Genomic DNA, 56,699 nt, shown 5'->3' on the forward strand with positions numbered 1-56,699 from the left:
CGGCCCCCCCGGCCGCGCCGGCCACGCCCGCCCCGGCGGCACCGCAGCGCCCGGCGTCGGGCCTGCGCGGCCCGGGCGTCCCGGCGGCCAGCAACCGGCGGGTGGCGCCGGGGCAGGCGGAGGCAGGCAACGGACCGTCCCGCAACGCGCCGTGCCCGTGCGGGTCCGGCCGGAAGTACAAGCGCTGCCACGGCTCTCCCAACGGCGGCGCGTGAGCACCAGCTGAGCGGGCCCGCGCCCGCCCGGAGCAGTCGAGCCGCGGTCCTCTTCGGGACCGCGGCTCGCTTCCGTCTCGCGCGAGGACCGCTTCAGAGCACCTGCAGGGCCGTGCAGAGCCACCTGCCCCGGCGGTGTTCCAGGCGCAGCGCCATGGCCCAGGTGCGCCCGCCCGCGCCGGCGAGGACCGCGGCCACCTCGACGGCGGCGGCGCGCGGTTCGCAGACCCGCAGTCGACGCAGGTGCACGGCCGGCCGGGTCGACCGGCGCCGGACCGGCCCGCCGCGGGCGGTGGCGCGGGCCAGCTCGGGCAGCAGCCCGGCCGCGCGGGCCGGGTCGAGCAGCGGCCTGAGCTGTGCGGGCGGGCGATAGCCGTTGAGCACCTCCAGGCAGGTGCAGACGAAACGGTGCGCGGCCCGGGTCGCCTCGGGGGTGGCGGTCACCAGCGCTTCCAGCGGCAGCGGGGCGGTGGTGCGCCGACCGGGGCCGGCCGGCGCGGGTCGCTGGCGTCGGCCGGGCGGCCGGTCTGCCTCGCGCCGGGCCGACTCGAACAGGTCGAGCACGAGCTGGGCGTGGCCCGGGGCCGGCCAGTGGGCGGCGTCGTCGTCGGTGAACGGCGGGTCGAAGGAGGGGGCGGGGCGCAGTCGGACGGGAGGCCGGGCCGGCCCGGGACGGCGGGGGTCGGTCATCCGTGAGCCTCCCAGGGTTCTTGCGTTTGCCTTCGTTTGCCTTCGTTGGTCTCCATTCTCGGGCACGGCAGCGCTGCGGTCAATGCCCGTGCGGATCGGTATGGTTACTCTGGGTCGCGATCGGTCAGCGGGTTGCTCCGCACCCAATCGGCCGTCTCGGCGTACTTGCGCTCGATGTACTCCTCCAGTCGGGCGCGTTCCACCCGCCACTGCCCGCGCCCACCGATCTTGATCGCGGGCAGCTCGCCGCTGCGCACCATGTGGTAGACCTGCGAGTCCGACACGTTCAGCTCGGTGGCCACGTCGGAGAGCAGCAGGAACCTCGGCTCCACGAAAACCCCCGGGGTTGGCGTCGTTTGGTTCAGTTTGCCACCGACCACCGACGGAGCCCAGTCGACGTGGCGAGACCTGCGGCGCGGCGTCCTGCGGACACCCCGACGGACCGTTGCGCGCGGCAGGTCCCGGTGTGTGACGGTCCCGGCATAGGGCATGATCGGCCCGTGCCGGCGAGGGCCGGCGCGGGACCTGAGCGGGGGAGACGACCGGTGACCGAACAACTCGTCCGGGTGTACGTGCCGGCGACCGTCCCGATGCTGACCCTCCTGCGCGGCAGCGGGCTGCCCGTGGCCGCCGCGCACGCGGTCACCCCCACGCTGCGCGAGTGGTACGCCGAGGGCGACGAGGAGGAGCTGGAGTACGTCGCCTTCACCCGGGCGGCCCAGGACGCGCTGCAACTGCTCCGGGCCGACCCCGACGCGCCCCGCCGCCGGGTCGTGGTCTCGGTGGACCTGCCCGCCCCGGCGGTGGGCCGGGGCGACGGCGAGCTGGGCTCCAGCGCGGTCGAGCTGAGCGCTCCCGTGCCGGTCGGTGCCGTCGCGGCCGTCCACGTGGACGGCGCCGACGCGGTCGAGGACGTCTCCGCCGCGGCGGAGGCGGTCACCGAGGCCCTGGCCGGCGACCCGGACGCGCAGTTCACGGTCGACGGCGCCGAGGACCACGAGCTGGAGTGGTACGACGTCACCGAGCTGGACCTGCTGCTGCGCGCCACCTCCTGATCCCGACCGCCACCCACGGCGCCCCTCACGGGAGCCCGCGTCGGGGCGACGCCTTACGTGGCGGTGTCGGGTTCAGCGGGTGGGGGTGGCCTCGGCCGGCTCGTCGTCGTCGGCGGCGGGCCCCAGGGTCCGACCGAAGGCGATCATCGCGGTCAGCGCGCCGACGAAGAGCACCCAGATGGCGTTGTCGATCCGGGAGGTGCCCAGCGAGGTCTGGGCCACCGCGTCCGCCTCGCTCAGCGCACCGGCCAGGTCGAGCAGGGACCGCCCGCCGACCCGGATGATCACCTCGGCGACGATCAGGAGCAGGCCCGGGCCGGCCCCGGCCAGCAGGTAGGCGGGCCAGCGGGGCGCGGGCGCCGACGCCTCGAGCCGGGCGGCCCGGCGCCGGGCCAGGGTCAGGTATCCGAAGGCCAGCAACCCGGCCACCAGGCCGGCGAGCAGCGACTCGGTGCGGGACACCCACTTGGCCGCGCTCAGCAGCGACTCCTGGGTGTCACCGCTGCCGAACAGGTCGAAGAGCGGGTCGCGGGCCCGACTGAAGGCCACCACGAAGATCAGCGTGCCGAGGGCGGCGGCCACCACGGCCCCGACCACGGGCCCGCTGCGGGCGCCGGCGATGGCCCCGCCGATGGTCGCGGCGGCGGCGGTGGTGGCGGCGATCACGTTGGTGGTCGTGTCGTCGGCGTACGTCAGGTTGATCGCGAACGCGGCGGCGAGCCCGACGAGCAGGCCGGTGCCGATCGCCGCCAGGAAGCGCAGGGTGACCCGGTCGCTGCCCCGGCGGGCGAGCAGGTCGACGCCGAAGAGGGCGAAGCCGGCGCCGGCGACCAGCGCGGCCGAGATCACCCCCGGCAGGGCGAACGCCGAGAGGCTGATGGCGGTGAGGCCGGCGGCCGCCGAGTTGATCACCTCGCGGGTCGACCAGAGCATCGCGGCCAGCCACCCGAGCGCCAGGAGGGCGAGCACCGGCGTCGCGGGCGCGAGCGCCGGAGCTGTCCCGCCCTGCGGGTCGGCCGGGGACCCGACCCGGGTTCCGTCGGTCGTGTCCGTCGGTCCGTCGGTCGTGTCCACGGGACCGGCGGTGGCGTCCACCGGTCCGGCGGTGGCGTCCTGCTGCCCGACGGTGGCCTCCTGCCCTCCGGTGGCGGTGGCCCCGACGGCGTCCGTCGTCTCGGGGGCCGCGTCGGCGGCCCGCGCCGACCGGTCCGACTCCGCGGCTGCGGAGCTGCCGGGCTGCTTGGTCATCGTCTTCCCTCCGACGGACGCCCGGCCCCGGTGGGCCGGCAGTTCACCGGCCACCCAGCGTACGCGTCCACCACCCCCGTCCCCCGTCGCCCGCCCACGGCCCCCACCCCGGGGGAGGACCGGGGGCCGGCACGGGCGGGGCGGCGGTGGGGGCGGGCCGTGGGAGAATCGGGAGAGGTCCCGCTGCCCTGACCGGTCAACCCGGCGCGGCGTCGGTGCCGGCCGTCCGGCCGGTGCCCGCGGGTCCGGTTTCGCCACCGCCGTCGAGATCGCCAGGAGCCTTCATGGACGCTGTGTTCTCCGTACCCGAGCCGCGCAACGAGCCGGTGCGCAACTACGAGCCGGGCAGCACCGACCGGGAACGGCTCCAGCGTCGGCTGACCGACCTGGCGGCCGAGCGGATCGACCTGCCGATGACAATCGCCGGCGAGCAGCGGATGGCCGGCGGCGACCCGATCGACGTGGTGCAGCCGCACAGGCACGCGCACGTGCTCGGCGTCACCGCGCACGCCACCCACGAGGACGCCCGCGCCGCGGTGAAGGCCGCCAAGGACGCCGCCCCGATGTGGCGGGCCCTGCCGTTCGAGGAGCGGGCCGCGGTCTTTCTGCGCGCCGCCGAGCTGCTGGCCGGCCCCTGGCGCGACACCCTGAACGCGGCCACCATGCTCGGCCAGTCGAAGACCGTGATCCAGGCCGAGATCGACGCGGCCTGCGAGTTCATCGACTTCCTCCGGTTCAACGTGCACTTCGCCCGGGAGCTGCTCCAGGCGCAGCCGATCTCGTCGCCGGGCGTCTGGAACCGCTTCGACCACCGCCCGCTGGAGGGCTTCGTCTACGCGGTCACCCCGTTCAACTTCACCGCCATCGCCGGCAACCTGCCCTCGGCGCCGGCCCTGCTGGGCAACACCGTGGTCTGGAAGCCGGGCCCGACGCAGCAGTTCGCCGCGCACTTCACCATGCGGCTGTTCGAGGCGGCCGGCCTGCCCCCCGGTGTGATCAACATGGTCACCGGGCGCGGCGAGGAGGTCTCCGAGGTGGTGCTCGCCGACCCGGACCTGGCCGGCATCCACTTCACCGGCTCCACGAAGGTCTTCCAGCACCTGTGGCGCACCGTCGGCGAGAACATCTCCCGCTACCGTGGCTACCCCCGGCTGGTCGGCGAGACCGGCGGCAAGGACTTCGTCGTCGCGCACACCAGCGCCGACGTCGACGCCCTGCACACCGCCCTGATCCGTGGCGCCTTCGAGTACCAGGGCCAGAAGTGCTCGGCGGCGTCCCGGGCGTACGTCCCGCGCTCGCTGTGGGAGGGCGGGCTGCGCGACCGGCTGGCCGCCACCGCGGAGTCCCTCACGTACGGAGACGTCACCGACTTCGGCAACTTCGGTGGCGCGGTGATCGACGCCAGGGCGTTCGACCGGCACACCGCCGCGCTGGAGCTGATCGGCGGCGACGACGCCTGCCGGGTGCTCGCCGGTGGCACCGCCGACGACTCGGTGGGCTGGTTCGTCCGGCCCACGCTCTTCGAGTGCACCGACGCGGCGCACGAGACGTTCACCACCGAGTACTTCGGGCCGATCCTCGGCGTGCACGTCTTCGACGACGGCCGCTTCGACGACGTGGTCGGCCAGGCCGAGTCGGTGGCGCCGTACGCCCTGACCGGGTCGATCTTCGCGACGGACCGCCGGGTCGTCGACGCGGTGGCCGAGAGGATGCGCTACGCCGCCGGCAACTTCTACATCAACGACAAGCCCACCGGCGCGGTCGTCGGGCAGCAGCCCTTCGGCGGCGCCCGCGCCAGCGGCACCAACGACAAGGCCGGCTCCTGGCACAACCTCGTCCGGTGGATGTCGCCCCGGACGATCAAGGAGACCTTCGTCGCGCCGACCGACCACACGTACCCCCACATGGGCTGAGGTGTGCGCGAGGGCCCTTCCCGGCGACGGGAAGGGCCCTCGCACGTGCCCGCACCGGGGGGAGCGGGGGCGGCCGGGCGGCGGTACCGTGGCCGCTGTGACCCACCCCACCCCCGCGCAGGACCCCCACTTCGGCGAGCAGGGTGGCCTGCTCACCTACACCGACTACCTCCGGCTGGCCGACCTGCTGGCGGCGCAGGTGCCGGAGTCCGACCCCGCCTCCCACGACGAGCTGCTCTTCATCACCATCCACCAGGTCTACGAGCTGTGGTTCAAGCTGCTGCTCGCGGAGCTGACCGACGCCCGGGACCGGCTGCTGGCCGGCGAGACCTACCTGCCCAGGGTGCGCCTGGAGCGCTGCCACGTGGTGGAGCGGGTCCTGATCGGTCAGGTCGACGTGATCGACACCATGACCCCGCAGGACTTCCTGGCGTTCCGCACCAAGCTCGCGCCCGCCTCGGGCTTCCAGTCCGCCCAGTTCCGGGAGATCGAGTTCCTCTCCGGCCTCAAGGACCCGGACTACCTGCGCCGCTTCCGGGGGCTGCCCGACGTGGAGCGGGAGCGGCTGCAGCGGCGGCTGGACGAGCCGAGCCTCTGGGACGGCTTCCTGGCCGTGCTGGGCCGCGCCGGCTTCGACGTCGCCGAGGAGGAGGCGCGCTTCGCCGCGTACGCCACGATCGCCGGGGACCGGGAGCGGTTCGGACCGCTGTGGGACCTCGCGGAGGCGCTGGTCGCGCACGACCAGGCGTTCTCGCTGTGGCGGGCCCGGCACGTGCTGATGGCCGAGCGGCAGATCGGCACGAAGCCCGGCACCGGGGGCTCGGCCGGCGGGGCGTACCTGCGCTCGCGCGTGGAGACCCGGTTCTACCCGGAGCTGTGGGAGCTGCGTAGCCGACTGTGACCCGCGGGCCTCCCCCGGGACTCCCCGGGGGAGCGTCCGCCCGTCTCCCCGGCGGACTGTCTCGCGCCGACAGTGCACATAGGAACCCGACCGGGTGGCGAAAATGCCAAATCCTGGACGCCGCGTCGGCAAAGTGGCAGCGTGAGGGGCATGGCGGAATCCGGAGTCAACCCCACGGCGGCGGCCCTGCTCGGGCTGCTCCACGAGGGTCCCATGACAGGCGGCCAGTTGATGGCCGCCGCCGAGCGCCGGCTGGCGCCGTACTGGTCGATGACACGCAGTCAGGTCTACCGGGAGCTGCCGGTGCTGGCCGAGCGGGGCCTGGTCCGGATGGGCAAGCCCGGCCCGCGCTCCAGCCAGCCGTACGCGATCACCGCGTCCGGAAAACGGACATTCTCCCGCTGGTTGGCCGAGGAGCCGGGGCGGGACACCATCCGCAACCCGATCGCCCTGCGGATCGCCTTCGGCGAGCTGCACTCGGCCAGCCAGCTCAAGAACCTCCAGGCGGCGGCCAACGATTACCACACCGAGGCCCTGGCCAAGGTCCGGGAGCAGGTCAAGAACGCCAAGAAGGAGGGCGACGCGTACGACGCCAGCGCGCTGGAGTTCGCCGTCGCCTACCACAAGGCGGCCCTGTCCTGGCTGAAGAGCGCCCCGGTCGGCTGACCGCCCCGGCCCGGCGACGCCTTTTTGACTCGTGACTGCGGGGCGCGCAGGCCCGATCCTCGCACGAGCTGTGCCTTTTTTGCTCGTGACTGCGGGGCGCGCAGGCCCGATCCTCGCACGAGCTGTGCCTTTTTTGCTCGTGACTGCGGGGCTCGCAAGCTCACTCCTCGCACGAGCAGTACCCTTGTCTGTCGTGACCGCTGCCGATTACGCCGAACAGCTCAAGGACCTCGACGCCACCCTGCGCAACATCGAGGCGGTGCTCGACATCGACCGGCTGCGCGCGGACAAGGACCGCCTGGAGCAGGAGGCCTCCGCGCCCGACCTGTGGGACGACCAGGCGAAGGCCCAGCAGGTGACCTCCCAGTTGTCGTACGTCAACGGTGAGATCAGCAAGCTCGGCAGTCTCCGCTCCGGGCTCGACGACGCCAAGGTGCTGCTGGAACTGGCCGAGGCGGAGTCCGACCCGGGGGTGCTCGTCGAGGTCGAGGCGGAGATCGCCTCGCTGGGCAAGGCCATCGAGGAGATGGAGGTCCGCACCCTGCTCTCCGGCGAGTACGACTCCCGGGAGGCGCTCGTCGCCATCCGGGCCGGCGCCGGCGGCGTGGACGCGGCGGACTTCGCCGAGATGCTGCTGCGGATGTACCTGCGCTGGGCGGAGCGGCACGGCTACCCGACGGAGGTCTACGAGACCTCCTACGCCGAGGAGGCGGGCCTGAAGTCGGCCACCTTCACCGTCAAGGTGCCCTACGCGTACGGCACGCTCAGCGTCGAGTCCGGCACCCACCGGCTGGTGCGCATCAGCCCCTTCGACAACCAGGGGCGCCGGCAGACCAGCTTCGCCGGCGTGGAGGTGCTGCCGGTCGTCGAGCAGACCGACAGCATCGAGATCCCCGAGAACGAGATGCGGGTCGACGTCTACCGCTCCTCGGGGCCGGGCGGGCAGAGCGTCAACACCACCGACTCGGCGGTGCGGATCACCCACATCCCGACCGGCATCGTGGTCACCTGTCAGAACGAGAAGTCCCAGTTGCAGAACAAGGCGTCCGCGCTGCGGGTGCTCCAGGCCCGGCTGCTGGAGCGCAAGCGCCAGGAGGAGCAGGCTAAGATGCAGGGCCTTAAGACGGACGCCGCCGGCTCGTGGGGCGACCAGATGCGCTCGTACGTCCTGCACCCGTACCAGATGGTGAAGGATCTGCGGACCGAGCAGGAGACGGGCAATCCGACCGCCGTCTTCGACGGCGATCTGGACAAGTTCCTCGAGGCGGGCATCCGGTGGCGCAAGCAGCAGCAGCTCGCCGGCGACGCTGCGTGATCGATCGTGGGCGCAGCGCGTCGTCGATCTCCCCGGTACGCCCGAATTGGATGACGCGACTCGCAACGGCGGGGCGTGGGGCTTGGCTCCCCGGTTACACCGCGTAGACTCACCACCCGTGATTCAGCTTGAGCAAGTGACGAAGACGTACCCGAAGGCGTCCCGGCCTTCGCTCGACAACGTGTCCGTCTCGATCGAGAAGGGCGAGTTCGTCTTCTTCATCGGTCCATCCGGCTCCGGCAAGTCCACCATCATCAAGTTGCTGCTGCACGAGGTCTCGCCCAACAAGGGCCGGGTCGTCGTCAACAGCAAGGACGTCACGTCGATGCGTTCCTGGAAGCGACCCCACTTCCGGCGCTCCATCGGCTGCGTGTTCCAGGACTTCCGGCTGCTGCCGAACCGCACCGCCTACGAGAACGTGGCGTTCGCCCTCGAGGTGATCGGCAAGACCAAGGCGGTCGCCCGTCGGGTCGTGCCGGAGGTTCTGGAACTGGTCGGACTCGGTGGCAAGGAGCACCGCTACCCGCACGAGCTCTCCGGTGGTGAGCAGCAGCGGGTCGCCGTCGCCCGGGCGTTCGTGAACCGCCCGCTGATCCTGCTCGCGGACGAGCCGACCGGAAACCTCGACCCGGACACCTCGATCGAGATCATGCGCCTGCTGGACCGGATCAACCGCACCGGCACGACCGTCGTGATGGTCACGCACGACTCCAACATCGTGAACCAGATGCGCCGCCGGGTCATCGAGATCGAGAGTGGCCGCATCGTGCGCGACCAGGCCCGCGGCGTCTACGGCTGAGCCGACGCCACCCCTGCGCAGCCTGACGACGAACACCTCATGCCGGAGACCCGGAGGAAATCCCGATGCGCGTGAAATACGTCCTGTCCGAGGTACTGGTCGGACTGTGGCGCAACGTGACCATGACCATCGCGATGATCATCACGATGGCGGTCTCGCTGACCATGCTCGGCGCCAGCGGTCTCATGTACCGCCAGGTCGACGACATGAAAGACCTTTACTACAAGAACATCCAGGTCTCCATCTTCCTCACCCAGGAGGTGAGCCCCGATCAGCGTGACGCGTTGGCCGCCAAGCTGGAGGGCGACCCCCTGGTCAAGGAGAGCATCTTCGTCAACAAGGACGAGGCCTACAAGCGCTTCCAGGAGATGTTCCAGGACGCCCCGGACCTGCTCAGCGCCGTCAAGGCGGACAGCCTGCCCGAGTCGTTCCGGCTCACGCTGAACAACCCGGAGCAGTACAAGAGCATCTACGACCAGTACAAGGACACCGAGGGCGTCGACGAGATCGTCGACCAGAGCCGGCTGCTGGACAAGATCTTCGACATCCTCACGTCGATCCAGAACATCGCCCTGGCCGCCGCGATCGTGATGGCCGTCGCCGCGCTGCTCCTGGTCGCCAACACGATCCAGGTGGCCGCGTACAGCAAGCGGCGTGAGGTCGCGGTCATGAAGCTGGTCGGCGCGTCGAACTGGTTCATCCAGGCACCGTTCGTGCTGGAGGCCGTGGTCGCCGGTCTCATCGGCTCGCTGCTCGGCCTGGTGGCCCTGATAGCGGCGAAGTACCTGCTGTTCGACGGGTCGCTCCAGGCGCTGCAGGGCCTGCTCTCGCCGGTGAGCTGGGGCGACATCCTGTTCATGTTCCCGCTGATGGCCGGCGTCGGTGGCCTGGTCAGCGCGGTGACCGCCTGGGTCACGCTCCGCTTCTACCTGCGGGTCTGACGCCCGTACGGTCCGACGGGGCCCTTCCGTGCCGGAATAAACGGCGCGGGAGGGTCCTTGTCGTTCGGGTAGCATGATCTCCGCCCCGCGGCCGGTCACGGCCGGCGCGGATCACCGGAAAGGGGGTGGCGCCGATGCCACGGGAAAAGGGACGCAAGGTCGTCGCCTCCAACAAGAAGGCCCGGCACGACTACGCGATCCTCGACACCTACGAGGCGGGCATGGCGTTGACCGGCACCGAGGTGAAGTCGCTGCGCGCCGGGCGCGCGTCGCTGGTCGACGCGTTCGCGCAGGAGCGCAACGGCGAGCTCTACCTGCACGGGATGCACATCCCGGAATACACGCAGGGCACGTGGACCAACCACGAGCCCCGGCGGACCCGCAAGCTGCTGCTCAAGCGGCTGGAGATCGACCGGCTGATCGGCAAGACCCGCGAGGGCGGCCTGACCATGGTGCCGTTGCAGGTCTACTTCTCCGACGGCTGGGCGAAGGTGGAGATCGCCCTGGCGAAGGGCAAGAAGTCGTACGACAAGCGTCAGGACCTCGCCAAGCGGGACGCGGACCGGGAGATCGCCCGGGTCGCCGGCCGACGTGGCAAGGGAATGGACGACTGATCTGTCGCATTCGTCCCGGTCGGCTCGTCGGCCCCGGGGCTCGGGATGAAACCCGTTGCGGCAGGCGTTACGCTTGTCAGTGCCGCCACATCGGCGGCCTGTCGAGGGGGTGACTGGTTTCGACTTCGTACGCAGCGACAGGGGAAGCGAGCCGAGGAAGCCGACGTCGTCTCGAGAATCGGTCGTCGGAAACCAATAAGCGCCAAGAACAATCGCGCTGACTTCGCTCTCGCCGCCTGAGGCGAGTAGTGAGTCTGTCGGCCTGGGAGTGCCTTCGACCCAGTTAGCCGGCATCAGCTAGGAGGCTGGCCAATCGGACCCGGTCGCGGGGTCCGTGCGGCGAGATCAATCAGCGACTGGGCCCGTCACACCAACTTGCTCGCGTGAGCGGTGGGGCCGAGTAGAGGCACAGCGAGCTGCGCTCGGAGAAGCCCTGACAAACCGGCGAAGGACCCGGGTTCGATTCCCGGCACCTCCACCACCAGACGATGCGCCCCGGTCACCGGACCGGGGCGCATCGTCGTCTCCGCCCTGCGGCCCGCGCCCGCACCGGCAGCCGCCGGCCCGTCCCCCGGGCGGCGGCGCGGCGGAACTGGCGATCCTCCGGGGCGGCCTCCCGGCGTTCGGTGGCCCGCCGCCGTGGGGACGCTGGGTCCCGCGGGGCCGCCGGGTCCGCTGGGACGGATGAGGCGGCCCGCCCCTCTGGACACCGCGCACGCGGCGGGTCCACCATCGCTGTACGCGGTCAGACGCGACGCGGGAGGTGCCCATGGTCACCGGTCCGATCCAGCAGCCGCCCTTCCTCGCCGGAGAGCTCCGGCCGCCCGCCGCGTGCCGGCCCCCCGGCGCCCCGCCCGGGGACCTGCACCCGCTGGCGCGGGCACTGGCGCTCACCCCGGCCGAGCCGCGCTGGCGGGAACGCCTCCTCGGGGGGCTGGGCCCCGTGCGGCGGGGCTTCGCGGAGCACGTGCGGGCCACCGAGGGGCCCGCCGGCCTGTACGCCGAAGTGCTCGGCCAGGCGCCCCGGCTGGAACGCGGGGTGCGGCTGCTGGCCCGGGAACACCTCGCCATCACCGCCGCGCTGACCGCCCTCCAGCAGGCGGCGGAGGCACCGGACGCCACGGTCGACGACCTGCTCGGCCGGGCCGCGTACCTGCTGCGGGCCCTGGCCCGGCACCGGCAGCGCGGCGCGGACCTGCTCTGGGAGGCGTACGAGACGGATCTGGGCGGGGAGACCTGACCGCGGGAACCGGCGTGGGCGCGTCGGCGTCCAACCGACATGCGCCGTAACGCCGCCCTGCTGGGCCTTCCGCTGTTGATGATCGTCGCCGGGTGTGCGCCGGCCGGCTCCGACCCCGCCGTCGACGCGCCCGGTTCCGACCCGCGCCGCGACGCCTTCGCCCAGCGCGCCACCGAGGTGGCCGACGCGTGGCGACCGGTTCCCGCGTGGAAGTCCGGCTACGTGCCGATGCAGGACCCGACGGTCCTCCTCGGCGACCCCGGGTTCACCGAGGAGACCAAGGTCGCCTTCCACAACGGCTGGTACCGCGACCAGGTCGAGGTGCCGGCGGCGAAGCCTCCCGACGGTGCCATCCGGTTTCCGGACGGCACACTGACCGTTCCGCTGGTCAGCGCCGCCACCGCGTACGGGCAGCTCGACCGGGGGGACCCGCCGCCGTGCGACGGACGCCCGAAGGCGCCCGGGCCGAAGCTGCCCGGTGGCGGCCCGACCGTCGAGCCGGGGCCCGACGGCCCGGTGAGCAGCGCCCCGCAGACCGCCTGCGTCCCACTCACGGTCACGGCCGTGAAGCTGGGCAGCGCGGCGGTGCGTACCAGCCGGGGCGAGGCCCAGGTGCCGGCCTGGCTGTTCACCGTCGAGGAGCTGGCCGCGCCGGTGGCCCGGCTCGCCGTGGCCCCGCAGGCTGTCACCGCACCGCCCGAGCCCGCCCCGCCGGCCGGCCCGGCCCCCGAGGGCGTGGTCGGCGCGCAGGACGTCCGGTCCGTGGACGGTGCGGAGCTGACCTGGCGGCTCGGCGTGGGCAGCTGCGACACCGGGATCACCCCGCTGGTGCAGGAGCGCGACGACGTCGTGGTGGTGGGCGGGAGCGTCGTCACCGCCACCGGTGTGTGCAACGCGATGCTGAAGATCGAACCGGTCACCGCCACGTTGAAGGCCCCGCTGGGCGACCGGCCGGTCCTCGACGTGCTCACCGGCGCGCCGCTGCGGCTCGCGGCGAGCTGAGGGGCACCGGTCGACCGGTGCGGCCCGGACGGCGGCTGACGGCACCGGCCGACCCGTGCGGACGGTTCCCGGGAGCGGGCCGCCCGCGTACCCCGGGGCTCACAGGAGCGGGGGCACCTCGGTGCTGACCGGGACCGGCAGCACCGTCGGGCCGTCGGCGCGCAGCGCGGTGGCCAGTGCCTCGCCGAGCTGCTCCGGGGTCCGCGCGACGGTGGCCGCGCAGCCGTAGCCGCGCGCGATGGCGACGATGTCCAGCCCGGGCAGGTCCAGCCCGGGCACCCCCGGCGTGTCCTTGAAGTCGGCGAAGGCCTTCAGGATGGCGTACTGCTGGTTGACCGGCACCACGACGACCAGCGGCAGGCGCAGCCGGGCGGCGGTCCAGAGCGCCTGCACCGAATAGTGGAACGAACCGTCCCCGACGACCGCGACCACCGGCCGCCCCCGGCGGGTGTCGCGCTGCGCGAGCGCGACGCCGACCGCCGCCGGCAGGCCGTAGCCGAGGCCGCCGCTGGCCATCGTGAAGTACGACCCGGGGCGGGTGCTGCGCAGCCGGCGGCGCAGCGCCGGCAGGCTCGACGGCGACTCCTGGACCAGGATCCCGTCGGCGGGCCAGTGCCCGGCCAGGGCCGCGAAGAGGGCGTCCGGGGCCAGCGGCAGCCCGGCCGGCGGCGGAGGCGGTCCGGGGCGGGGCGGCGGCGCCGGTCGGTCCGTCGCCGGCAGCAGGTCGACCAGTTCGGCCAGGGCCAGCCCGGCGTCGCCGAGCAGGCTGTCGCCCACGGGCGCCCGGGCGGCCTCCTCCGGGTCGTCCGTGACGTGCAGCAGGCGGGCCCCGGGGGGCAGGTGGTCGCCCGGCACGTGCGGGTAGTAGCGGAACACCGGTGCCCCCACCACCAGCACGGTGTCGTGGCCCTCCAGCGCCTCCGACAGCGGTCCGATGGCGAAGGGGAGCACCCCCCGGAAGTGCGGGTGGTCCTCGGGGAAGGCGGCCCGCTCCGGGGCGGGGGCCGACCAGACCGGCGCGGCCAGCCGCTCCGCCAGCGCCACGGCGGCGGGCCAGCCGTCGGCCCGGTCCACGGCCGCGCCGAGCACCAGCACGGGCGCCCGGCTGGCGGCCAGCACGGCGGCGAACTCGCGCAGCCGGTGCGGGTCGGGCGCGTACCGGGTGGCCACCGTCCGCACCGGCGGCGGAGGGTCGGCCGGCTGCGCCCAGTCGTCGAGGGGCAGCGACAGGAAGACCGGCCCGGCGGGTGGCTGCACGGCCGTCGCGTACGCCCGCATCAGCGCCGCCGGAACGTCCTGCGCGCGGACCGGCTCGTGGCTCCACTTCACGTACGGCTGGGGCAGCTCGGTGGCCCGCCGGCTGGTCAGGCGGGGCTCGGTCAGCAGCATCTCCCGGGTCTGCTGGCCGGCGGTGACGATCAGCGGCGTCCGGTTGTGCCACGCGGTGACCAGGTTGCCCATGCCGTTGCCCGTGCCGGGGGCGGTGTGCAGGTTGACGTGGGCGGGACGGCCGGTGACCTGCGCGTACCCGTCCGCCATGCCGACCGCCGACGCCTCGTGCAGGGCGTGCACGTAGTGGAAGTCGTCCGGGAAGTCCCGCAGGAACGGCTCCTCGGTCGAACCCGGGTTGCCGAAGACGGTGGTCAGGCCGAGGGCACGCAGCAGGTCGTACGTGGTGTCGCGGACCGTTGCCATCGCCTCCCAATCTATCGGGACGGCTCGGGCGATCCGGGCCTTTCGCCGGCCCGCCCCCTCAGGGCAGGGTGAAGGGGAGGGGAATGCCGTCCAACGCCCGGCCGCAGTCGCAGTCCCGTTCGCCGGGCAGCGCGGCGACGGCCGCCAGCAGCAGCCCCCGCAGCCGGTCGATGTTCTCCCCGAAGACCCGGAACACCTCCTCGTGCGTCACCGCCTCGCCGCCCTCCACACCCGCGTCGAGGTCGGTGACCAGGGCGATCGACGAGTAGCAGAGGGCCAGCTCGCGGGCCAGCACCGCCTCCGGATGACCCGTCATGTTGACCACGGTGCCGCCCATCGAGGCGTACCACCGCGACTCGGCCCGGGTGGAGAAGCGCGGGCCCTCGACCACCACCACCGTCCCGCCGTCCACCGCCGGCACGTCCCGGTGGGCCGCGGCGGCGAGCAGCGTACGCCGGCCGGCGGGGCAGTACGGGTCGGCGAAGGAGACGTGCACCGCGCCCCGGTCGTAGTAGGTCTGCGCCCGCCCGCTGGTGCGGTCGATCAGCTGGTCCGGCACCACGAACGTGCCCGGCCCGAGTTCCGGGCGCAGGCCGCCCACGGCACAGGGGGCGAGCACCTGGCGTACGCCGAGGGAGCGCAGCGCCCAGAGGTTGGCCCGGTAGGGGATCAGGTGCGGCGGGTGGCGGTGGTCGCGGCCGTGGCGGGGCAGGAACGCCACCCGCCGGCCGCCCAGCTCGGCGATGGTGACGGCGTCGGACGGCGGCCCGTACGGCGTCTCCACCACGTGCTCGGTCGCGCCGTCGAGCAGCGCGTAGAGCCCCGAACCACCGATCACCGCGAGTTCCGCCGTGGGACCCATCGGTCCTCCCTCGTCTCCGTAGATCAACCGACCGTCAGACCTTAGCCACCGCCCCGGAGGCAGGCTATGGTGCCAGGCATGGCGTTCACAGCGCGGATGACACCGGTGCCCCCGGACGTCCCGGTCCGGTCGGTCTGACGGGTGTCCGGCATGCAGGGAGAGGGGCAGGCGATCGGCGGGCGGGCGACAGGGTCGATGACCGGGCGGCTGCTGGTCGCGACGCCGGCGCTGAAGGACCCGAACTTCGACCGTACGGTCGTGCTGCTGGTGGCGCACGAGCCCGGCGGCGCCCTCGGCGTGGTGCTCAACCGGGCCACCGAGGTGCCGGTCGCCGACGTGCTGGGCGACTGGAGCGACCTGGCGCGCGACCCGGCGGTGCTCTTCGAGGGCGGTCCCGTGCAGCCCGACTCGGCGATCTGCCTGGCCCGGATGCGCCACCCGGTGCAGCGGCTCAGAGGCTTCCACCAGGTCTCCGGGGCGGTCGGCACCCTCGACCTCTCCGTCGACCCGGGGCCGCTGCGGGAGGGCATCACGGGGATCCGGGTCTTCGCCGGTTACTCGGGCTGGGGCACGGGGCAGCTGGAGCAGGAGATCGAGGACGGCTCCTGGTTCGTGCTCGACGCGCTGCCCGGCGACGCCTTCGTCGACCGGCCGGACGACCTGTGGCCGATGGTGCTGCGCCGTCAGGGCGGCATGATGGCGGCGGTCGCGCACTTCCCCCCGGACGTGGCGCTCAACTAGGCCCACGGCGGGGGAGACCCCGCGAGATGACCATGCGGCGGGCCGTGTGTATAGTTCTCTCGTGCCCGGGCAACCGGGCCGAGGCAAGGGGCCGTGGCGCAGCTGGTAGCGCACCACACTGGCAGTGTGGGGGTCAGGGGTTCGAGTCCCCTCGGCTCCACCCTTGCGAAAGCCCTGGTGCGAGATCCTTCTCGCACCAGGGCTTTTCTGCATTCATCCATCACTCGCACCTCTACATGCCAGAGCAGGTGCGGGCCGAGGTCGGATCGTTCGAGACCTGGGCCGGGTCGGCGGCGTACGAGCCCGAAGACCTGCTGACCGAGCTGGCCAACTTCGGGGAGGGTTACGACCTCGACGTGCTCAGGGCCTTCTCCCGGCGTCGCCGTAGGCCCTCCACTGAGGCCGTCGCGGCTCAGCCGAGGTGGCGCTCGATCTCGGCCAGCTCGTCGGGGCCGAGGTCGAGGTTGTCGAGGGTGGCGACGTTCGCCTCCAACTGCGCCACGCTGCTCGCCCCGATGATCAGGCTCGTCATCCGCGGGTCGCGCAGCGCCCAGGCGAGCGCGAGCTGGGCCAGCGACTGCCCGCGCCGCTCGGCGACCGCGCCGAGCGCCCGGATGGTGGCCATCCTCGCCTCGCCGAGGTCGCTCTCGCTGAGGAAGGCGCTGGTGCGCACCCGGGAGTCCGCCGGGATGCCACCCAGGTAGCGGTCGGTGAGCAGACCCTGGGCGAGCGGGCTGTACGCGATGCAGCCCGCGCCGACGCGCTCCAGCGTGTCCAGTAGGCCGTCGGACTCCGTCCAGCGGTTGAACATCGAGTACGACGGCTGGTTGATCAGCAGCGGCGTACCCAGGTCACGCAGGATCGCGGCGGCCCGCTCGGTCTGCGCCGAGTCGTAGTTGGAGACGCCGACGTAGAGCGCCTTGCCGGCCCGCACGACGGCGTCCAGGGCGCCCATCGTCTCCTCCAACGGGGTGTCCGGGTCGAAGCGGTGCGAGTAGAAGATGTCGACGTGGTCCAGCCCGAGGCGGCGCAGCGACTGCTCCAGCGAGGAGACCAGGTACTTGCGTGAGCCCCACTCGCCGTACGGGCCGGGCCACATGAGGTGTCCGGCCTTGGTGGAGACGACCAGCTCGTCCCGGTACGCCCTCAGGTCGGTGGCGAGCATCCGGCCGAAGTTCTCCTCGGCGGCGCCCGGCGGCGGCCCGTAGTTGTTGGCGAGGTCGAAGTGGGTCACGCCGAGGTCGAAGGCGCGGCGGACGACGTCCCGCTGCCGCTCGTACGGCCGGTCCGGTCCGAAGTTGTGCCACAGCCCGAGCGAGATCGCGGGCAGTCGCAGCCCGCTGCGCCCGCTGCGCCGGTAGGTCATCTGGTCGTAGCGCTCATCGGCGGCGAGGTAGGTCACGGCCACCGACCCTATCCCCGCCGGTGGCGGGCGTGCGCGGCGAACGGGCCTGCGACGACGGACACCGGGGTAGTTTCGGGACCATGCGTCTCGTCCCGCTCGACACCCCCAAGCCCCTGTCCAAGATCGGCCTCGGCACCTGGCAGTTCGGGTCCCGGGAGTGGGGCTACGGCCCCGAGTACGAGCGCCGGGCCGCCGACATCGTCCGGCGCGCCGTCGACCTCGGGATCACCGTCTTCGACACCGCCGAGCTGTACGGCTTCGGCCGCAGCGAGCGGATCCTCGGGGAGGCGCTCGGCGCGGACCGGCCGAAGGTCGTGCTCGCCACCAAGATCCTGCCGATCCTGCCGATCGCCCCGGTGGTGCAGCAGCGGGCGGTCGCCTCGGCCGCCCGGCTCGGCGTCACCCACCTCGACCTCTACCAGGTGCACCAGGCCAACCCGCTGGTCGCCGACCACACCACCATGCGCGGCATGCGCGCCCTGCAGGACGTGGGGCTGGTCGGCGAGGTCGGCGTCAGCAACTACAGCCTGCGCCGGTGGCAGGTCGCCGAGGCGGCGCTCGGTCGGCGGGTGCTGAGCAACCAGGTCCGCTACAGCATGATCGACCGTGGGCCCGAGCACGACCTGCTGCCGTACGCGAAGCAGGCCGGCCGCGTCGTCATCGCGTACAGCCCGCTCGCCCAGGGCTTCCTGTCCGGCCGGTACGACGCGAAGAACCCGCCGAGCGGGGCGGTACGCCGGGCCAACCCGTACTTCCTGCCGGAGAACCTGGAGCGCGGCGCCACGCTGATCGACACCCTGCGGCAGGTGGCCGACGCGCACGACGCCACCCCCAGCCAGATCGCCCTGGCCTACCTGCTGCGCCACCCGAACGTGCTGGCCATCCCCGGCGCGTCCAGCGTGGAGCAGGTGGAACGCAACGCGGCGGCCGCCGACATCGACCTGACCGACGACGAACACGCCGCCCTCGCCCGGGTGGCCAGGGAGTTCCGCCCGATCACCGGGCTCGCGGCGGCGCCCCGCCTGCTCCGGTCCCGGATCGGCCGCTGACCCCGCAGCCGGGCTGACCGCGGCCGAGCTGACCGGCCCGACCGGGCCGCGCCGGGGGCAGTCGTCGCCCGGCCGTCGATCTCCCCGACGCGAGGGAGTCGGCGCGGGCGTGAGCGGGACAGAATGGACGGGTGAAGCCCCGCACGGTCGTCGCCCCGCTGGTGGCCGCCAGCACCTGGCGGCGCGGGGTGTTCCTGCTGCTCGGCGGGGTGCTCGCGCTGCCGTACGCGCTGCTCGCGGTGGCCTTCGCCCAGATGCTGACCCGCTCGGACGTACCCCGGCCGCTGGTGCTGGCCCTGCTCGGCGTCGCGGCGACCATCGCGGCGGTCCCGGTCTTCCTCGACGGCCCCCGCGCGTTGGAGATCGCCGCCGCGCGGGCCCTGCTCGGCGTCGACCTGCCGGACCCGGCGCCCGGGCACGCCGCCGACCGGGAGACCCGGCTGCGCTCGGCGCTGTGGATCGCGCTGCACCTGGTCAGCGGCGGGCTCGTGGTGGCCGCCCTGTTCAGCGCCGTGCCGATGGCGCTGGCCTTCATCGGGCAGCAGTTCGGCCTCGACACCGGGATGACCGGCGGCGACCGGTTCGGGCCGCTCGACGGCCGGGACACCGGCTGGCTGACCCTCGCCGGGATCGTCGTGCTGGTGGCGCTCGGCTACGCCGTGGCCGGGCTGGGCGCGCTGGCGGTGTCGATGGCCCCGGTGCTCCTCGGCCCCGCCCAGGCGGAGCGGATCGCGGCACTGGAGGCGCGCACCACCCGGCTCGCCGAGCGCAACCGGCTGGCCCGCGAACTGCACGACTCGGTGGGCCACGCCCTCACCGTCGCCACCCTGCAGGCCGGCGCCGCCCGCGAGCTGCTCGACCGGGACCCGGAGTTCGTCCGGCGCGCGCTGGGCGCGATCGAGGAGGCCGGGCGGACCGCCATGGACGACCTCGACCACGTGCTGGGGCTGCTCCGCGAGCCCGACGGCCGGCCGGTCACGCCGGCGCCGCAGCGTACGCTCGCCGACCTGGACCGGCTGGTGGCCGACACCCGCGCGGCCGGCCTGCCGGTCGACACCCGGCGCACCGGCGACCCGGCCGACCTGCCGGCGGCGGTCTCCCGGGAGGGCTACCGGATCGTCCAGGAGGGGCTGACCAACGCGGCCCGGTACGGCCGGGGGCCGGTCACGCTGCGCCTCGACGTGGACGCCGACGCGCTGGAGCTGGAGCTGGACAACGCGCTGGGCCGGCGCCACGGCGACCCGGGGCGGGGCGGCCGGGGCCTCGACGGGATGCGGGAACGGGTGCTGCTGCTCGGCGGCCGGCTGAGCGTCGGGCCGGACGGTGACCGCTGGCGCATCCGGGTGCGACTGCCGTTCGAAAGGACCCCATGACGACCGGGACCGCGACGACCACGGGCGTGCTGATCGTCGACGACGACGAACTGATCCGGGTCGGGCTGCGGGCGATCCTCGACGCCCAACCCGACCTGCGGGTGCTCGGCGAGGCCGCCGACGGCGCGGAGGTGCCGCCGCTGGTCGCCCGGCTGCGTCCGCAGGTGGTGCTGATGGACGTGCGGATGCCCGGCATCGACGGCATCCAGGCGACCCGGCGGCTGCTCGCCACCTCCGCCGACCCGCCCCGGGTCCTGGTGGTGACCACGTTCGCCAACGACGAGTACGTCTACGACGCGCTGCGCGCCGGAGCCAGCGGGTTCCTGCTCAAGCGGGCCCGGCCCGCCGAGGTGGTGGAGGCGGTCCGGGTGGTCGCCCGGGGCGAGTCCCTGCTCTTCCCCGCCGCCATCCGCCGCCTCGCCGGGGCGTACGGGGGGCGGGGCGCCGACCGGCTGGCCGCCGCCCGGCTCACCGACCGGGAGGCCGAGGTGCTCCGGCTGATGACAACCGGCCTGTCCAACCCGGAGATCGCCGCGCACCTGGTGGTCGGCGTGGAGACCGTGAAGACCCACGTCGGCAACGTGCTGGCCAAGCTCGGCGTCCGCGACCGCACCCAGGCGGTGATCGCCGCGTACGAGTCGGGGTTCGTCACCCCGTCGGGCTGAACTCTCCCTCCCGTGGGGGAGCCGGTTCACCGCCGCACGGGAGGGCGTACGCGGCCCGTCGGCCGAGGCTGGGAAGCATGACGACGACCACCGCTCCCACCCACCGCACGGCCCCGGGCCGGCCGGACCGGCTCGCCCCGCTGGCCGCCGGCTGGCTCGGCCTCTGGGGCCTGCTCGCCCTGGTCAGCGCCATCACCGGCGCCGGCTACCCGTTCGGGGCGAACGATCCGCGCGGCGGCGAGGCCAACCTGCTCCGGCTGGTCCCGACCGACGTCGGGCCACCCCTGTTCGCCGTGCTGCTGCTCGGCGCCGCGGTGGCCGCGCTCGCCATGACCGGGCCGGCCCGCCGCCCGGCCCGACCGCTGCGCACCCTGCTGCTGGCGTACGCCTGGACGGTCGCCTTCCTGCTCGCCGTCGTCGTGCCGGACGTGGAGGTGCTGACCATCCTCGGCTACACCCCGATCCTGATCGTCGGCGCGCCGTTCGGCTGGCCGCCGGTGGACTACGCCGACGTGTTCACCTGGGCGCTGTTCGCCCGGTTCGCCGCCGTGGTGGGCGGGGTGCTGCTGGCCGGGGCGGTGCTGCGCTGGCAGCGGCGCATCGCCGACGCCTGCCCGGCGTGCGGGCGCGACGGCACCGACCACGGCCGGACCACGCCCGCCCCGGCGACCCGCTGGGGGCGCGTGGCGGCCTGGACCGCGGCCACCATCCCCGCCCTGTACGCGGTCACCCGGCTCGCCTGGGCGCTCGGCGTCCCGCTCGGCATCGAACGGTCGTTCCTCGACGAGATGCGCGAGTCCGGGCTGGTCTGGGCGGGCGCCGGGCTGGGCGGCTTCGCCCTGGTGGGCGCGGTCCTCACCCTCGGGCTGGTGCAGCGCTGGGGGGAACGGTTCCCGCGCTGGATGGTGGGCCTGGCGGGGCGGCCGGTGCCGGTCGGGCTGGCCGTCGTCCCGGCGACGCTGGTCGCGGTGGCGGTCACCGCGGCGAGTCTCGGCCTGCTCGCCAGCCCCGACTTCTGGGACCTCTCCGCCGGGCTCAGCCTGGCCACCGCCCCGATGCTGCTCTGGCCGCTCTGGGGCGTCGCGCTGGGCGTCGCCACGTACGCGTACCACCTGCGTCGCCGGGGCGCCTGCCGCCGCTGCGGGCGCGGCTGAACCGTCCCGTCGAGGGGGGTGCCCGGTCGAGGGACCTGGCACCCCCGTCGGTGTGAGCTAGCGTGGTTGGGGTGACTGCGCCTTTCCCGGTTACCCCGGCCCCACCGACCGACCTGCCCGGCTCGCTCGGCGAGCTGCGGGCGGCCGGCCACGCGTACCGCACGGTCAAGCAGGAACTCCGCGACAACCTCCTGACCCGGATGCGGTCCGGAGCCGACCGCTTCCCCGGCATCGTCGGCTACGACGACACCGTGCTGCCCGAGGTCGAGCGGGCCCTGCTCGCCGGGCACGACATGGTGCTGCTCGGCGAGCGGGGCCAGGGCAAGACCCGGCTCATCCGCTCGCTCGTGGGCCTGCTCGACGAGTGGACCCCGGTGATCGTCGGCTCGGTGCTCAACGAGCACCCGATGCACCCGCTCACCCCGGGCTCGCGGGCGCTGGTCGCCGAGGCCGGCGACGACCTGCCGGTGGCCTGGCTGCACCGCTCGATGCGTTACGGCGAGAAGCTCGCCACCCCGGACACCAGCGTCGGCGACCTGATCGGCGACGTCGACCCGATCCGCATCGCCCAGGGGCGCACCCTCGGCGACCCGGAGACCATCCACTTCGGCCTGGTCCCGCGCACGAACCGGGGCATCTTCGCCGTCAACGAGCTGCCCGACCTGGCCGAGCGGATCCAGGTGGCGCTGCTCAACGTGCTGGAGGAGCGCGACATCCAGGTCCGCGGCTACCAGCTGCGGCTGCCGCTGGACCTGTTCCTGGTGGCCAGCGCCAACCCGGAGGACTACACCAACCGGGGCCGGATCATCACTCCGCTGAAGGACCGCTTCGGCGCCGAGGTCCGCACCCACTACCCGGTCGACCTCGACCTGGAGCTGGCCCTGATCCGGCAGGAGGCCGACCTGGTCGCCGAGGTGCCGGAGCACGTGCTGGAGGTTCTCGCGCGGTTCGCCCGCGCGGTGCGCGAGTCGCCCTCGGTCGACCCGCGTTCCGGGGTCTCCGCCCGGTTCGCCATCGCCGCCGCCGAGACGGTCGCCGCCGCCGCGCTGCGCCGCGCCGGACTGCTCGCCGCCACCGAGCCGGCCGAGGGGGCGCGCCCGGAGGCGCCGGTCGCCCGGGTCGGCGACGCGGTGCCGGTGACGTCGACCCTGCGCGGGAAGGTCGAGTTCGAGAGCGGCGAGGAGGGGCGGGAGGTCGAGATCCTCGGCCACCTGCTGCGGACGGCGACCGCCGAGACGTTCCGGGCCCGGCTGGCCGGACTGGACCTCTCCGGCTTCACCGCCCTCGTCGACGCCGACGCGACGATCGAGACCGGGGAGCTGGTCGGCTCCGCCGAGCTGCTGCGCCAGGTGGGCACCGTCCCCGGGCTCGCCAAGGCCCTCGACCGGCTGGGGCTGGGCGACGCGCCCAGCCCCGAGCAGGCCGCCGCCGGCGTGGAGTTCGTCCTGGAAGGGCTGCACCTGACCCGCCGGCTCGGCAAGGACGTCACCGACTCCGGCCGGACCCGCTACGGCGGCCGGGCCTGAGCATGGCGGGCGACCGGTTCCGGTACGGGCAGTGGCGTGGCGGCCCCGACCCGCTCGCGCCCCCGTACGACGTGCGGGGGGCGGTGGACGCCGTCGGCGCCGAGGTGCTGGCCGGCGGCAGCCTCCGGGAGGCGCTGCGCGGCCTGCTGCGGCAGGGACCCCGGGGGCGCGGCGGCCTCGACGAGCTCGCCGCCCGGGCCAGGCGGCTGCGTCGGGAGGCGCTGCGTCGGGGCGACCTGGACGGGGCGGTCACCCGGGCCCGGGCCCTGCTCGACCAGGCGCTCGCCGCCGAGCGGGACGAGCTGCGCGGGCGCGGTGACGACGACGCGCGGTTCGCCGAGGCGGTGCTGGACAACCTGCCCCGCTCGACGGCCCGGGCCGTGGAGGAGCTGACCGGATACCGGTGGAGCAGTGACGAAGCCCGCCGCACCTACCAGCGGATCCTCGACGGGCTGCGCGACGACGTGCTCGGCCAGCGCTTCGCCGGGCTGCGCGACGCGGTGCGGGCCTCGGCGGACCCGGCCGCGCAGCAGCGGCTGGCCGAGATGATGCGCGACCTCAACGACCTGCTCGCCCGGCACTCCCGGTCGGAGGACACCACCGACGCCTTCGCCGAGTTCATGCGCCGGCACGGGGCGTTCTTCCCGGAGCAGCCGGCCGACGTCGACGAGCTGGTCGACGTGCTGGCCCGGCGGTCGGCCGCCGGCGAGCGGCTGATGCGTTCGCTGTCGGACCGCCAGCGCGAGGAACTGGCCGGCCTCATGCGGCAGTCGCTCGGCGACCGGCTCGCCGGGGAGCTGTCCGCGCTGGACGCCAACCTGCGCGCGCTCCGCCCCGACCTGCACCGGGGCCCGGGTGAGCGGGTGCGCGGCGAGCGGCCGCTCGGCTACGGGGAGGCCGCCGGCGCGCTCGGCGAGATCGCCGAGCTGGACGAGCTGCTGGACCAGCTGGACCAGGAGCACCCGGGGGCGACCCTGGACGACGTCGACGTCGACGCGGTGGCCCGGACGCTGGGCCGCGACGCCGCCGACGACGTACGCCGGCTGCGGGAGCTAGAGCGGGAGCTGCGCCGGCAGGGCTGGGTGAGCCGGGACGCCGACGGGCTGACCCTGAGCCCGAAGGCCCTGCGCCGCCTCGGCGGCACGGCGCTGCGGCGGGTCTTCGCGGACCTGACGGCCGGGCCGCGCGGCCAGCACGACCTGCGCACGGCGGGCGCCGCCGGCGAGGTCAGCGGCGCCTCCCGGCCCTGGGAGTACGGCGACGAGCAGCCCCTCGACGTGGTGCGGACGCTGACCCGGGCGGTCGGTCGCGCCGGCTCCGGTGTGCCGGTGCGGCTGGCCGTCGAGGACTTCGAGGTGGTCGAGACCGAGCGGCGGGCTTCGGCGGCCGTGGTGCTCTGCGTCGACCTGTCCTACTCGATGATCTCCCAGGGCCGGTGGGGCCCGATGAAGCAGACCGCGCTGGCGCTGGCGCACCTGATGGCCACCCGGTTCCCGCAGGACGCGTTGCAGATCGTCGGCTTCGGCCTGGAGGCGCTGCCGCTGACCCAGCAGGAGCTGGCCGCCGTCGAGCCCGACCTGCGGCAGGGCACGAACCTCCAGCACGCGCTGCGGCTGGCCGCCCGGCACCTGCGGCGGCACCCGGACGCCGAGCCGGTGGTGCTGGTGGTCACCGACGGGGAGCCGACCGCCCACCTGGACCCGGACGACGGTGAGGCGCTGTTCCACTGGCCGCCGCTGCCGGAGACGATCGAGGCGACCGTACGCGAGGTGGACCGGCTGACCCGCTACGGCGCCACGCTCAACCTGTTCATGCTCGGCGACGATCCCGGCCTGCGCCAGTTCGTCGACGCCGTGGCCCGCCGCTCGAAGGGTCGTATGTTCACGCCGGACCTGGAGGACCTCGGCGAGTACGTGGTCTCCGACTACCTGCGCACCCGCCAGTCCCGGCGCCGCTGACCTGGGCGGATCCGACGCGCTGACCTGGGCGGATCCGGCGGACCGAGCGGCTACGCCCGTGGCCAGGCTTGGTGGAGCACTGCTTCGGTGGAGAGCCGGTCCGGCGGAGGCCCCGGCCGATGGGTGAAGGGCCCGGGAAGGTCTGCCGACGCTCGGGCGCCGGGGGTTCCCCTGTGGCCGCCGCTCCCGGTCCCATCGACGGGGCAGCTCGCCAGCGCCCGGTCAGCCCTCCCGCCGGTGGCGTCCCGGCACGCTTCCGGGCGGTCCCTTCCGGGTGAACCCGCCGCTGGAACTCCGGGCCGGACAGCGCGTGCCGGGATTGACTGGGCGCATGGACAGCGGGGCGTTGCGGGAGGCGTACGAGGCGGTGCTCGCGGAGGTCGACGCGGGTGGGTTCGGGCCGCCGCCGGCCGGGCAGCTCAGCGCCGAGCAGATCGTCGCCCACCTCGCCGCCAACGACGAACTGATGACCGAGGCGACCGAGGCGGTCATCGCCGGCTCGCCGTTCGCCTACTACGACCTGGAGACCATCCACCGCCCCCAGGTGGACGCGTTGGTCGTCTCGTGCGGCGGGCTGGCCGGGCTGGCCACCCTGCTGCGGGCCACCAGCCAGAAGCTCTGCGCCCTGACCGAGCGGCTCGGCGCGGCGGCGCAGACCCCGGTCGACACCCATCTGCGGGAGGGCTTCGACCTCGTCGTCGACGAGCCGCTGCCCTGGGGCCGCACCCTCGACCTGCACGCCCGCGTCCACCTGCCGAAGCACCTGGCCCAGCTGCGCATGCTGCGCGCCGGCTGAGTCCGCGCGAGGCCTCTCAGTCGACGATCCGGACGTCCTTCCAGAAGGCGACCCGGTCGCGGACCATCTCCGCCTCCGGCTTCGGCTCGGGGTAGTACCAGACCGCGTCGGCGCTGCTGCGGCCGTCGTGTTCCAGCGTGTAGTAGGACGCGGTGCCCTTCCACGGGCAGACGGTGTGCGTGTCGGAGTCCCGGATCAGGTCGGCGCGCAGGGCGGCGCGCGGAAAGTAGTGGTTCCCCTCGACCAGCACGGTGTCGTCGCTCTCGGCCACGACCAGGTCGTTCCAGACGGCTTTCGGCATGGCTCCACGCTATGCCGCCGCCACCGCGCCGGCCAGTCGTCCGGCCACGTCGCGGGCGCGCCCCGGCGCGTCCCACGGCGTGAGCCTCCCGGCGCGTACAGTGATCGCATGTGTGCGGTCCGTGTGGATCAGCATCCGGTCGACCACGACGGTGCGGTGGCCCGGTTGCGCCGGTCGTACGCGGCGGTGCCCGCGGGCGCACCGGTGCGGCTCGCCAAACGCACCTCCAACCTGTTCCGCCCCCGGTCCGTCACGCGCGCGCCGGGCCTGGACGTCAGCGGGCTCACCGGCGTGCTCGCCGTCGACCCGGTCGCCCGCACGGCCGACGTGCAGGGCATGTGCACCTACGAGGACCTGGTCGACGCGACCCTGCCACACGGGCTGATGCCGCTGGTGGTGCCGCAGCTGCGCACCATCACCCTCGGCGGGGCGGTGACCGGGCTCGGCATCGAGTCGACCTCGTTCCGCAACGGCCTGCCGCACGAGTCGGTGCGCGAGATGGATGTGCTCACCGGGGCCGGCGAGATCGTCACCGCCCGCCCCGACGGCGAGCACGCCGACCTCTTCGCGGCGTTCCCCAACTCGCTGGGCAGCCTCGGCTACGCCACCCGGCTGCGCATCGAACTCCAGCCGGTACGCCGCTCCGTGGTCCTGCGCAACGTCCGGTTCACCCGGCTGGAGGCCCTCGCCGACGCCCTCGCCGAGGTCACGGCGACCCGGTCCTGGGCCGGCGAGGCGGTCGACGCGATGGACGGGGTCATGTTCAGCCCCGGCGAGGCGTACCTGGTGCTCGGCGGCTTCACCGACGACGCGCCGCCGGCCAGCGACTACACGGGCCAGGGCATCTACTACCGCTCGCTGCGCCGGCGCACGCACGACGCACTGACCACGTACGACTATCTCTGGCGCTGGGACACCGACTGGTTCTGGTGCTCGGCGGCGTTCGGTGTGCAGCACCCGGTGGTGCGACGGGTCTGGCCGGCGCGGTGGCGGCGCAGCGACGTCTACCACCGGCTGGTCCGGCTGGAGCACCGGCACGGCGTGGCCGCCCGGATCGACCGCCTGCGCGGCCAGCCGGCGCGGGAGCGGGTCGTGCAGGACGTGGAGATCCCGCTGGAGCGGACGGCGGAGTTCCTGCGCTGGTTCGCCGGCGCCGTCGGGATGACCCCGGTGTGGCTCTGCCCGCTGCGGCTGCGTGAGCCGTCCGGCCCCGGATCGGGTCGGGCCTGGCCGCTGTATCCGCTCCGGCCCGGACAGAACTACGTGAACATCGGCTTCTGGGGCAGCGTGCCGATCGCGCCGGGCGCCGCCGACGGTGACGTCAACCGGGCGATCGAGCGCATGGTGTCGGAGCTGGGCGGCCACAAGTCGCTCTACTCCGACGCGTACTACGACCGGGAATCCTTCGACCGGCTCTACGGCGGCGCGACGTGGCGCGCGGTGAGGGACCGCTACGACCCGGACCAACGGCTCACCGGACTGTACGAGAAGGCGGTAGCACGAGCATGAGCCTGACCGATCGAGACCAAGGGGCGGCGAGCGCTCCCGCCGGCCCGCCGGCGGGGAGCCGGCGCCCGGGTCCGACCGTGGCGGACGTCGTCCGCGCACTGACCACCGGCGCCCTGCCGGTGCGGATCACCGGGTACGACGGCAGCGCGGTGGGCCCGGCCGACGCCGGGATCACCCTGTCGATCCGTACCGAGCGGGGCCTGACGTATCTGCTCACCGCCCCGGGCGACCTGGGCATGGCCCGGGCGTACGTCGGGGGCGACCTGGCGTTGCAGGGGGTGCACCCGGGCGACCCGTACGAGGCGTTGCGGGTGCTCAAGGACGAGCTGCGGCTGCGTACGCCGTCGCTGGCCGAGGGGCTGGCCCTCGTGCGCGGGTTGGGCTGGGAGCGGCTGATGCCGCCGCCGCCCCCGCCGCAGGAGGCGCAGCCGCGCTGGAAGCGCCTGGTGAACGGGCTGCGGCACTCCCGCACCCGGGACAGCACCGCGATCTCCCACCACTACGACGTCTCGAACGCCTTCTACGAGAGGGTGCTCGGCCCGTCGATGACGTACACCTGCGCGCTCTTCCGCTCGCCCGACGAGACGCTGGAGCAGGCACAGGCGGCCAAGTACGACCTGGTGGCGCAGAAGCTGGCGCTGCGGGCCGGGATGCGGTTGCTCGACGTGGGCTGCGGCTGGGGCGGCATGGTCCGGCACGCGGCCCGCGAGTACGGCGTGAAGGCGCTCGGGGTGACCCTGTCCCGGGCGCAGGCCGAGTGGGCCCGGGCGGCCATCGAGCGGGAGGGGCTGACCGGCCTGGCCGAGGTGCGCCACCTGGACTACCGGGACGCGCCGCGCGAGCAGTTCGACGCGGTCTCCTCGATCGGCCTGACCGAGCACATCGGGGTGCGCAACTACCCGGCCTACTTCGGCGCCCTGCGAAACCGGCTGCGGCCGGACGGTCGGCTGCTCAACCACTGCATCACGCGGGCCGACAACCGCGCGCCGCACCGCTCGGGCGCGTTCATCGACCGGTACGTCTTCCCCGACGGGGAGCTGGCCGGCCCGGGGCGCCTGGTCGGCGAGATCCACGACGTCGGGCTGGAGGTGCAGCACGAGGAGAACCTGCGGCTGCACTACGCGCTGACCCTGGCCGCCTGGTGCCGCAACCTCGCGGCGCACTGGGACTTCTGCGTCTCGGAGGTGGGGCCGGGCACGGCCCGGGTGTGGGGCCTCTACATGGCCGGGTCCCGGCTGGCCTTCGAGCGCAACGGCATCCAGCTGCACCAGGTGCTGGCCACCCGCAACGGCCCGGAGGGGGCGAGCGGCTACCCGCTGCGCCCCGACTGGCTGCCCTGAGCCGCGTCCGACAGCCGCGCCGACCATCGGCGCGGCTGTCGTCGGTCGCCACCCGGCTGGAGCAGACGCCGCAGCGCGTCTACTACCACGTCAAGCAGCTCGTCGCCGCCGGGTTGGTCGAGCTGGTCAGCGAGCGCAAGGTTCGGGGCATCACCGAGGGCATCTACCAGGCCGCCGCCCGGTCCTACTGGCTGTCCCCCCGGCTGGTCGGCCGGATCGGCCTGCGTCGGGCCCGCGACGAGCTGAGCCTCGGCCACCTGCTGGACCTGATGGAGGAGGTCCAGGCGGACGTCGCCGCGCTGGACCGCGCCGCCCCCGAGCTCCCCTCGATCGGGGTCGCCGGCGAGATCCGGGTGCCGCCGGAGCTTCGCCCGCAGTTCCTGCACGACCTGCAGACCGCTCTGCAGGACCTGTTCACACGCTACGGCGGCGCCGAGGGCGACGCCTTCAAGCTCGCCGTGGCCTGCTATCCGAAGGGGAAAGAACGTGACTGAACCGATGAGGCTGCCCGTCCGTCTCGCCGCGCCGGCGGAGGCCGTCCGCCGCGCCCTGACCGACCCGGCCGAGCTGCGCGTCTGGCTGGCCGAGCACGCCGAGGTCGAGCTGCCGAGACGGTACGAGTTCTGGGGCCGGCACACGCCCGGGGGCGACGCGCCGCACCAGCGCCTGCTGCACGCCGACGACGACACGCTGCGCTTCGCCTGGCTGCTCGAAGGGGTGGAGACCACCACCGAGTTCGCCCTGCGCGCCGAGGGTCCCGAGACCACGGTGCTGACGCTGACCCAGAGCCACTTCGACTTCGCCGAGGCGATGAGCGGCAGCACCATCCGGGGCGTGCTCCAGACGTTCTGGAGCCTGTCGCTGGCCAACCTGGCCGCCCACCTGGAAGGGCAACCGCTGCTGCCGAAGGTCGACTTCACCTCCGCCGAGATGCGCGGCGAGCTGCTGATCGACGCGCCGACGGCGAAGGTGTTCGAGTCGCTGACCGACTCCGCGCAGGCCAGCGCCTGGTTCGGCTACCCGATCGGCATCGAGCCCTGGGTCGGCGGCCGCTACGCCATGGGCGGCTTCGAGCACGGCTACGCGGCCAAGGTCGTCGACCTGGAGCCGGGCCGGAAGCTGTCGGTGGACTGGGGGCCGACGGGCGTCACCACCTGGGAGCTGGCCGAGTCGCAGGGGAGGACGAAGCTGACCTTCGTGCAGTCCGGCTTCGACGAGCAGCACCCCCCGTACGGGGCCTGGGCCGGGTCGGTCTCGGGGCTGTTCGAGCTGCGCCGCTTCCACGAGATGGAGAACTGGCAGCCGATCTGGCTCCCCGCCGAGGTGCCGGGCCTGGAGCCCGTGAAGACGACGAGCTGACGTAGGCGTACCGGGCGCGGTCCCCCCGTGGGCCGCGCCCGGAACCGGTCGGAATCGCAGGTGATAGTCGGGCCCCGGGTGGGTACTGACGGGCGATGTTCTTCATCTTCGGCCTCCGCACCAAGGTCAGCCAGTCCGGCGTGGTGCAGCAGGTCTGCCGCAACTGCCGTAACCACGCCGCTCAGGTGGTCACGCGCCGGTCGACGCGGTTCAGCCTGTTCTTCGTGCCGATCATCCCGATCCGCACCCGCTACGTGCAGCAGTGCACCTTCTGCGGCGCCCAGTACGACATCTCCCGCTCGGACGCCGAGCGCCTCCCGGTCGGCTGAACCCCACCGATGGCCCGCTTCCTCTGCTGGCTGATCGGCCGCCAGCCCGCCGTGCCCGCGCCCGTGCACACGGTCTCCCGGCCGCCGTGCACCCCGGGACGCCGTCGCCGTCGCCGCGACCGCCGGCCGCTGGCCGGCACCGCCCTGCCCCGCTCGCCCTGGAACCGCTCCGCCGGGCGCTGACCGGTTCGTGATCCGCAGGCTCTCGGCAGACTGGTAGGGCCGTGCCAGGATGTGGCGGTGTCGTACCCCCCTCACCCGTCGTACCCGCACCTGCCCGGCCCCGTGACGCCGATGGTGTACCCCCATCCGATCGCGCCCCCGCCCGGCTACGCGGTGCTCTGCGTCTCCGTCAACCGGGGCCCGTACATGGTGCCCGCCCCCGCCACGAGCAAGCTCAAGATCGACGGTCAGGTCGTGCCGATCCCCGGTGAGGGCACCTGGTACATGGTGATCCCGCCCGGGCCGCACGACATCCGCTACACCGACTTCATGAGCTTTCCGCTGATCACCACCGCGCTGGTCGCCCAGCCGGGGGCGGCGCACCACCTGGCGTTCCGCTTCGGCGGTTGGCGCAACCGTGTCCACGACGCGTACGGCACCGACGTGACGAAGTTCGGGCTCTGGTCGAACTACAGCATCGCGCTGGTCACGTTGGCGGTCTTCGGGCTGATCTGCTGCGGTGTCCTGGGGCCGTTCGCCACCACGCTCTGATCCGGTCGCGCCCGGCCCGGCCCCGCCGCCGGAGATCGTCGCCCCCGTCGGTCGGGGCGGCGCCCGGCGCCCGTCGCAGGGACCGCCTATCGTGGCGGATCGTGACGAGCACCGAGGAACGACTGGCCGCGATCCGCGGCGGCGTGCCACCGAGGCGGCACAACGCGCGCACCATCGCCGCGCTGACCGGCAACCCGGGCTGCACCCGGCGGGCCGTGCTGGACGGCGCCGGGGTGGACAAGCCGAAGCTGGCCGAGCGGATCGGGTTCCCCGCCCGGTTCGGGCAGTCCCGGTTCGCCATCACCCGGGGCAACGCCTTCGAGGCGCAGGTCAAGGCCGACGGCGGGGTCGAGTTGCTGCGGCTGGTCGCCGAGCGGTTGGGCGTACCGGTGCCGGCCGCGGCGAGCTGGACGGACCTCGGTGACGGCGTCGAGGACGACACGGCCGCCCGGCACCGGCGCTCCGCCGCGATGCTGACGGGCGCCACCCCCGGCGGAGCCGACGACACCGCCGCCCTGTTCGACCATCCGCTGCTCGGGCTGGACGTCGCCGGCCGCCGGGTGCACCTGGAGCCGGACATGGTCGCCGCCCGGCTCGCCGGCCGGTTCCACGTCGTCGAGATCAAGTCGTTCCCGGTGGTCGACGGCCAGGCCGACCCGGCCAAGGTCTCCGGCGCCGCGATCCAGGCCGCCGTCTACGTGCTGGCCCTGCGGGAGCTGCTCGCCGCCGCCGGCCACGACCCGGAGCTGGTGTCGCACGACGCGGTGCTGGTCTGCCCGCGGGACTTCGCCAACCAGCCGGTGGCCAGCCTGGTCGACGTGCGCAAGCAACTGCTGGTGCTGCGTCGCCAGCTCGACCGGATGGCCCGGCTCGACGCGCTGCTGGCCGCTGTGCCCGAGGACTTCACCGCCGACCTGACGACCGAACCCGCGGCGCTGCTGGCCGCGCTGTCGCGGGTGCAGGCCCGCTACGCGCCCGACTGCCTGGCGGCCTGTGAGCTGGCGTACTTCTGCCGGCACGAGGCGCGCGGGCACACCGGGGCCCTGGGCCGGCCGGTCCGCGAGGCGCTCGGCGGGATCGCGGAGGTCGGCGAGGTGCTGGCGCTGGCCGCCGGCGAGCGGTCGCCGGAGCCCGGGCAGGAGGAGGCCGCCGCGCTGCTGCGGGCCGCTGCCCGGCTGCGCGCCGACGCCCTCACCGGGACCCCCGCATGAGCACGTTGCGCGCGCTGGCCCGGGCCCAGGCGCTCGCCGCCGGGGTGGCCCAGCCGGTCGCCACCGTCCGGCACCTGCACCTGTCCGGACGCCCGCTGGTGCTGGTGCCGCTGGCGATGGCCGGCGAGGCGAACGCGCCGCTGGCCGCGCTGGTCGGCGACGCGCCGGACGCGGCGCGGCTGCTGGTCGTGCCGCAGCCCCGCAACCGCGACCAGCGGTTCGCGTTCGCCGCCGAGCTGGCCGGGACCGTGCTGCCCTACCTGGACGGGTTCCGGGGCGTCTCCGAGGCGGTGCCGACCGACCGGGGCCGGGACGTGCGGTACCGCCACGTCGACGCCCCGCAACTGCTGGTGCCGAACCCCGCCGGGATCACCTTCCTGCGGCTGCTCGGCCGCTCCACCCGTTTCCGTCGCCCCGACGGGGACTATCCGGTGCACCCGTCGGTGCCGGTGCTCGGGCGCTGGCTGACCTTCTTCGCCGAGCGGGCCGAGCACCCCGGGTCGTCGGCGCTGCTGGCGATGACCGACGCGCTGAGCCTGCACTGGGCCACCGGGCAGAGCGTGGTGGAGGACCTGCACCTGCCGGCGCTGCTGGGCTGGATCGATCCGCCCGCCGGGCTGACCGGCGTCGAGGCGGCGGCCCGGGCCGAGGACCCGGCGATCTGTCCACCCGCCGGCCCGGCCACCGACCCCGACTTCGACAACCACCGGCTCGCCCCGGCCGTCGCCGCGTACGCCGCCGCCGAGGACGACCCGGTCGCGCTCGCCGGGGCGTACACGGAGCTGGAAGGGCTGCTGCGCGACCAGCTCGCGCCCACCTGGGAGCTGATGTGGCGCGGCGTGGGGCTGCTGCGCGGCCTGCCCCCGGGCGCCCGGGTGGCCGGCCGGTGGGACGGCGACAAGGATGCCTTCACCGGCTACGCCGAACACGTCGACGCCGGCGGAGCGCCGCAGCCCCGCCGGGACGGGGCGGTCGCCGCCGCCCAGCGGCTGCACCGGCTGGAACGGGCCCTGACCTCCTACGCCGTGCAGCGCGCCTACGACGACCCGCTGGTGATGGCGGAGCACCGGCTGACCGGGGAGGCGTTCGTCGGAGAGGTGACCCTGGCGGACCCGAAGCGGGTGGACGACACCGGCAAGCGGCCGGTGCTGCGTCCCCGGATCCAGCTCGTCACCACCGAGCCGGTGCCGATGCCGCTCGGCGCGGCGTTGTACTCGCCGGCCCGGCCGACGCAGAAGGCCCGGGTGGTCTTCGTGACCCCCGCCGCGGACGGCAAGACCGAGGTGGTGCTGGAGCTGTCGGGTGGGATGGGCCGGGGGCTGACCGCGCCGCCGGGCAGCGTGCCGGAGGTGGGGGAGCGGCTCTGCTACACCACCCTGTCGGACGCGTTCATGCCGGCGGGGGCGTTCCCCGCCGTCGAGGAGACGCCGTGGACCCACGGGGGACCGCCGGCGCCCGTGCCGCCCGGCTCCGACCCCGGCCCCGACCCCGGCTCCGGCTCCGGCCCCGACTCCGGCTCCGGCTCCGGCGCCGGGGAGCGCGTGGTCGCGGGCCCTCTGTCGCCCCTGGACGGCGATCCCGGCGAGGATTGGGCCTGACCCGCCGTCGCTCCCATCCTCGCCGCCGCCGAGGGCTCGGATCGGCTCCCGCCGCCGCTCCCGCGCCAGCGGGGGCCGTGACCCGCAATCACTCCGAGTGACTTAAGGTGACCGCTGACGCGGACCCGTCTCGTCGCTTTGCTCTGCATCCACCGACGCACCAGTTACGTTGCGTGAACGGTCCTGAACCGCGCCGGAACACATCGCTGCTGCTCAGTGCCCGTGGTGCGGTCAGGAATGCAGAGCAAAGGGCCTGCGGGTGGACCCCGCGCCCCGCCATGCTGTGACGTTGAGTGACGGGATGCGGGTCGCCACTCAACGTGATGGTCGGGTGGGTGCGGGCCGCGGGTCCGCCCCGGGCCGACGCTCCGAACGCGCTCGACAGCGGCGCTCGGGCACCGCCCGCGGGACAGAATCCGGCTTGACCCTCACGTAACGGCAGGCGCGAGCCTCGTTGGTGGAAGGGAGGGAAACCATGGCCTACACGGTGGGACAGGTGGCGAAGGCGGCCGGCGTGACCGTGCGGACGCTGCACCACTACGACGAGATCGGACTGCTCTCGCCCAGCGGGCGCAGCGGCACGGGCTACCGGCACTACGACGACGCCGACCTGGAGCGGTTGCAGCACATCCGCTACTACCGGGAGCTGGGGTTCCCGCTGGAGGAGATCGCCGCGATCCTCGACGACCCGGCGAGCGACCCGGCGGCGCACCTGCGCCGCCAGCACGAGCTGCTGTCCGTACGGATCAGGAAGCTCCAGGAGATGGTCGCGGCGATCGAGTTCGCGATGGAGGCGAGCAAGTTGAACATCCCACTCACCCCGCAGGAGCGGTTCGAGGTCTTCGGCGACTTCGACCCGGACGCGCACACCGAGGAGGTCGAGCAGCGCTGGGGCGACACCGACGCGTACCGCCAGTCGAACGAGCGGGTCTCCCGCTACACGAAGGACGACTGGCTGCGGAACAAGGCCGAGAACGAGGACTGGGCGCGGCGGTTCGTCGAGGTGATGTCCTCCGGGGCACCCGCGGACGGGCCGGCGGCGATGAACCTGGCCGAGGAGCACCGGCAGCTCATCAGCCGCTGGTTCTACGACTGCCCGATCGAGCTGCACACCTGTCTGGCCGACATGTACGTGTCGGACGAGCGGTTCACCGCGTACTTCGAGACGATCACACCGGGGATGGCCGCGTACCTGGGTGAGGCCATCCACGCCAACGCGATCACCCGCGCCTGAGGCGCGGCCGTCCCCGGAGGTCAGCAGTGCTCATCGTCGCCGGCAGTCTCTACGTCGACCCGGACCAGCGGGACGCCTACCTCGCCGACTGCGTGGAGGTCGTCCGGCAGGCCCGGTCCGCGCCGGGCTGCGTCGACTTCGCGATCTGTGCGGACCTGGTCGAGCCCGGCCGGATCAACGTCTACGAGCGCTGGGAGTCCGATGAGCAACTGCTCGACTTCCGGGGATCCGGCCCCGCCGAGGAACAGACGGTGGCGATCCGCGGCGCGGAGGTGCACCGCTACCTGATCTCCGGCGTCGAGGCGCCCTGAGGGGCCGCCTCACTCCGGCGACAGGCCCGGAGCGAGTCGGCGCAGCGAGGTGAACGTGGGGACCAGCGCGTCGTACAGCTCGCTGAACAGCGGCAACAGGGCGGCGTACGTGGCGGCGGCGGCCGGGTCGGGGTACGCCGTCTGCTCGATGCGCACCAGGTCGGCGGCGACGTCGACGGAGGGGATCAGCCCCAGCGCCTGCATGCCGAGCAGCGCCGCGCCGAAAGCGGAACCCTCGTGCCCCACGGGGAAGCGCACCGGCACCCCGAGCACGTCGGCCAGCATCTGCCGCCACAACGGGCTGCGCGAGAAGCCGCCGCCGGCGCGGATCTCGCGCACCTCGTTGCCGGCGGCCCGCACCGAGGCCAGCACCAGCGCCAACTGCTGACAGACGCCCTCCAGCGCGGCCCGCACCAGATGCGCGCGGCGGTGCCCGTTGGTCAGCCCCACGTACGCCCCGCGCGGCAGCGCGCTCCAGTGCGGGGCGCGCTCGTGGAGCAGGTACGGCAGCATGATCAGACCGCCGGAGCCGACCGGCGCCCGGGCGGCCAGCGCCAGCAGTTCCTCCTCGGCGTCCTCGCCCAGTTCCGGGGCGAGCGCCTCGCCGACCCACTCCAGCACGATGCCGCCGTTGTTGATCGCCCCACCGACCACCCAGCGCCGTTCGGTCAGCGCGTAGCAGAACACCCCGCCGAGCGGGTCGACGCCGGGCTGCTCCACCATCACCCGCATCGCGCCGCTGGTGCCGATCGAGCAGGCCATCACGCCTGGGGCGACCGCGCCGAGCCCGAGGTTGGCCAGCGGGCCGTCCCCGGCGCCGACGACGACCCTCGTGTCCCGGGGCAGCCCGGTGGCCGCGGCGGCCTCGGCGGTGAGGCCGGGCAGCACGGTGGTCGTGGGCACCAGCTCCGGCAACTGCATCGCGGTGATCTCGGCGAGCCCCAGTGCCTCGGGATCCCAGTCGAGCTGACCCAGGTCCATCAGTCCGGTGGCCGAGGCCACCGAGTGGTCGGTCACCAGCGCGTCGCACAGCCGCAGCAGCACCCAGTCCTTGACGCCCACCCAGTACGCGACCCGTCCGAACAGCACCGGCTGCTGCTCGGCGAACCACAGCAGTTTCGGCAGCGGAGCCATCGGGTGCACAGGGGTGCCGGTGCGGCGGTGCAGCGCCAGCCCGGACGGGGCGGCGCGCAGCCGCTCGGCCTGCCGGCTGGCCCGCGAGTCCGCCCAGGTGACCGACGGGGTGAGCGGGTGACCGTCCGGGTCCAGGCCCATCAGGCTGTGCATCGCCGTGCCGAAGGAGAGCCCGGCGACCGGCCGGCCCAGCTCCGCCACGACCGTACGGACCGACTCCAGCACCGCCGCGTGGATGTGCCGCGCGTCCTGCTCGGCGTAGCCGGGGTGCGGCTCGTCGAGCGGGTAGCCCACCGAATGGCGGGCGAGCCGCACACCGTCCACGTCGTACGCGACCGCCTTGGTGCTGGTGGTGCCGATGTCGACGCCGATCACCACCGGGCGCAGCGGGTCGCCCACCGGTCCCACCCCCTCGCTGGCCCTGGGTGCCGCCGACGTTACCCAGCGTCCGGGTGGTCCGTAGGGGGAACAACCCGGTTTCCCGGTCGGGTCTTCCTCGGCACGCCCGCGCCGGGCAAGAATGCCGGTCGTGTGAGGTTTTCACACGACTCACCGGACGGGAGGAAGTCCCGATGAGGCCCAGGCCGCTCTGCGCACTGGTCACCGCCCTCGCCACGGTCGCCACCACAGTGGTCACCGGCGTCCCGCCGGCCGCCGCACAGCACCGTGACGGCGGCTACTCGGCGGAGATCCGCCGGGCGTCGTACGGCGTCCCGCACATCACCGCCCGCACCTTCGCCAGCCTCGGCTTCGGCGTCGGCCACGTCCAGGCCGAGGACAACATCTGCGTCATCGCGGAGAAGATCGTCACGGTCAACGCCGAGCGGTCCCGCTACTTCGGCGCCGCGAGCCCCACGGACGCGAACGTGCGCAGCGACCTGTTCCACCGCAAGGCGATCGACGACCGCATGGCCGAGCGACTGTTGCAGGGTCCCCGCGACGGCGTGCACTCCCCGTCGGACGAGATCCGCGACCAGATCCGCGGCTTCGTCGCCGGCTACAACAGCTACCTGCGCCGCACCGGCGCGGCGAACCTCACCGACCCGGCCTGCCGGGGCAAGCCGTGGGTGCGCCCGCTGACCGAGCTGGACATGTGGCGTACGAGCTGGGCCAGCATGGTGCGGGCCGGCTCCCGGGCGGTGCTCGACGGCATCGTCGCCGCCGCCCCGCCCACGGGTCCGGCCGCCGTCCTCGACGCCCCGGGCGCCGCGGCGGTCGTCGCCGCCCGCGACGGCGCGCCCGCCGGGGTGGGCAGCAACGCGTACGGGCTGGGCGCGCGGGCCACCACGCACGGCGGCGGGATGGTGCTTGCCAACCCGCACTTCCCGTGGGAGGGCGCGGAGCGCTTCTACCGGATGCACCTGAAGGTCCCCGGCCGCTACGACGTGGAGGGCGCCGCGCTGGTCGGCGACCCGATCATCGAGATCGGGCACAACCGCACCCTCGCCTGGAGCCACACCGTCTCCACCGCCCGCCGCTTCGTCTGGCACCGCCTCGCCCTGGTCCCCGGCGATCCCACCTCGTACTACGTGGACGGCCGGGCCCGGAAGATGACCACCCGTACGGTCACCGTCCAGGTGCCCGCCCCGGGCGGCGGCACAATGCCGGTCAGCCGCACCTTCCACGACACCCACTTCGGGCCGGTGGTCGTCGTCCCCGGCACCTTCGACTGGACCACCACCGCCGCCTACGCGATCACCGACGTCAACGCCACCAACAACCGCGCCTTCGACGGCTGGCTGCAGATGGGCCGGGCGAAGACGGTACGCGAGCTGAAGCGGGTCCTCGACCGTTACCAGTTCCTGCCCTGGGTCAACGTGATCGCCGCCGACGCCCGTGGCGAGGCGCTCTACGCCGACCACTCGGTGGTGCCCCGGGTCACCCACGAGCTGGCCGCGGCCTGCATCCCCGCGCCGTTCCAGCCGCTCTACGCCTCCAGCGGCCAGGCCGTCCTCGACGGCTCCCGGTCGGCCTGCGCGCTGGGCCGCGACCGGGACGCGGCGGTGCCCGGCATCCTCGGCCCGGCCCACCTGCCGGTGTCGTTCCGCGGCGACTACGTGACCAACTCCAACGACAGCCACTGGCTGGCCAACCCCCAGGCGCCGCTGGAGGGCTTCCCGCGCATCATCGGCAACGAGCGCACCGAGCGCAGCCTGCGTACGCGTCTCGGCGTGGAGCAGGTGCGGGAGCGGCTCGCCGGCACCGACGGGCTGCCCGGGCGGGGCTACACCACGTCCCGGCTCTGGCAGACGGTCTTCGGCAACCGCGCGTACGGCGGTGAGCTGCTGCGCGACGACCTGGTGGCGCTGTGCGCGGCGAATCCCACCGCGACCGCCTCGGACGGGACGACCGTCGACCTGCGCGGCGCGTGCGCGGCCCTGAGGGGCTGGGACCTGCGCGTCGACCTGGACAGCCGGGGCGCGCACCTGTTCACCGAGTTCGCCCTGTCCGGCGGCATCCGGTTCGCCGACGCGTTCGACGCCGCCGACCCGGTGCACACCCCGAGCCGGCTGAACACCGCCGACCCGCGGGTGCTCACCGCGCTCGCCGACGCGGTCCGCAAGCTCGCCGGCATTCCGCTCGACGCGCGGCTGGGCGACATCCAGACCGAGCCGCGCGGCGACCGGCGCATCCCGATCCACGGCGGACGCGCCGAGGCCGGCGTGTTCAACATGATCATCGGCCCGCTGGCGCCCGGCGTCGGCTACCCGAAGGTGGTGCACGGCTCGTCCTTCGTGATGGCCGTCGAGCTGGGCCGCGACGGCCCCTCGGGGCGGCAGATCCTCACCTACTCCCAGTCGGCCAACCCGAACTCGCCCTGGTACGGCGACCAGACCCGGCTCTACTCGGGCAAGGGCTGGGACACCGTCAAGTACACGGAGGCGCAGATCAAGGCCGATCCGAACCTGCGCACCTACCGGGTGGGGGAGGGCCGCCGCCACTGACCCGCCACGCGTCGCGCCCGCCCGGTCACCGGTGACCCGGCGGGCGCGACCGTTCCCGGCTGCGTGGTGCGGGGGTGTGCGCTGGTCTCCTTTCAGGTCTTGGTACGAACCGGCCCCTCCAGGGGCCCTCTCGTACCAAGATCTCCACGACTCGCCCTGTGCCGGCGGACACGCCCGACGGATGCTGGTCGCCTCGACGAAATCCTCCTCTCGTCCGAGTTCGCCCGTCGTTCGGTCAATTTGCCCCGTTACGGCGTGTCCCCGCAGGGCGTTGTCGCAGTTGACAGCTGTGACACCCCGGTTGGTGGCCTGCGCGGCGAAGGAGTCGGCGTGGCAAGGACTGATTCGACGGGTTCCACGTGGCGGTACCGGTGGGTGCACCGGCAGAACGAACGGCGGCGGCGGGAGTTCCGCAGCGCCGACAAGGCATGGCGACGACGCGACGACGAACTGCGCCGCCTGCGTACCCTCGCCGAGGATTTCCAGGGCTCGGCCGCGGCGGGCGCCGGCCTGCCCTTGGAGCTCGCGCCCGACGAGGTGGTCTTCTGGGTGCTGCCGGCCGCGCAGCTGGTGGAGGTCCGACACGCCACCGTGCTGCCCGCGCCCGACCTGACGGTCGCTCCGACGGCCGCGCCGCCGCGGCCCCGTCGGCCCGACGGCATCCGGGTCGCCGACGCCGGCATGGCGGTGATCACCAACCGCCGGCTGGTGCTGCTCGGCGGCCGCGGCCGGCGCGACTGGGCGTACGGGAGGATGACCGGCCTGGCCCACGACCCGCACGCGCCGGTCACCCTGATGCAGGTGCTGGACCGGCGGCGCACCTCCGGGCTGATGCTGCCCGCCGACGTCGCCGCCGACTTCCGGTTCAAGCTGACCCTGGCCTTCGCCGACGCCATCGAGCAGCGCGGCGCGGTGCTCGACCAGCTCGACGAGGCGATCGCCGAACACGCCCAGCTCAAGCCGTTCCGGCCCCAGATCGCCACCCCGGCGCAGGCCCGGCACTTCGCGTTCGTGCCCGGTGGCCGGCGCACGGTGGCCGTCGCCGCCGGCATCGCCCTGCTGGTGCCCGCCGCGCTGCTGGACACCGACCCCTCCGACCCGGCCGGGCCCGAGGTCGCCGTCGCCGCCACCCCCGCGCCCGACTCCGTCGCCCCGCCGGTCGCCCTCCCGGCGGCGCGGGCGAAGGCGCCGCCCGCCGCGTCGAAGCCGCGCCGCGGCACCACCGCGCCCACGCCGACGCCCGCCCGCGAGCGGCTCTGCGGGGCCCCCACCAACCCGATGGGGTACGACTTCTGCGGCGGCGAGCGTATCCGCAAGCCGGCCGTCGAGGTGTGCGACTGGTTCGACTGCGTGCCCGAGTTCTGGGCCGGCCGGGGCTACCTCGTGCAGTGCGGGGACGGCTCGGTCAGCCTCACGGGCGGGCGGCGCGACGCCTGCGCCGCACACGACGGAGTGCGCCGCACCGTCGGGCGCTGACCGTTCGGCGGCCCCGGCCGTGCCGGCCGAGGATTCGCGGGTGGCGCGGCCGGCGCATGATGTTTCCTGTGATCTACCTGAAGGGCGACCGGCGTCGCAAGAAGAAGAAGGACTACTTCGACAACTGCGACGCCTGCAACTGCAACATGCCCAGCTGCGACCTGCCCTGCTGCGACCTGGGGCTCTTCTCGTTCCTGCTCACCCTCGGCGCGCTGTTCGCCCGGCTCGTGGCGCCCGGCCGGGCGTCGACGACGCCGACCGCTGCCGTCGGGCGGGCACCGCTGGTGGACCGGGCCGGGCGGGCCGCGATCCTGGGCTACCGGCGCTGGCTGTCGCACCGCTGGCCCGGGCAGTGCCGCTTCACCCCGACGTGCAGCGTGTACGGGCTGGCCGCCGTCGAGCGGTACGGGCTGGCCGTCGGCGGGCGGCTGGCCGCCGATCGGCTGCGCCGCTGCCGACCCGACGTGCCGCGCGGCACCCACGACCCGGTGCGCTGACCGGGCACTGAGGATCCGGTGTCGCCCACCGCCGAGGCACCCTGAGGTGCGCGGATACCCGATCCGCGCCCTCGGGATCGGCCATGATGGCAGCATGGAGATCCGCTCCGACGACGGCGCCCGGGTGAGGATGCGGCCCGTGGGCTACCAGCCGGGGGTCGAGCCGCCGGACGACCCGGACGAGGCGGCGGACTGGGACGACTGGCTGCTCGTCGAGACCGACGCCCGCACCGCCGACGGGCAGGCCTGGTCGCACCTCGAACCCTGCCTGACGATCACCGAGGCGTACGTGCTGGCGGGCTGGCTGCGGCAGCAGGCCGAGACGACCGGCGACCCGGCGGAGCCCTCGGCGGTGGCGCGCTTCACCGAACCGAACCTGGCCTTCCGCGCCCGGGTGCTACGCCGCCGCCGGCTGGCGCTGACCGTGGAGTTCGCGTACGAGTCCCTGCCGCCGTGGATGCGGCGCCAGCCGCCCGGCGCGGTCTACCCGCTGACGCTCACCGTCTCCGCCGACGCCCTCTCCGTGGCCGCCGAGCAGTGGGCGCGGGAGGCCGACGCGTACCCCCGCCGGGTCGCCTCCTGACTGACGCGGACCCGGCCGGGAACCTGCACGGTGCTGCCGGCGGTGGTGTGCGGGCCCTTTCCCGTCGCCCGGGCGCGGCGGCTACGGCTGGACGATCTGATCGTCCGCCTCATGGTGGCTCCACCACGTCGGGCGGTGTTTGCGCAAGCTCCCCGCGACGCGGGTCAGCAGCAGCAGGTCGTGGTTGAACAACAGGGCCGCGTCCTCGGTCCGTTCGTTCAGAACCCGGGCAGTGGTCGCCAGCACGTTGGGGATCCCCTTGTCGACCAGGACGTCCTTGCGCATGTAGAAGCCGATGTCGACGTACGTTTCCGGCTCCCACACCCACAGCGAACCATCGTCGTCTTCGGCCTCGTAGTAGCCGTGACGGCCCCCGGTGATGTCGACGACGAATCCACATTCCTCGTTGAGTGCGGAGGTGAGCATGCGGTTGCCGGACACGGTGCGCGTCTCGACGGCGTTCGGTGCGGCGAGCGGGGCCACCTCGTCGAGAGCGATCTCGCCTGCCAGCATCAACTGGAACTCAACAGCCATCCGCAGTCACTCCCTCAATTCCCCCGTACGATCTGCACGATCACACCGCTCCGCTGCACCGCCACAAGTTCCTTCAGTCTGGACAGGGGCCAGTCGTCGAACTGCTTCTGGAGGGCGGCGAGGTCCCCTGTCCAGTCCTCCAGGTTCAGCACCACGCGTTGAGTCTGCCCCTTCTCGACCTTCTCCGAGACCGCGGCCCAGATGCCGCGCACCGTCTTCGGGGGAGTGGGAGAGTAACAGTCGAACACGTGGCCTTCGATCAGGTAATCCGGAGTCTTCTCCGGATTACCCGTGTCGCCGGCAATGAGCCTGCCTGCTGCGATCTCCGACTTGGTGGGGTTCTGGTGGATCCGATAGCCCCGGTCGGCGATCGTTTCAGCGCACTCGTTCTCCAGTTCCAGTGCACGTCGCACCTCGTCATCCGACTTGGGAGGAACCCTGGTCGGTGCTCCCGTCGGCGATCCTCCGACGACACCGCTGGGCTTTCTGTCCCAGGGCGAGGTTGGGCCGAGGCCGGTGCGGGCGGCGGCTGCACCGGTCGCGGCTGACGGGCGATCGATGACGGCAGAGACCGGGTTCGCCGGTGTGGGGCCACCAACCGCGATCACTCTCTCGGTGGCCCCGAGTTGTCGTACCTCGGCGATTGCCGACTCGACGATCTGCCGGGCGGTGTTGGTGCGCTGCGCCACTGGTAGCAGGACCTGCCTGACCCGCTCCAGAGCGTGTATCAGTGGCCCAGGCTGCCCGCCGTGCAGGATCACGGCGACGACCTGCTGTGCCCATCCGATGCCGGCGATGGATTTGCCCACCGCGTCACGCGCGCGGTCAACCGCGCTCATTACGGTTTGCAGTACGGCAACCGCTTCCGCGGGCGTGGCCTCGTGGGGCAGGGCTGCGATGGCTCCCGCCGCCGCGGTGATCGAGTCGGCGAAATCTGTCAGGGCACCGTGAAGTTCCGAAATCCTGTCGCGTACGCGGACGGTGCCTGCCGCCACGGCGGTGAAGCCGCCCATCGCGGCCCGCATGCCAACTTCCTGCGCTCTCCTGTCGGCGGCGGCCGCCAACCCTCGCGCTCGCTCGACGCCTGCCGACAGCGCGCGTAGCTCGCTGTCGATCTTGCCCAGGTGCAGCATGCGAGCGGTGCCCTCCGATCGAAGTCGGTCGAATTGCCGGGCAACCTGGGCGACGGCCCCGTGTCACTCCGTGTCCCTGTCACCTTCCACGTGCTCCGCGCGCCGGTCGAAGTCGGGGACGGTGAGTGAGCCGTCGGGGCCGAGGGGGAGGCCCGGGTTCCAGGCGATCTCCCAGACGTGCCCGTCGGGGTCGGTGAAGCAGCCGGCGTAGCCGCCGTAGAAGGTCTCCCGTGCCGGTACGGTCACCCGCGCCCCGGCATCGGCCGCCGCCGTCAGCAGGTCGTCGACCTCGTCCCGGGAGCGGACGTTCTGCGCCAGCGTCATCCCGCCGAACCCGCCCCCGGCCCCGTCGTGGACACCGGCGTCGGTGGCCAGCTTCTCCCGCCCCCACAGCACCAGCGCCAGGCCCCCGGCCTGGAAGAAGACGGTCTCCTCGACCTCCTGGCCGCGCCAGCCGAGCCGTTCGTAGAAGGCGCGTGCCCGGGCCACGTCGGCGACGCCGAGCGTGACGAGGCTGATCCGCTGTTCCATCACCCGACGATCCTCCACGTGAGACCCGGCACCGTCCACCGTCACCGTCCACCGTCACCGTAGCGGCGAGACCGTGGCCCGGGCTGGGCTGCGATGGCCGGGTCCGTCCCAGCTGAGTAGTCAGGTTGGCGCTGTCACGATCGGGCGAGCGTCCGCGGACAGGGCGGCAGGCGGGACCACGGTGGCGCTTACGCCAACAGCCGACCTTGCCAACCTGACCAGATTGTCGATCATGACGCCATCCGCCGGCTGACGGCGAGGCGGCGCAGGGCCGGGACGGCGGCGAGCAGCGCCTCGCGGTCGGGGCCGTCCAGCTCGGCCAGGGCGGCGGCGAGCAGGTCGCGCCGGTGCCGCCCGTACGCGGCGATGCGTTCCCGCGCCGTGTCGGTCAGCTCCAGGCGGATGGTGCGCCGGTCGGCCGGGTCCCGTTCCCGGTGCAGCAGGCCGGCGGCGGTCAGCTCGCCGACGAGGGTGCTGATCGTGTTCGGCGCGGTGCCGAGCCGCTCGGCGGCCTCGCGCACGCCGATCCCCGGGTGCCGCTGCACCAGTCGCAGCACCTCCACCTGGGCGTCCGGCAGGGTGGTGCGCCCGGCCCGCTGGCTGGCCGCGCGGCGCAGCATCCGGTGCAGGTCGCCGAGCGCCCCGCCGAGCTGGTCGACCGTCTCGTCCGTCACAGTCAGGCCCTTCGTCGACGGGATAGCTCTGTAGTCAGAGCTATCGTATGCGGGCCGAGCCGCCATCGAGGGGACCGCCATGCCGCACGCCACCGCGCCGCCCGTCCGTCCGGACGAGCGCGTCGCCGCGCCCACCGGGCGGGCTGCCGTCGTCCTGCTGGTGCTGCTCGGCACGCTCACCGCGTTCGGGCCGCTCTCGCTGGACACCTACCTGCCGGCGTTCCCGGAGATGACCCGCGACCTGTCCGCCAGCCAGGCGCAGATCCAGCTCTCGCTCACCACCTGCCTGATCGGCATGGCCCTCGGCCAGTTCGTCACCGGCCCGCTCAGCGACCGCTTCGGGCGGCGCCGACCGGTGCTGGTGGGCGTGGCCGTGTACACCCTGCTGTCGCTGCTCTGCGCGGCCGTGCCGACGGCCGAGACCCTGGCGGCGGCGCGGCTCGCGCAGGGCTTCGCCGGCGGCATGGGCGTGGTCGTCGCCCGCGCCGTCGTTCGCGACCTGTACTCCGGCCGCGAGGCCGCGAAGTACTTCTCCCGGCTCATCCTGGTCTTCGGCATCGCCCCGATGGCCGCGCCCGCCTTCGGCAGCCTGGTGCTGCGCTTCGGGGACTGGCGTACCGTCTTCGTCGCCCTCGCGGTGATCGGCGCGCTGCTCGCCGCCGCCGTCGCGTGGCGGCTGCCGGAGACGCTGCCCGCCTCGCGGCGCAGCACCGGCGGCCTCGCCGCCACGGCCGCCGCCGGCCGCTCGCTCTTCGCCGACCGGATCTTCCTGGGGTACGCGCTGGCGCAGGGCCTCGCCTTCGCCGCGCTGTTCGCCTACATCTCCGGGTCGTCCTTCGTCTTCCAGGACGTCTTCGGCGTCTCGGCCGGCGCGTTCAGCCTCATCTTCGGCGTCAACGCGTTCGCCCTGGTCGCCGCCGGCCAGCTCAACGCCCGCCTGCTGGACCGCTTCGAGCCCCGTACGCTGCTGCTGCGCGCGCTGGGCGTGGGCCTGCTGGCCGCCGCCGTCCTGCTCGCCGGCGCGCTGCTCGGCAGCCTGCCGCTGGTCGCGGTGGCGCTCTTCGTCTTCGTCGGCTCGCTCGGCCTGGTGATGCCGAACGGCACCGCGCTGGCCCTGGACCGCCACCCCGCCCACGCCGGTACGGCCGCCGCGCTGCTCGGCACCATCCAGTCGCTGGTGGCGGCGATGGCCGCGCCGCTGGTCGGGCTGGGCGGCGAGGGCAGCGCCGTCCCGATGGCCGTGGTGGTGGTCGGGGCGGCGGTCGCCTCCCTCGCCGTCATCGGCACCCTCGCCCGCACCCGCCGCCCCTGACCGCCCCACCGGCCCCTGGCGGCCCGCCGCCCGGCGCTGACCGCCTGGCGCGCGTCCGCCGTTAACCCCTCGTCCGGGCCGGGTGGCCGGCGGTAGCGTGCCGGCGTGTCCCGAACCGTGACGCTCGTCCTGGTCGATGCCGCCGGCACCCCGCTGGGCGCCCTGCCGCCGTTCGACGTCCCGTCGCCCTGGTGGCAGGAGGTCGCCCCGGTGGTGGCCGAGGCCCGCCGGCGGTACGGCGTCGAGGTGGCCGTGCTCCGCCTGCTGACCGGCGACGCGCCGCAGCCGATGGGCGGCACGGTCACGTACCTCGCACAGGTCGACGGCCCACCCGCCACGCCGCTCGTACCGGCGAGGCTCGACCTGCCGGCGGACCCGCTGCGCGCCCCCTACGCCGAGCCCGGCGGCCCGGCGCGCAGCCTCGCCTGGGCGAGGGCCGAGCTGCGGCGGCTCGGCCGCCCGGCGGAGACCGCCGCCCAGCAGCGCACCTGGAACCTGTCGGCGGTCTGGCGGCTCGACGGGCCGGGCGGCACGGCCTGGCTGAAGCAGGTGCCACCGTTCTTCCGGCACGAGGCCGCGGTGCTGCGCTGGCTCGGCCGGGCCGCGCCGGGGAGGACGTCGACGCTGCTCGCCGACGACGGCGACGGCCGGATGCTGATCGCGCACGTGCCCGGGGAGGACCGCTACGGCGCGCCCGTGGAGGAGCGGCTGGCGATGGCGGCCGGCTTCCACCCGGTGCAGCCGCGGTCCGTCCCGGACGCGGCGGAGCTGGTCGCGGCGGGCGTGCCCGACCTGCGCGGCCCCGCCCTGCCGACCTGGATCCGCGACCGGCTCGCCGGCTACGACACCTCCCCGGTGGAGTCCCTGCTGGCGGGCCTGGAGGCGCGGCTCGACGAGGTGCGCGGGTGCGGGCTGCCGGACACCCTCGTGCACGGCGACCTGCACCCCGGCAACGTGCGCGCCCACGCCGGCCGGCACGTGGTCATCGACTGGGGTGACGCGTTCGTCGGGCACCCGGCGTTCGACGCGCTGCGGCTGGCGGAGGGGCTTGCGGACGACGTCGCCGCCCCGGTGCTCGCCGAGTGGTGCGCGCGGTGGGGGGCCGACGTGCCGGGGTGCGCGCCGGAACGGGCCGTGGAGCTGCTGCGGCCGGTCGCGGCGCTGCGGATGGCGGCCGTGTACGCGATGATCCTCGACGGCATCGAGGCGAGCGAACGGGTCTACCACGCGACCGACGTCGACACCTACCTCGAGCGGGCGCTCGCGCAACTCGGGCCGGCGGCCTCCGACGACGGCTACGCCGTCAGGTGACTTCGCGTCCAGCTCGGGCGTGGGCTACGTGGGTTCGTAGGGAGACACGTCCGCGTCGGGCAGGTCGCCGTGCCGGATGCCGGTCACCGCACCATGCCGTCAGCCGGCCGTGACACCACCCTTGTGCTGTTCGCCCTTGGTCACCCTGGCCGCGCGGCCTCGGTAGCCGATGGCGCCCTCGCCCACCCGCTGGTACGTGCCGACGAAGGCGTCGCCGGGACCGGTGAACGCGACCGTTCCGATGTTGCCGCGCTTGTCGCGCCAACTGGCCCTGGTCAGCGGCGACGAGTCGGCGCCGATCGCGAGGACGATCTCGCTCGAGCGGTGCCAGCCGCCGCCCCACCCCTCCTCCGTCTTGTACGAGCGCCTCGCCACGGCGGCGTCGGGGTGATCGGCCCGCCACCGCCCGGTCAGCTCGCCCCGGATCTCACAGGGAGCCTCCGCGCCAGCCGGTCGGCACCAGCCGTAGAAGGCGTCCAGCTCGGCGGTGAGGGTGACCGCGTACTCCGCGCCGGAGGCGTCCGCCCAGGCGAGGTCGGCCAGCAGGCTCTGCTCGCCCCGGTCCACGTACACGGTGATGTCCGGGCCGGGCTGCCGCCGGCGGCCCCTGGCCGGCAGGATGCGGGTCGCGTACCGGAGCACCGGTTCCTCGGCCTCGCGTTGGTCCATGGCCCGCGCGGAACGGCCCCGGTCGAACACCGCGTCGATGGTGATCCGGTTGAGCCAGAGCACGCTGCGGGCGTCGACGGCGGTGACGAGCCGGAGCGTGTTGGCGCCCGGCCGCAGCCAGCCGGCGGGTACGACGAAGTCCATCTGCTGGAAGAGGTCGCCGCCGCCGGGAATGCGCCAGCCGTGCACCAGGCACCGGTCGTTGACGGTGATGTCGAGCGGTGCGAACCCGACCGTGCCGCCCGACCTGGCCACCAGCGCCACGATCCCCAGGGTGGCCTCCCCGCCGGCGTCCGCCGCCGGAACGTCGAACGTCAGCTCCACGCAGCCGTCGGCGTCGAGCGTGAGATGCCCCCGGGTCGGGGTGCCGCGGTCGACGCGCAGGACGGCGTTCGCGGTCACCGCCGATCTTCCGGCGAAGGCCACATAGGTCGGTTGCATCGCGCGATGCTATCCGCCCCCGCAGGGGCAGCGCTCACCCCAGATTGACGCCCTCGTCGTCCGCCGGGCCGGGGCCGTCCGGCGGGTCGACGGGGAAGCGGGAAGCAGCCAGGGGTGCGGGCTGTCGCCTCTCCGACAGTGCCGCCGGGCGGAGCGCACCGGGCCCGATCAGGAACGGACGCTGCGATGGGGTTGTCGTCGTGTCGCAGGTGGATCGGCCGCCCCCGCTGAGCAGGGGAACGGGGTAATGGGGGCAACTGGCTCGCACATGGGCAATATCGACTCGGCAGATGATTGACGGCGGGAACAGGTGAGCCGACGCCGGCCGATCGGTGGAACCTCGGGGGTCCCGCTGGTGGGACTCTTGCGGGTAGGGTCCGGGGACCCGCCGGTGGGGAGGTGGGCGCTGTGCGTCAGCGCGGACGGGAGCGACTGCTCGTGCGACGAGCCCGCCGGCCGATCTCCTGACGACAGGTCGGTTCGGCCTCGCCGTGGCAGGTCCATCCACCAGAACCAAAGGTGCCACATGCTTTCCCGCTCCACGTCCTCCACGGAATCGCCCGCACTGATCCGGGACCGGGCCACCTCGCTGGTCGAGTACCTGATGGCCGTGCGGGCGCAGATGGAGAAGCCGGCCCGGACGGTGCCCACCGACGACGCCTTCTGGCAGCACGACCTCCCCGCGCACGCCGACTGCGAGGTGGGCGTCTCGGCCGACGGCGCAAGCTGGCTGCGGGTCGGCCTGCCCGCCGCCACGAGACCGATCAGGACGCCCGCGGAGTTCGCGCCGTACCTGGCAGGTGGGCCGTCGTACGAGGCCGAACCCCGGCTCGCCGGCGACGAGGAGACGATCGAGAGGCTCCGGGAGCGGTTCGCGCAGTGGCGGGAGCGGGAGTGGCGCCCCTGGGCCGACCAGACCCGGCGTACGGAGGCGACGCGGCAACTGCACCGCAGCCTGTTCGACCTGAAGCACCGCGTCGACATGGCCGCCGCCACCCACGAGCTGGTGTGGGGCCACGGCGTCATCCGCACCGACGTCGCCGGGCACCGGGTGCAGTACCCGCTGGTGGTGACGCCGGTCGCCATCGAGTTCGACGCCGACCGGTCGATGGTCACGGTGGTGCCGCAGGGCGCGCCCCGGCTCCAGACCGACCCGCTGACGGGCCTCGACGAGCGCTACCTCGGTCAGCTGCTCGCGCTGGCCGGCTCCGGCGGTCAGCTCGACCTCGACGTCTGGCACGAGGACGACCGGGTCGAGTTCCTCGAGCGGGCGCTGCGCCGGCTCGGACACGACCCCGTCGTACGGCACAGCGGCGCGCCGGCCCCGAGCGGCCCGCACGTCCACGACACGGGCGTGCTCTTCGTCCGGCCCCGGCAGCGGATGCTGCGCCGCTTCCTCGAGGAGCTGCGCGCCCGGCTGCTCGCCGGTGACACCGCGAGCATCGGCTCGCTGGCCGCGATCCTGGCCCACGAGCCGAGCCGGCTGGAGATGCCGCAGGACCAGCCGGCCCGGTGGACGCCGCTGGGGGAGCGGCTGCTCATGCCGCTGCCGACCAACGAGGCGCAGGAATCCATCGCGCGCCGGCTCGCCCAGCACCGCAACGTCGCCGTCCAGGGGCCGCCCGGCACAGGCAAGACCCACACCATCCGCAACCTGATCTGCCACCTCATGGCGCACGGCAAGCGGGTGCTCGTCGTGGCGCAGAAGGAGGACCCGCTGCGGGTCCTGCGCGACGGCCTGCCCCGGGAGATCCAGTCGCTGTGCCTGGCGGTGCTCGGCCGCTCCACCGACCAGCTCGTGCAGCTGCAACTGGCCGCCCGCGAACTCTCCGACCGTGGGGCGACCCTCGACAAGCGGGGCGAGCAGCAGCGCGTCGACCGGCTGCGCCGCCAGCTCGAGGAGGCCGAGCGGGACCTCGGCCAGGCCCTCGGCGGCCTGCGGACCATGGCCGAGAACGAGTCCGCGCACTACGAGATCGACGGCATCCGGCTGTCGCCGAGCGACGTCGGGAACTGGCTGCGCGAACGGGCCGACCGCTACGGTGACATCCCTGACGCCGTGGCGCCGGACGCGCCCGCGCCGCTGGGCGCGGACGAGTTCACCGAGCTGCTCGACGTCGCCCGGCGTACCGTCCGGCAGGACCGCACCCAGGCGCTGCGGCACCTGCCCACGGCGGCCGAGCTGCCCGCGGCGGCCGCCGTCCTGGACGGGCGGCGCGAGCTCGCCGCCGCCCGCGAGGAACTCGACCGGCTCGCCGCCGCCGGGGTCGTCCTGCCGGAGGTACGGGCGTTCGGCCGGCCGGCGCTCGACGACCTCGTCGGCCAGCTGCGTCAGGCGCTGACCCTGCTCGCCGGCCGCGAGGGCGCGTGGACCGACCGGCTGGCCACCCTGCTGCAGGCCGACCCGAACTGGCAGACCATGTGGCAGGACCACGTCGCGGCCTGCCAGCGCGCGCTCACCGAGCTGACCGCGGCGGCCCGGACGCTGGCCGGCAACCAGGTGAGCGTCCCCGAGGCGCAGCTCGCCGAGCCGCGCCGCCTCCTCGCCCAGCTCGGCGAGCTGCGGCAGCGGTTCGCGACCGGCAAGGGCGTCAACCGGCTCTTCCAGGGCACCCTGGCCCGGCTCGCCGCCGAGTGCCGCATCGACGGCGAGCCCCTGCGCACCACCGAGGACGTCGACGTCGTCGTCGCGTACGTCACCCGGCTGCGGCTGCGCCAGGAGCTGAACACCCGGTGGACCGAGTGGCGGCAACTGCTCGACCTCCCCGCCGACCTCGGCGACCAGCCCGACCTGTGGGCCGGCCGGCTGCTCACCGACGCCGCCACCGCACTCGACTGGGACCGCAGCCGCTGGCCCACCCTGCACGCCACCGTCCGCCGCCTGGTCCCCCGGGCCGAGCAGGCGGTCGACGTACGCCGGCTGACCGCCCTCACCGAGCTGGTCACCCGGTGCGCGACCGTGTTCGACCACGACCGGCTCGTCGCCGACGAGCGGACCCTCGGCACGGTGCTGCAGGAGGGCATGTCGCGCACGGACGCCAGCGAGCTGTGGCGGCTGCTCGACCAGAGCCGCCAGCGCGCCGACCTCGAAGGCTGGGACGGCATCCTGGCGGAGGTACGCCGGCTCGCCGCGCTGCGCCCCGACGCGCGACGCTTCGCGCAGCTCACCGAGCGACTGCGGCCGGTCGCGCCCGGCTGGACCGCCCAGTTCGAGGACGGCACCGCCGCCGCGCTCGGCGGCACCGGGGCCGACTGCGCGCACCGCTGGCAGTGGCGCCGCGCGCAGACCTGGTTCGACGCCGTCGTCGGCAGCGTCGACCCCGACGCGCTCGGCCGCCGGATCGAGCAGACGCGGGAGCGGATCCGCCGGCTGACCCAGGAACTCGTCGTCGCCTCGTCCTGGCTGGAGGTCTCCAAGGCGCTCGACGACCGGCGCCGCGCCGCGCTCGCCGACTGGACCACCGCCCTGCGCAAGATCGGCAAGGGTACGGGCAAGAACGCCGCCCAGTGGCAGGCGCACGCCCAGCGGGCGATGAACGCCGCCGTCGACGCCGTGCCCGTCTGGGTCATGTCCGTCGACCGCGCCATCGAGCAGTTCGCGGGCGGCGCCCACTTCGACGTCGTGATCGTCGACGAGGCGTCGCAGGCGGACATGTTCTCCCTGCCGATCCTCAGCCTCGCCGAACGGGCCGTCGTCGTCGGCGACGACCAGCAGATCGGCCCGCAGCTGTCGTTCGTCGGCACGGTCACCGGCCTGATCAAATCGCACCTGGGAGACGTGCCCTCCGCCGAGCACTTCGACCCGGAGAGCAGCCTCTACGACCACGCCGTACGCCGCTCGCCCGAGCGCATCCTGCTGACCGAGCACTTCCGCTCCGTACCAGCGATCATCGGCTTCTCCAGCCAGACGTACTACGGCGGCGAGATCGAGCCGCTGCGCACCGACCGGCCCGCCGGCATCGGCGACTCCGTCATCGCCGTGCACGTCCCCGAGGGCATCCGCCAGGACCTCCCCGCGTACGGCAACGTCAACGTCGCCGAGGCCGAGGCGCTCGTCGCGCGGGTCGCCGCGATCGTCGCCGACGCCGCGTACGAGGGGCGCACCATCGGCGTGGTGAGCCTGCTCAGCACCAGCGGGCAGGCCGTCTACCTGCTCACCCGATTGCGCGAGGTGGTGGGCGAGGAGGAGATGGAACGGCGTCGGCTGCGCGTCGGCGACTCGTACACCTTCCAGGGCGACGAACGCGACATCGTGCTCGTCTCCACGGTCGTCTCCCCGCACAACGGCATCGTCTCCGCCTTCACCAAGCGCGACCATCACCGGCGGGTCAACGTCGCCGCCTCCCGCGCCCGCGACCAGCTCTGGGTCTTCCACTCCGTGCAGCCCGCCGACCTGCGCCCCGACGACGCCCGGGGGCTGCTGCTCACCTACTGCCAGAACGTCACCGCCGCCGAGGAGGCGTACGACGACCTGGAGAAGCGCTGCGACAGCGACTTCGAACGCGCGGTGCTCCGGCGCGTCCTGGGCCGGGGATACCGGCCGCTGCCGCAGTTCCGCATCGGCGGGTACCGGATCGACTTCGTCCTGCCCGCCCCGGACGGGCGGCGGCTCGCCATCGAGTGCGACGGCGACGCCTACCACGGGCCGGACCAGTGGGAGAGCGACATGCGCCGGCAGGCGGTGCTGGAGCGGGTCGGCAACTGCGTCTTCGTCCGCATCCGGGGCAGCGTCTTCAGCCGGGACCCGGAGGCGGCGCTGGAGCCGCTGTGGGAGCGCATCGCCGAGCTGGGCATCGAGACCGCGTCCCCAACGACGGCGCCGGTCATCGACGCGGAGCTATCCGAGGCGGCGCCGGTCATCGACGCGGAGGTCGTCGAGGCGGCGCCGGTCAGCACGGAGGCAGCCCGCGCGACGCCTTTCGTCGCGCCGGCCCCGGTGCCCGCCGAGCCGGTCGACGACGTTCTGCCGCCTGTGCGGCCCACACCGGCCGCGGCCGCACCACCGGCCGCCGAGTCGGCGGGGACCCCGGAGGACGGCACGGTGCCCGTGCCCGCCGGCTACCGGAACGTGGCCTGGCTGCGCCCGTACGAGGCGGTGGCCGCCCTGGACAGCCACCAGCACTGCCGCGACGTGCCGGTGCGGCACGAGGGCAAGGTGCTCGGCTGGGCCCGCTACTACGACAGCGCCTCCGCCGAGGCACGTAAGTACCGGGCGAACGTCCGCGTCGAGCGGGCACACCCGAACGGGGCGCGACTGGTCTGCTGGGTGCGCCCGCACGAGGCGAAGGCAGTGGTCGCCGCGGCGTCGATGAAGCGCGACACGCCGATCGAGGACAGCCACGGCCGGCACGCGGGCCTCGTCCAGTACTTCCCGGCCACCAGCCCCGCCGCCGTACGCTTCCGCAGCGTCACCCGGCTCCTGCGGCTGTCGGGCGGCGAGAGCCGCGACGCGCGCCAGGCCGCGCCGCCGGTCCGGCCCGCGCCCGAGCCGCGCGGTCCGGGCGAGTCACGGCCCGCACCGGCGGGGGAGGGGACGCCCGCCCGGCGGGAGCTGGAGGAGACGCTGCACCAGGCGATGGTGCGGGCGTACGACGAGAAGGACGAGCCGGCGGACGAGCCGGTCGAGGTCTCGGCCGACCGGCGGGCGCTCGAAGCCGCGTTCCACGAGGCGATGGTGCGTACGTACGAGCGGGCCCGCGACGAGGCGAACTACCACGCACACCTGCTGCTGCGGATGGTGACGGAGAAGGGCGGCCTCGCCACGGCCCGCCAGCTCCTGCACCACCCGCTGGTCTCCGACGGGTTCACGGCGCTGTGGGAGCGGGGGCGGGTGGACCTGACGGCCGAGGCGGTGGTGATCCGGCCACGCTTCCGGCCGCTCTTCACCGACGAGGAGCTGGCCATCGCCAGCAACCGGGTGGTGGACGCCTCGGCACACGCGTCCTGACAAGCAGTTCGTAACGACATGCGTGGCGCAATGCCCAGGGGAATTATCACGGTGTCATAGCATCAATGCTATGGCCTGGGGTAGCGTGGAGCTGGAACCAGAGATCCGAGACTGGCTGGAGGGACTGACCAGCGCTGACTTCGCGCGAGCGGCGTTCTATATCGACCTCCTTGCGAGTAAGGGAGTTCTGCTCGGCGAGCCGCACTCCCGGCAGCTCGACGGAAAGCTGCGAGAGCTGCGTTTCTACCTGGAGCGCGATGCGGTCCGGGTGACGTACTGGATAGCCTCCGATCGACGGATCATCCTGCTGACCGTGTTTCGCAAGACGCGTATGCGGGAGGACCGGGAGGTGGAACGAGCCCGCCGGGCGTTCGAGCGATGCGTGGCGGAGCGGCACACGGTGAACGAGGGGGCGGAGCGATGAGTGATCGCGTCGACTGGAACGACCTGCGTGACCGCCGGATGGCGGAGCCCGGAGCCGCCGAGGCGTACGAGGCGACGCGCATCGCCTTCGAGCTCGGTCAGGAAGTGCGGCATCTGCGGGAGCGAAACGGCTGGAGCCAGAGCCAGTTGGCGAGGTCTGCCGGTATGACGCAGTCCGCCGTTGCCCGGTTCGAGGCGGGCGGCACCGTGCCGACCCTTCCGGTCCTGGAGCGTCTCGCACGGGCGCTCAGCATGAGACTCGACGTCAGATTCGCTCCGGACGCCGACGCCGCCTGAGCGTTCCTTGCACGAATCGGTTCGCCGTTCCTAGGCGGCCAGGGACTCGCCCTTGAACACCTCACGGCGATGCCAGGAGATGTGCTCGATAGCGGGAACCTGCGTCCCGGGGCGGGGCTGCAACATCCTGCCGTGCAGGTCATAGGTCGACCGACCCGCCCATCGGTACCTCACGGTTCAGCGTCCACACGCCGTCGCTGCGGAGCCGGGTGAACGGGTACGCGGCGCTCTGCGCCCGCCCCGTCTTCGACGCCGGACCGAACTCGGCGATCAGGTCGCTGAGGCGCTCCTGCGACTGAGACCACGGCAGCTCGCTGGAGCCGTCCCGGGCGAGCTGGCCGAGCGCCAGCAACACCAACAGTGGCTTGTGCGGTGCGCGCCGGCCACGCTGCTGGTGCAGCCGCAGGGAGGTCAGCCGGTCCAACACCTCCTGTCGGGTGCTCATGCGGCGATCGTCCGGGCGGTGGCGTACACGTCGGCGGGGAGGGCGTGCGCCAGTCGCCAGATGATCCGCACCGGCCGGTCGCCGGTGTGCTCCTGATAGGTCATCGGGCCGGCGTAGAGGTAGGCCGGTGCGCCCAAGTCCCGGTCCGCGACCCGGGTTTCCCGTACGAACAGGTGCACCGTCGAGCCGCGCGAGGCGTGGTGGATGTAGCGCTGCCCGGTCGCCGAGGCCGATGACGTGGTGCTCTGCGACTCCCACTGGAACAGGCTGTCGGTGATGGCCCGGTCGGCGTACATGGTGGTGGGGGAGTAGTGCGCCTCCGACTTGACCAGGGTGACGAAGAAGAGGTCCGCCTGGGCATCGGGCAGCCACTTCACGCCCTCGCGCAGCGAACCCGGGTTCGGCATGCCGAAGGCGGCGCACGCCTCGTTGCGGCTGTAGCGGGCGTGCACCCGCAGCGGCACCTCAGCCGACAGCGGCTGCGGGGTGACCCGGTGGATCCGCTCGCGCAGCACCTCGGCCACCTGCCGCAGCTCGGTGCAACGGGCCGGTTCCGCCCAGAGTCGCGCCAGCCGCTCGTTTCGCGAGGCCAGCGGCGCGTTCGGCCCCCACAGGTCG

At 73.8% G+C, this 56,699-nt stretch carries 53 protein-coding genes, 1 tRNA gene, 1 other RNA gene and 2 pseudogenes (1 of these 57 running past the window's edge); 41 read left to right on the plus strand and 16 right to left on the minus strand.

Annotated elements, in window-relative coordinates:
- On the plus strand, positions 1-215 hold a 215-nt coding region (locus V6U77_RS13555), incomplete at its 5' end, for an SEC-C metal-binding domain-containing protein (protein WP_334606658.1).
- Between the two features lie 93 nt (positions 216-308).
- Here V6U77_RS13555 and V6U77_RS13560 read toward each other — a convergent pair.
- Both V6U77_RS13560 and V6U77_RS13565 read right to left on the minus strand, forming a co-directional pair.
- The gene (locus V6U77_RS13560) at positions 309-905 is read right to left on the minus strand and encodes an Rv3235 family protein (protein WP_334606659.1); all 597 of its coding nucleotides are present in this window, start codon (positions 903-905) and stop codon (positions 309-311) included.
- A gap of 104 nt (positions 906-1,009) precedes the next feature.
- Positions 1,010-1,237, minus strand: coding sequence for a helix-turn-helix domain-containing protein (locus V6U77_RS13565; protein WP_334606660.1), 228 nt, complete (start codon positions 1,235-1,237; stop codon positions 1,010-1,012).
- 213 nt (positions 1,238-1,450) lie between these two features.
- Here V6U77_RS13565 and V6U77_RS13570 point away from each other — a divergent pair, with 213 nt between their 5' ends.
- Positions 1,451-1,960 carry a DUF6912 family protein gene (locus tag V6U77_RS13570; protein WP_334606661.1) on the plus strand — a complete coding sequence of 170 codons (510 nt, stop codon included), beginning with the start codon at positions 1,451-1,453 and terminating at the stop codon, positions 1,958-1,960.
- A 72-nt stretch (positions 1,961-2,032) separates the two neighbouring features.
- Here the strand turns inward: V6U77_RS13570 and V6U77_RS13575 are convergent, their stop codons facing one another.
- The gene (locus V6U77_RS13575; RefSeq protein WP_334606662.1) at positions 2,033-3,208 is read right to left on the minus strand and encodes a hypothetical protein; all 1,176 of its coding nucleotides are present in this window, start codon (positions 3,206-3,208) and stop codon (positions 2,033-2,035) included.
- Positions 3,209-3,492: 284 nt separating this feature from the next.
- On the opposite strand from V6U77_RS13575, the gene pruA reads away from it, so the two are divergent.
- The 10 genes from pruA (at position 3,493) to V6U77_RS13625 (ending at position 12,599) form a co-directional block, all read left to right on the plus strand.
- Entirely contained in the window at positions 3,493-5,121 is a 1,629-nt protein-coding gene (pruA, locus tag V6U77_RS13580; RefSeq protein WP_334606663.1) for an L-glutamate gamma-semialdehyde dehydrogenase, read from the plus strand.
- A gap of 97 nt (positions 5,122-5,218) precedes the next feature.
- The gene (locus V6U77_RS13585) at positions 5,219-6,022 is read left to right on the plus strand and encodes a tryptophan 2,3-dioxygenase (protein ID WP_334606664.1); all 804 of its coding nucleotides are present in this window, start codon (positions 5,219-5,221) and stop codon (positions 6,020-6,022) included.
- Positions 6,023-6,172: 150 nt separating this feature from the next.
- Positions 6,173-6,688, plus strand: a complete 516-nt coding sequence (locus V6U77_RS13590) for a PadR family transcriptional regulator (protein WP_334606665.1) — start codon at positions 6,173-6,175, stop codon at positions 6,686-6,688.
- Between the two features lie 193 nt (positions 6,689-6,881).
- On the plus strand, positions 6,882-8,003 hold the full coding sequence (prfB, locus tag V6U77_RS13595; RefSeq protein WP_334606666.1) for a peptide chain release factor 2: 1,122 nt from the start codon (positions 6,882-6,884) through the stop codon (positions 8,001-8,003).
- 118 nt (positions 8,004-8,121) lie between these two features.
- Positions 8,122-8,802, plus strand: coding sequence for a cell division ATP-binding protein FtsE (gene ftsE, locus V6U77_RS13600; RefSeq protein WP_089001878.1), 681 nt, complete (start codon positions 8,122-8,124; stop codon positions 8,800-8,802).
- 65 nt (positions 8,803-8,867) lie between these two features.
- Complete coding sequence (gene ftsX, locus V6U77_RS13605) at positions 8,868-9,743, plus strand: permease-like cell division protein FtsX (RefSeq protein ID WP_334606667.1); 876 nt, start codon at positions 8,868-8,870, stop codon at positions 9,741-9,743.
- A 134-nt stretch (positions 9,744-9,877) separates the two neighbouring features.
- Entirely contained in the window at positions 9,878-10,357 is a 480-nt protein-coding gene (gene smpB / locus V6U77_RS13610; RefSeq protein ID WP_088979560.1) for an SsrA-binding protein SmpB, read from the plus strand.
- A 105-nt stretch (positions 10,358-10,462) separates the two neighbouring features.
- Positions 10,463-10,838: a transfer-messenger RNA gene (gene ssrA / locus V6U77_RS13615) on the plus strand.
- Between the two features lie 288 nt (positions 10,839-11,126).
- Positions 11,127-11,597 carry a hypothetical protein gene (locus tag V6U77_RS13620; protein WP_334606668.1) on the plus strand — a complete coding sequence of 157 codons (471 nt, stop codon included), beginning with the start codon at positions 11,127-11,129 and terminating at the stop codon, positions 11,595-11,597.
- A 39-nt stretch (positions 11,598-11,636) separates the two neighbouring features.
- Positions 11,637-12,599 carry a hypothetical protein gene (locus V6U77_RS13625; protein ID WP_334606669.1) on the plus strand — a complete coding sequence of 321 codons (963 nt, stop codon included), beginning with the start codon at positions 11,637-11,639 and terminating at the stop codon, positions 12,597-12,599.
- Positions 12,600-12,698: 99 nt separating this feature from the next.
- Here V6U77_RS13625 and mdlC read toward each other — a convergent pair whose 3' ends face one another.
- Both mdlC and V6U77_RS13635 read right to left on the minus strand, forming a co-directional pair.
- Positions 12,699-14,294: a benzoylformate decarboxylase gene (mdlC, locus tag V6U77_RS13630; RefSeq protein ID WP_334606670.1), complete on the minus strand. Its 1,596-nt coding sequence runs from the start codon at positions 14,292-14,294 to the stop codon at positions 12,699-12,701.
- 58 nt (positions 14,295-14,352) lie between these two features.
- On the minus strand, positions 14,353-15,156 hold the full coding sequence (locus V6U77_RS13635) for an S-methyl-5'-thioadenosine phosphorylase (RefSeq protein ID WP_334606671.1): 804 nt from the start codon (positions 15,154-15,156) through the stop codon (positions 14,353-14,355).
- 150 nt (positions 15,157-15,306) lie between these two features.
- Between V6U77_RS13635 and V6U77_RS13640 the strand changes: the two genes are divergently transcribed.
- Together V6U77_RS13640 and V6U77_RS13645 are read left to right on the plus strand one after the other, a co-directional pair.
- Positions 15,307-15,897 (plus strand): YqgE/AlgH family protein, encoded by a 591-nt coding sequence (locus V6U77_RS13640; RefSeq protein WP_089001872.1) that lies wholly within the window; start codon positions 15,307-15,309, stop codon positions 15,895-15,897.
- 87 nt (positions 15,898-15,984) lie between these two features.
- Positions 15,985-16,057 (plus strand) — tRNA-Ala (locus tag V6U77_RS13645).
- 252 nt (positions 16,058-16,309) lie between these two features.
- Here V6U77_RS13645 and mgrA read toward each other — a convergent pair.
- Positions 16,310-17,305 (minus strand): L-glyceraldehyde 3-phosphate reductase, encoded by a 996-nt coding sequence (gene mgrA, locus V6U77_RS13650; protein ID WP_334606672.1) that lies wholly within the window; start codon positions 17,303-17,305, stop codon positions 16,310-16,312.
- Positions 17,306-17,382: 77 nt separating this feature from the next.
- Between mgrA and V6U77_RS13655 the strand changes: the two genes are divergently transcribed.
- From V6U77_RS13655 to V6U77_RS13685, 7 genes are all read left to right on the plus strand, one after another.
- A complete protein-coding gene (locus tag V6U77_RS13655; RefSeq protein ID WP_334606673.1) occupies positions 17,383-18,351 on the plus strand; it encodes an aldo/keto reductase in 969 nt (322 codons plus the stop codon).
- Between the two features lie 131 nt (positions 18,352-18,482).
- Positions 18,483-19,724: a histidine kinase gene (locus V6U77_RS13660; RefSeq protein WP_334606674.1), complete on the plus strand. Its 1,242-nt coding sequence runs from the start codon at positions 18,483-18,485 to the stop codon at positions 19,722-19,724.
- Positions 19,721-20,389 (plus strand): response regulator transcription factor, encoded by a 669-nt coding sequence (locus V6U77_RS13665; RefSeq protein ID WP_334606675.1) that lies wholly within the window; start codon positions 19,721-19,723, stop codon positions 20,387-20,389. Before V6U77_RS13660 ends, V6U77_RS13665 begins: the two co-directional genes overlap by 4 nt.
- Positions 20,390-20,466: 77 nt before the next feature.
- On the plus strand, positions 20,467-21,543 hold the full coding sequence (locus tag V6U77_RS13670; protein WP_334606676.1) for a hypothetical protein: 1,077 nt from the start codon (positions 20,467-20,469) through the stop codon (positions 21,541-21,543).
- A 62-nt stretch (positions 21,544-21,605) separates the two neighbouring features.
- Positions 21,606-23,069 (plus strand): magnesium chelatase, encoded by a 1,464-nt coding sequence (locus V6U77_RS13675; protein WP_334606677.1) that lies wholly within the window; start codon positions 21,606-21,608, stop codon positions 23,067-23,069.
- 2 nt (positions 23,070-23,071) lie between these two features.
- Positions 23,072-25,027 carry a VWA domain-containing protein gene (locus V6U77_RS13680; protein ID WP_334606678.1) on the plus strand — a complete coding sequence of 652 codons (1,956 nt, stop codon included), beginning with the start codon at positions 23,072-23,074 and terminating at the stop codon, positions 25,025-25,027.
- A gap of 331 nt (positions 25,028-25,358) precedes the next feature.
- Positions 25,359-25,823, plus strand: a complete 465-nt coding sequence (locus tag V6U77_RS13685; protein WP_334606679.1) for a hypothetical protein — start codon at positions 25,359-25,361, stop codon at positions 25,821-25,823.
- Positions 25,824-25,839: 16 nt separating this feature from the next.
- Here V6U77_RS13685 and V6U77_RS13690 read toward each other — a convergent pair whose 3' ends face one another.
- Positions 25,840-26,124 (minus strand): DUF427 domain-containing protein, encoded by a 285-nt coding sequence (locus tag V6U77_RS13690; RefSeq protein ID WP_334606680.1) that lies wholly within the window; start codon positions 26,122-26,124, stop codon positions 25,840-25,842.
- Positions 26,125-26,232: 108 nt separating this feature from the next.
- Here V6U77_RS13690 and V6U77_RS13695 point away from each other — a divergent pair, with 108 nt between their 5' ends.
- From V6U77_RS13695 to V6U77_RS13745, 11 genes are all read left to right on the plus strand, one after another.
- Positions 26,233-27,633 (plus strand): FAD-binding oxidoreductase, encoded by a 1,401-nt coding sequence (locus V6U77_RS13695; protein ID WP_334606681.1) that lies wholly within the window; start codon positions 26,233-26,235, stop codon positions 27,631-27,633.
- Positions 27,630-28,973, plus strand: coding sequence for a class I SAM-dependent methyltransferase (locus tag V6U77_RS13700; RefSeq protein ID WP_334606682.1), 1,344 nt, complete (start codon positions 27,630-27,632; stop codon positions 28,971-28,973). Before V6U77_RS13695 ends, V6U77_RS13700 begins: the two co-directional genes overlap by 4 nt.
- Before the next feature lie 113 nt (positions 28,974-29,086).
- A complete protein-coding gene (locus V6U77_RS13705; protein ID WP_334606683.1) occupies positions 29,087-29,467 on the plus strand; it encodes a hypothetical protein in 381 nt (126 codons plus the stop codon).
- Positions 29,460-30,332 carry an SRPBCC family protein gene (locus V6U77_RS13710; RefSeq protein WP_334606684.1) on the plus strand — a complete coding sequence of 291 codons (873 nt, stop codon included), beginning with the start codon at positions 29,460-29,462 and terminating at the stop codon, positions 30,330-30,332. The genes V6U77_RS13705 and V6U77_RS13710 overlap by 8 nt, the downstream gene beginning before the upstream one ends.
- 95 nt (positions 30,333-30,427) lie before the next feature.
- A complete protein-coding gene (locus tag V6U77_RS13715) occupies positions 30,428-30,661 on the plus strand; it encodes a zinc-ribbon domain-containing protein (RefSeq protein WP_334606685.1) in 234 nt (77 codons plus the stop codon).
- Between the two features lie 9 nt (positions 30,662-30,670).
- Positions 30,671-30,844, plus strand: a complete 174-nt coding sequence (locus V6U77_RS13720) for a hypothetical protein (RefSeq protein WP_192581430.1) — start codon at positions 30,671-30,673, stop codon at positions 30,842-30,844.
- 57 nt (positions 30,845-30,901) lie between these two features.
- Positions 30,902-31,375, plus strand: coding sequence for a hypothetical protein (locus tag V6U77_RS13725; protein ID WP_334606686.1), 474 nt, complete (start codon positions 30,902-30,904; stop codon positions 31,373-31,375).
- 101 nt (positions 31,376-31,476) lie between these two features.
- Positions 31,477-32,586, plus strand: a complete 1,110-nt coding sequence (locus V6U77_RS13730; RefSeq protein WP_334606688.1) for a hypothetical protein — start codon at positions 31,477-31,479, stop codon at positions 32,584-32,586.
- On the plus strand, positions 32,583-34,184 hold the full coding sequence (locus V6U77_RS13735; protein ID WP_334606689.1) for a hypothetical protein: 1,602 nt from the start codon (positions 32,583-32,585) through the stop codon (positions 34,182-34,184). Before V6U77_RS13730 ends, V6U77_RS13735 begins: the two co-directional genes overlap by 4 nt.
- A 475-nt stretch (positions 34,185-34,659) precedes the next feature.
- Entirely contained in the window at positions 34,660-35,418 is a 759-nt protein-coding gene (locus V6U77_RS13740) for a MerR family transcriptional regulator (RefSeq protein ID WP_334606690.1), read from the plus strand.
- A 26-nt stretch (positions 35,419-35,444) separates the two neighbouring features.
- On the plus strand, positions 35,445-35,729 hold the full coding sequence (locus V6U77_RS13745) for a putative quinol monooxygenase (RefSeq protein ID WP_334606691.1): 285 nt from the start codon (positions 35,445-35,447) through the stop codon (positions 35,727-35,729).
- Positions 35,730-35,738: 9 nt separating this feature from the next.
- Here the strand turns inward: V6U77_RS13745 and V6U77_RS13750 are convergent, their stop codons facing one another.
- Positions 35,739-37,262 (minus strand): gluconokinase, encoded by a 1,524-nt coding sequence (locus V6U77_RS13750; protein WP_334606692.1) that lies wholly within the window; start codon positions 37,260-37,262, stop codon positions 35,739-35,741.
- A gap of 173 nt (positions 37,263-37,435) precedes the next feature.
- Between V6U77_RS13750 and V6U77_RS13755 the strand changes: the two genes are divergently transcribed.
- From V6U77_RS13755 to V6U77_RS13770, 4 genes are all read left to right on the plus strand, one after another.
- Positions 37,436-39,808 carry an acylase gene (locus tag V6U77_RS13755; RefSeq protein WP_334606693.1) on the plus strand — a complete coding sequence of 791 codons (2,373 nt, stop codon included), beginning with the start codon at positions 37,436-37,438 and terminating at the stop codon, positions 39,806-39,808.
- A 330-nt stretch (positions 39,809-40,138) separates the two neighbouring features.
- Positions 40,139-41,284 (plus strand): hypothetical protein, encoded by a 1,146-nt coding sequence (locus V6U77_RS13760; protein ID WP_334606694.1) that lies wholly within the window; start codon positions 40,139-40,141, stop codon positions 41,282-41,284.
- A gap of 59 nt (positions 41,285-41,343) precedes the next feature.
- Positions 41,344-41,781, plus strand: coding sequence for a membrane protein insertion efficiency factor YidD (gene yidD, locus V6U77_RS13765; protein WP_334606734.1), 438 nt, complete (start codon positions 41,344-41,346; stop codon positions 41,779-41,781).
- Positions 41,782-41,875: 94 nt separating this feature from the next.
- Entirely contained in the window at positions 41,876-42,364 is a 489-nt protein-coding gene (locus V6U77_RS13770) for a WapI family immunity protein (protein WP_334606695.1), read from the plus strand.
- Between the two features lie 81 nt (positions 42,365-42,445).
- Here V6U77_RS13770 and V6U77_RS13775 read toward each other — a convergent pair whose 3' ends face one another.
- The 5 genes and pseudogenes from V6U77_RS13775 to V6U77_RS13795 form a co-directional block, all read right to left on the minus strand.
- Entirely contained in the window at positions 42,446-42,898 is a 453-nt protein-coding gene (locus V6U77_RS13775; protein ID WP_334606696.1) for a SitI3 family protein, read from the minus strand.
- A 14-nt stretch (positions 42,899-42,912) separates the two neighbouring features.
- Entirely contained in the window at positions 42,913-43,311 is a 399-nt protein-coding gene (locus V6U77_RS13780; protein ID WP_334606735.1) for a hypothetical protein, read from the minus strand.
- Positions 43,312-43,512: 201 nt separating this feature from the next.
- A pseudogene (locus tag V6U77_RS13785) lies at positions 43,513-44,031 on the minus strand (DUF6244 family protein); the annotation flags it as partial.
- 63 nt (positions 44,032-44,094) lie between these two features.
- Complete coding sequence (locus V6U77_RS13790) at positions 44,095-44,562, minus strand: VOC family protein (protein ID WP_334606697.1); 468 nt, start codon at positions 44,560-44,562, stop codon at positions 44,095-44,097.
- Positions 44,563-44,792: 230 nt separating this feature from the next.
- A complete protein-coding gene (locus V6U77_RS13795) occupies positions 44,793-45,236 on the minus strand; it encodes a MarR family winged helix-turn-helix transcriptional regulator (RefSeq protein ID WP_334606698.1) in 444 nt (147 codons plus the stop codon).
- Between the two features lie 79 nt (positions 45,237-45,315).
- Between V6U77_RS13795 and V6U77_RS13800 the strand changes: the two genes are divergently transcribed.
- Together V6U77_RS13800 and V6U77_RS13805 are read left to right on the plus strand one after the other, a co-directional pair.
- On the plus strand, positions 45,316-46,548 hold the full coding sequence (locus V6U77_RS13800) for a multidrug effflux MFS transporter (RefSeq protein ID WP_334606699.1): 1,233 nt from the start codon (positions 45,316-45,318) through the stop codon (positions 46,546-46,548).
- Positions 46,549-46,653: 105 nt separating this feature from the next.
- Entirely contained in the window at positions 46,654-47,859 is a 1,206-nt protein-coding gene (locus tag V6U77_RS13805; RefSeq protein WP_334606700.1) for an aminoglycoside phosphotransferase family protein, read from the plus strand.
- 99 nt (positions 47,860-47,958) lie between these two features.
- On the opposite strand, the gene V6U77_RS13810 is transcribed toward V6U77_RS13805, so the two are convergent.
- The gene (locus V6U77_RS13810; protein WP_334606701.1) at positions 47,959-48,969 is read right to left on the minus strand and encodes a hypothetical protein; all 1,011 of its coding nucleotides are present in this window, start codon (positions 48,967-48,969) and stop codon (positions 47,959-47,961) included.
- A 526-nt stretch (positions 48,970-49,495) separates the two neighbouring features.
- On the opposite strand from V6U77_RS13810, the gene V6U77_RS13815 reads away from it, so the two are divergent.
- The 3 genes from V6U77_RS13815 to V6U77_RS13825 all read left to right on the plus strand — a co-directional run bounded on the left by V6U77_RS13815 (position 49,496) and on the right by V6U77_RS13825 (position 55,636).
- The gene (locus tag V6U77_RS13815; RefSeq protein WP_334606702.1) at positions 49,496-54,916 is read left to right on the plus strand and encodes an AAA domain-containing protein; all 5,421 of its coding nucleotides are present in this window, start codon (positions 49,496-49,498) and stop codon (positions 54,914-54,916) included.
- A 70-nt stretch (positions 54,917-54,986) separates the two neighbouring features.
- Positions 54,987-55,340, plus strand: coding sequence for a type II toxin-antitoxin system RelE/ParE family toxin (locus V6U77_RS13820; protein WP_334606703.1), 354 nt, complete (start codon positions 54,987-54,989; stop codon positions 55,338-55,340).
- The gene (locus V6U77_RS13825) at positions 55,337-55,636 is read left to right on the plus strand and encodes a helix-turn-helix domain-containing protein (RefSeq protein ID WP_334606704.1); all 300 of its coding nucleotides are present in this window, start codon (positions 55,337-55,339) and stop codon (positions 55,634-55,636) included. Before V6U77_RS13820 ends, V6U77_RS13825 begins: the two co-directional genes overlap by 4 nt.
- A 160-nt stretch (positions 55,637-55,796) precedes the next feature.
- Here V6U77_RS13825 and V6U77_RS13830 read toward each other — a convergent pair.
- A pseudogene (locus V6U77_RS13830) lies at positions 55,797-56,081 on the minus strand (phosphorothioated DNA-binding restriction endonuclease); the annotation flags it as partial.
- On the minus strand, positions 56,078-56,699 hold the final stretch of the coding sequence (locus V6U77_RS13835) for a DUF3427 domain-containing protein (protein ID WP_334606706.1). Its footprint extends 2,510 nt past the window's final position; the window shows 622 of its 3,132 coding nt (coding positions 2,511-3,132); the start codon falls outside the window, past its right edge; its stop codon occupies positions 56,078-56,080. The pseudogene V6U77_RS13830 and the gene V6U77_RS13835, both read right to left, overlap by 4 nt.

Origin of the sequence: Micromonospora sp. CPCC 205546 (assembly GCF_036902715.1) — a bacterium.
In the GTDB taxonomy this organism is placed as follows: Bacteria; Actinomycetota; Actinomycetes; order Mycobacteriales; family Micromonosporaceae; genus Micromonospora.

Bases quoted from the DNA above. Each gene is read 5' to 3' on its own strand.
- V6U77_RS13560 (WP_334606659.1), bottom strand. From the start codon at position 905: ATGACCGACCCCCGCCGTCCCGGGCCGGCCCGGCCTCCCGTCCGACTG.
- V6U77_RS13575 (WP_334606662.1), bottom strand. From the start codon at position 3,208: ATGACCAAGCAGCCCGGCAGCTCCGCAGCCGCGGAGTCGGACCGGTCG.
- pruA (WP_334606663.1), top strand. From the start codon at position 3,493: ATGGACGCTGTGTTCTCCGTACCCGAGCCGCGCAACGAGCCGGTGCGC.
- V6U77_RS13590 (WP_334606665.1), top strand. From the start codon at position 6,173: ATGGCGGAATCCGGAGTCAACCCCACGGCGGCGGCCCTGCTCGGGCTG.
- ftsX (WP_334606667.1), top strand. From the start codon at position 8,868: ATGCGCGTGAAATACGTCCTGTCCGAGGTACTGGTCGGACTGTGGCGC.
- smpB (WP_088979560.1), top strand. From the start codon at position 9,878: ATGCCACGGGAAAAGGGACGCAAGGTCGTCGCCTCCAACAAGAAGGCC.
- V6U77_RS13620 (WP_334606668.1), top strand. From the start codon at position 11,127: ATGGTCACCGGTCCGATCCAGCAGCCGCCCTTCCTCGCCGGAGAGCTC.
- V6U77_RS13625 (WP_334606669.1), top strand. From the start codon at position 11,637: ATGCGCCGTAACGCCGCCCTGCTGGGCCTTCCGCTGTTGATGATCGTC.
- mdlC (WP_334606670.1), bottom strand. From the start codon at position 14,294: ATGGCAACGGTCCGCGACACCACGTACGACCTGCTGCGTGCCCTCGGC.
- V6U77_RS13635 (WP_334606671.1), bottom strand. From the start codon at position 15,156: ATGGGTCCCACGGCGGAACTCGCGGTGATCGGTGGTTCGGGGCTCTAC.
- V6U77_RS13640 (WP_089001872.1), top strand. From the start codon at position 15,307: ATGCAGGGAGAGGGGCAGGCGATCGGCGGGCGGGCGACAGGGTCGATG.
- V6U77_RS13655 (WP_334606673.1), top strand. From the start codon at position 17,383: ATGCGTCTCGTCCCGCTCGACACCCCCAAGCCCCTGTCCAAGATCGGC.
- V6U77_RS13665 (WP_334606675.1), top strand. From the start codon at position 19,721: ATGACGACCGGGACCGCGACGACCACGGGCGTGCTGATCGTCGACGAC.
- V6U77_RS13670 (WP_334606676.1), top strand. From the start codon at position 20,467: ATGACGACGACCACCGCTCCCACCCACCGCACGGCCCCGGGCCGGCCG.
- V6U77_RS13680 (WP_334606678.1), top strand. From the start codon at position 23,072: ATGGCGGGCGACCGGTTCCGGTACGGGCAGTGGCGTGGCGGCCCCGAC.
- V6U77_RS13685 (WP_334606679.1), top strand. From the start codon at position 25,359: ATGGACAGCGGGGCGTTGCGGGAGGCGTACGAGGCGGTGCTCGCGGAG.
- V6U77_RS13690 (WP_334606680.1), bottom strand. From the start codon at position 26,124: ATGCCGAAAGCCGTCTGGAACGACCTGGTCGTGGCCGAGAGCGACGAC.
- V6U77_RS13695 (WP_334606681.1), top strand. From the start codon at position 26,233: ATGTGTGCGGTCCGTGTGGATCAGCATCCGGTCGACCACGACGGTGCG.
- V6U77_RS13700 (WP_334606682.1), top strand. From the start codon at position 27,630: ATGAGCCTGACCGATCGAGACCAAGGGGCGGCGAGCGCTCCCGCCGGC.
- V6U77_RS13715 (WP_334606685.1), top strand. From the start codon at position 30,428: ATGTTCTTCATCTTCGGCCTCCGCACCAAGGTCAGCCAGTCCGGCGTG.
- V6U77_RS13720 (WP_192581430.1), top strand. From the start codon at position 30,671: ATGGCCCGCTTCCTCTGCTGGCTGATCGGCCGCCAGCCCGCCGTGCCC.
- V6U77_RS13735 (WP_334606689.1), top strand. From the start codon at position 32,583: ATGAGCACGTTGCGCGCGCTGGCCCGGGCCCAGGCGCTCGCCGCCGGG.
- V6U77_RS13740 (WP_334606690.1), top strand. From the start codon at position 34,660: ATGGCCTACACGGTGGGACAGGTGGCGAAGGCGGCCGGCGTGACCGTG.
- V6U77_RS13755 (WP_334606693.1), top strand. From the start codon at position 37,436: ATGAGGCCCAGGCCGCTCTGCGCACTGGTCACCGCCCTCGCCACGGTC.
- yidD (WP_334606734.1), top strand. From the start codon at position 41,344: ATGTTTCCTGTGATCTACCTGAAGGGCGACCGGCGTCGCAAGAAGAAG.
- V6U77_RS13770 (WP_334606695.1), top strand. From the start codon at position 41,876: ATGGAGATCCGCTCCGACGACGGCGCCCGGGTGAGGATGCGGCCCGTG.
- V6U77_RS13775 (WP_334606696.1), bottom strand. From the start codon at position 42,898: ATGGCTGTTGAGTTCCAGTTGATGCTGGCAGGCGAGATCGCTCTCGAC.
- V6U77_RS13790 (WP_334606697.1), bottom strand. From the start codon at position 44,562: ATGGAACAGCGGATCAGCCTCGTCACGCTCGGCGTCGCCGACGTGGCC.
- V6U77_RS13800 (WP_334606699.1), top strand. From the start codon at position 45,316: ATGCCGCACGCCACCGCGCCGCCCGTCCGTCCGGACGAGCGCGTCGCC.
- V6U77_RS13810 (WP_334606701.1), bottom strand. From the start codon at position 48,969: ATGCAACCGACCTATGTGGCCTTCGCCGGAAGATCGGCGGTGACCGCG.
- V6U77_RS13815 (WP_334606702.1), top strand. From the start codon at position 49,496: ATGCTTTCCCGCTCCACGTCCTCCACGGAATCGCCCGCACTGATCCGG.
- V6U77_RS13820 (WP_334606703.1), top strand. From the start codon at position 54,987: ATGGCCTGGGGTAGCGTGGAGCTGGAACCAGAGATCCGAGACTGGCTG.
- V6U77_RS13825 (WP_334606704.1), top strand. From the start codon at position 55,337: ATGAGTGATCGCGTCGACTGGAACGACCTGCGTGACCGCCGGATGGCG.